This is a genomic window from Streptomyces coelicoflavus, from assembly GCF_003112555.1.
GTDB lineage: Bacteria > Actinomycetota > Actinomycetes > Streptomycetales > Streptomycetaceae > Streptomyces > Streptomyces coelicoflavus.
Genome location: NZ_BEWB01000013.1, coordinates 1 through 56659, shown reverse-complemented (window position 1 = coordinate 56659; position 56659 = coordinate 1). Strand labels below are relative to the sequence as shown.

The window sequence follows — 56659 nt, the reverse complement described above, 5'->3', positions numbered from 1 at the left end:
CCTCGTGGCAGGGTCATCTCGGCGGCCTGCTGGTGGGCGGTGCGCTGGCCCTGGCGTACGCGTACGCACCCCGTGGCGGACGCCGGGTGGCGGTGCAGGCCGGGGCGGGGGCCGGGCTGGTGGTGCTGCTGGCGGTGACGGCGGCGGTGAAGGTGTCGGAACTGACCGGCGGAAGTGTTCCCCTATGAGAGGTGTCCCCCTGTGAAACGTGTCGGAGTGCTGCTCCTCGGGGCCCTTCCCGTGATCGCCGCGGGCGTGTACCTCGCCGTGCCGGACGACTCGGCGGACCCGGCGGACACCGCGGCGGCCGCGTCCTCGTCGGCCCCGGCCACCGCCAAGTCCGCCCGCGACGACGCCAAGGACCGGGCCGAGGAGGAGCGGGAGGCGGACGACGCGCTGATCGCCGACCTGCCGCCGGGGCTCGCCGCACCGGCGAAGAAGGAGCTGGCCCAGCAGCTCGTGTCCAGCGCCGAGAACTCGACCACGAAGTGGCGCACCGCCTACGGCAGTATCCAGGACGTCGGCGACGGCGACGGGTACACCGCGGGCATCGTCGGCTTCTGCACCGGCACCCACGACCTGCTGACCCTGGTCGAGCGCTACACCGAGGCCCACCCGGACAACGGCCTGGCCGGCTATCTGCCCGCCCTGCGCGAGGTGGACGGCAGCGACTCCCACGAGGGCCTGGACCCGGGCTTCACGGCGGCCTGGAAGGCGGAGGCGGAGGTCCCGGCGTTCCGCGCGGCCCAGGAGGAGGAGCGCGACCGGGTCTACTTCGAACCGGCGGTGCGGCTGGCCAAGCTGGACGGCCTGGGCACGCTCGGCCAGTTCGTCTACTACGACGCGATGGTCTTCCACGGCCCCGACACGGACGCCGAGGGCTTCTACGGGCTGCGCGAGCGGGCCATGGCGAAGGCGAGGACGCCGGGTCAGGGCGGCGCCGAGAAGGCCTACCTGGACGCTTTCCTGGACGTCCGCGAGCAGGCCATGGAGGCCAAGCGGCCGGGCATCGACACCTCCCGCGTCGGCACGGCCCAGCGCCGGTTCCTGGCGGCCGGGAACATGAAGCTGGCGACGCCGCTGGTGTGGGAGATGTACGGGGACACCTACCGCGTGCCCTGAGCATGCGACGGCGCCTGCCCATGGTCCGGTCGGGGACGGGGCAGGCGCCATCAGTGTTCCGCACGCCTTTGTGCGGGACGTTCTTCGGTTGTCCGCCCGTCAGGACGGTTGTCCGCCCGTCGGGGCGGTTGTCCCGTCCGTCAGACCGCGAGGGCGCGGTCCGTCGGGCGGATCGGGGCCGGCAGGTCGCTGGCCCCGGTCAGGAAGCGGTCGGCGCCGCGCGCGGCCGAGCGGCCCTCGGCGATCGCCCAGACGATGAGCGACTGGCCGCGGCCGGCGTCACCGGCGACGAACACACCCGGCACGTTGGTCTGGAAGTCGGCGTCCCGGGCGATGTTACCCCGTTCGTCGAGCGCCAGGCCGAACTGGTCGACCAGACCGTTCTCCTTGTCGGTGCCGGTGAAGCCCATGGCGAGGGTGACCAGCTGGGCCGGGATCTTCCGCTCGGTGCCCGGCTTCGACGTGAGCTTCCCGTCGACGAACTCGACCTCGCTCATGTGCAGCCACTGGACGTTGCCGTCCTCGTCGCCCTCGAAGTGGGTGGTGGAGACGGCGTAGACCCGCTCGCCGCCCTCCTCGTGGGCGCTGGTGACCTTGTACAGCATCGGGAAGGTCGGCCACGGCTGGCGCACCGCGTCCCGCTCCTCGCCCGGCCGGGGCATGATCTCCAGCTGGGTGACGGAGGCCGCGCCCTGGCGGTGGGCGGTGCCCACGCAGTCGGCGCCGGTGTCGCCGCCGCCGATGACGACGACGTGCTTGCCCTCGGCCGTGATCGGGGGCGCCACGTAGTCGCCCTCCTGGACCTTGTTGGCCAGCGGCAGGTACTCCATCGCCTGGTGGATGCCGTTCAGCTCGCGGCCGGGGACCGGCAGGTCGCGGGCGGTGGTGGAGCCGGCGGCGATGACGACCGCGTCGTAGCGCTTCTTGAGGCTGGTGGCCGTCAGGTCGCGGCCGATCTCGACGCCGGTGCGGAAGCGGGTGCCCTCGGCGCGCATCTGCTCGATGCGGCGGTTGATGTGCCGCTTCTCCATCTTGAACTCGGGGATGCCGTAGCGGAGGAGGCCTCCGACGCGGTCCGCGCGCTCGTAGACGGCGACGGTGTGGCCGGCCCGGGTGAGCTGCTGGGCGGCGGCCAGGCCCGCCGGGCCCGAGCCGATGACGGCGACGGTCTTGCCGGACAGGCGCTCGGGGATGCGCGGGGCGACGTCCCCGGTCTCCCACGCCTTGTCGATGATGGAGACCTCGACGTTCTTGATGGTGACCGGCGGCTGGTTGATGCCGAGCACGCACGCCGACTCGCACGGGGCCGGGCACAGGCGGCCGGTGAACTCCGGGAAGTTGTTGGTGGCGTGCAGGCGCTCGGACGCCGCCGACCAGTCCTCGCGGTAGGCGTAGTCGTTCCACTCGGGGATCAGGTTCCCGAGCGGGCAGCCGTTGTGGCAGAACGGGATGCCGCAGTCCATGCAGCGGCTGGCCTGCTTGCTGATGATCGGCAGCAGGGAGCCGGGAACGTAGACCTCGTTCCAGTCCTTGACGCGCTCGTCGACGGGACGGGTCCGGGCGACCTCGCGTCCGTGGTTCAGAAAGCCCTTGGGATCAGCCATTGGTCGCCGCCTCCATCATCTTCTCGGTGGTCTCGGTCTCGGAGAGACCGGCTCGCTCGGCGGCGTCCTTGGCGGCGAGCACTGCCTTGTACGTGCGGGGGATGAGCTTGCTGAAGCGCTCCACGGCGGCGGGCCAGTCGGCCAGCAGCTTCCCGGCGACCGTGGAGCCGGTCTCCTCGGCGTGGCGGCGCACCACGTCGTGCAGCCAGTCCTTGTCGGCGTCGTCCAGCTCCTGGATCGCGTCGACGTTGCCGGCGTTGACGTTGTCGCGGTCGAGGTCGACGACGTAGGCGATGCCGCCGGACATGCCGGCCGCGAAGTTGCGCCCGGTCTCGCCGAGGACGACCGCGTGGCCGCCGGTCATGTACTCGCAGCCGTGGTCGCCGACGCCCTCGGAGACGACCAGCGCGCCGGAGTTGCGGACGCAGAAGCGCTCGCCGACCTTGCCGCGCAGGAACATCTCGCCGCCGGTGGCTCCGTAGCCGATGGTGTTGCCGGCGATGGTGGAGTACTCGGCGAGGTGGTCGGCGCCCCGGTCGGGGCGGACGATCACACGGCCGCCGGAGAGGCCCTTGCCGACGTAGTCGTTGGCGTCGCCTTCCAGGCGCAGGGTGATGCCGCGCGGGACGAAGGCGCCGAAGGACTGGCCCGCGGAGCCGGTGAAGGTGATGTCGACGGTGTCGTCGGGCAGGCCGCCGCCGCCGAACTTCTTGGTGACCTCGTGGCCGAGCATGGTGCCGACCGTGCGGTTGATGTTGCGGATGGCGACCTGGGCGCGCACCGGGGCGGCCCGGGTGGCGTCCGGGGCGGCCAGCGCGTCGGAGGCGAGCTTGATCAGCTGGTTGTCGAGCGCCTTCTCCAGGCCGTGGTCCTGGACGACGGCCTGGTGGCGCACCGCGCCCTCGGCCAGCGCGGGCACGTGGAACAGCGGCTCGAGGTCGAGGCCCTGCGCCTTCCAGTGGTCGACCGCGCGGGTCACGTCGAGGGTCTCGGCGTGGCCGACGGCCTCCTCGATGGAGCGGTAGCCCAGCTCGGCGAGGATCTCGCGGACCTCCTCGGCGATGAACCGGAAGAAGTTCACGATGTACTCGGCCTTGCCGGAGAAGCGCTCCCTGAGGACCGGGTTCTGGGTGGCGATGCCGACCGGGCAGGTGTCCAGGTGGCAGACGCGCATCATGACGCAGCCGGAGACGACGAGCGGCGCGGTGGCGAAACCGAACTCCTCGGCGCCGAGCAGCGCGGCGATGACGACGTCGCGGCCGGTCTTGAGCTGGCCGTCGGTCTGCACGACGATGCGGTCGCGCAGGCCGTTGAGCAGCAGGGTCTGCTGGGTCTCGGCGAGGCCCAGCTCCCAGGGGCCGCCCGCGTGCTTGAGCGACGTGAGCGGGGAGGCACCGGTGCCGCCGTCGTGGCCGGAGATCAGCACCACGTCCGCGTGCGCCTTGGAGACGCCCGCCGCGACCGTGCCGACGCCGACCTCGGAGACCAGCTTGACGTGGATCCGCGCCTGCGGGTTCGCGTTCTTCAGGTCGTGGATCAGCTGGGCAAGGTCTTCGATGGAGTAGATGTCGTGGTGCGGCGGCGGGGAGATCAGGCCGACGCCCGGGGTGGAGTGCCGGGTCTTGGCGACCCACGGGTACACCTTGTGGCCGGGCAGCTGGCCGCCCTCGCCGGGCTTGGCGCCCTGGGCCATCTTGATCTGGATGTCGTCCGCGTTGACCAGGTACTCGCTGGTCACGCCGAAGCGGCCGGAGGCGACCTGCTTGATGCTGGACCGGCGCGCCGGGTCGTACAGGCGCTCCGGGTCCTCGCCGCCCTCACCGGTGTTGGACTTGCCGCCCAGCTGGTTCATGGCGATGGCGAGGGTCTCGTGCGCCTCCTGGGAGATGGAGCCGTACGACATGGCGCCGGTGGAGAAGCGCTTGACGATCTCGGAGACGGGCTCGACCTCGTCGAGGGGGATCGGCTGCCGGCCGCTCTTGAAGCCGAACAGGCCGCGCAGCGTCATGAGCCGCTCGGACTGCTCGTTCACGCGCTCGGTGTACTTCTTGAAGATGTCGTACGTGCCGGAACGCGTGGCGTGCTGGAGGCGGAAGACCGTCTCCGGGTCGAACAGGTGCGGCTCGCCCTCGCGGCGCCACTGGTACTCGCCGCCGATCTCCAGGGCGCGGTGGGCCGGCGCGATGCCGCTGGCCGGGTACGCCTTGGCGTGGCGGGCGGCGACCTCCTTGGCGACCACGTCGATGCCGACGCCGCCGATCTTGGTGGCGGTGCCGTTGAAGTACTTGGCGACGAAGGCCTCGTCCAGGCCGACGGCCTCGAAGACCTGGGCGCCGCGGTAGGAGGCGACGGTGGAGATGCCCATCTTGGACATGACCTTGAGGACGCCCTTGCCGAGGGCGTGGATCAGGTTGCGGATGGCCTGCTCGGGCTCGCCGTCGTCGGTCTGGAGGAAGGTGCCGGCCCGGACCAGGTCCTCGACGGATTCCATCGCCAGGTAGGGGTTGACGGCGGCGGCGCCGAAGCCGATGAGGAGGGCGACGTGGTGGACCTCGCGGACGTCGCCGGCCTCGACCAGCAGGCCCACCTCGGTGCGCTGCTTGGTGCGGATGAGGTGGTGGTGGACGGCGGCGGTGAGCAGCAGCGAGGGGATCGGCGCGTGCTCGGCGTCCGAGTGGCGGTCGGACAGGACGATCAGCCGGGCGCCGTTCTCGATGGCGGCGTCGGCCTCGGCGCAGATCTCCTCGATCCGCGCGGCCAGCGCGTCGCCGCCGCCGTGCACCCGGTAGAGCCCGGAGAGGGTGGCGGCCTTGAAGCCGGGCATGTCGCCGTCGGCGTTGATGTGGATGAGCTTGGCCAGCTCGTCGTTGTCGATCACCGGGAAGGGCAGCAGGACGCTGCGGCACGAGGCGGCCGTCGGGTCGAGCAGGTTGCCCTGGGGGCCCAGCGAGGAGCGCAGCGAGGTGACCAGTTCCTCGCGGATGGCGTCCAGCGGCGGGTTGGTGACCTGGGCGAAGAGCTGGGTGAAGTAGTCGAAGAGCAGCCGGGGCCGCTCGGAGAGCGCGGCGATGGGCGAGTCGGTGCCCATGGAGCCGATCGGCTCGGCGCCGGCCTTGGCCATCGGCGCGACGATGACGCGCAGCTCCTCCTCGGTGTACCCGAAGGTCTGCTGGCGGCGGGTGACCGAGGCGTGGGTGTGCACGATGTGCTCACGCTCGGGCAGGTCGGACAGCTCGATCTCGCCGGCTTCCATCCACTCGGCGTACGGCTGCTCGGCGGCGAGCTGGGCCTTGATCTCGTCGTCCTCGATGATGCGGTGCTCGGCGGTGTCCACGAGGAACATGCGGCCGGGCTGGAGGCGGCCCTTGCGGACGACCTTGGCGGGGTCGATGTCGAGGACGCCGACCTCGGAGCCGAGGACGACGAGGCCGTCGTCGGTGACCCAGTAGCGGCCGGGGCGCAGACCGTTGCGGTCGAGCACGGCGCCGACCTGGGTGCCGTCGGTGAAGGTGACGCAGGCGGGGCCGTCCCAGGGCTCCATCATCGTGGAGTGGAACTGGTAGAAGGCGCGCCGGTCCGGCTGCATGGAGTCGTGGTTCTCCCACGCCTCCGGGATCATCATCAGCACGGAGTGCGGCAGCGAGCGCCCGCCCAGGTGGAGCAGCTCCAGGACCTCGTCGAAGGAGGCGGAGTCCGAGGCGTCCGGCGTACAGATCGGGAAGATCCGCTCCAGGTCCGCGGAGGAGCCGAACAGGTCCGAGGCCAGCTGGGACTCGCGGGCGCGCATCCAGTTGCGGTTGCCCTTGACCGTGTTGATCTCGCCGTTGTGCGCGACGAAGCGGTACGGGTGGGCGAGCGGCCAGCTCGGGAAGGTGTTGGTGGAGAACCGGGAGTGCACGAGCGCGATCGCGGAGGCGAAGCGGCGGTCGGACAGGTCCGGGAAGAACGGCTCCAGCTGGCCGGTGGTCAGCATGCCCTTGTAGACGATGGTCCGCGCGGACAGCGACGGGAAGTAGACCCCGGCCTCGCGCTCGGCGCGCTTGCGCAGCGCGAAGGCGCGGCGGTCCAGGGCGATGCCCTGCGAGGTGCCGTCGCTCACGAAGATCTGGCGGAAGACCGGCATCGTGGAGCGCGCGGTGGCGCCGAGCATCTGCGGGGCGACCGGGACCTCGCGCCAGCCGAGGACGGTGAGGCCCTCCTCTTCGGCGATCGTCTCGATGCGCGAGACGGCGTCCTGGGTGCCGTCGACCGGCAGGAAGGCGATGCCGACGGCGTACGCCCCGGCCTCGGGCAGGTCGAATCCGGCGACCTCGCGGAAGAACGCGTCGGGCACCTGGGAGAGGATGCCCGCGCCGTCGCCCGAGTCGGGCTCGGAGCCGGTGGCGCCGCGGTGCTCCAGGTTGCGCAGCACGGTGAGTGCCTGGTCGACCAGGGTGTGGGACGCCTCGCCGGTGAGGGTGGCGACGAAACCGACGCCGCACGCGTCGTGTTCGTTGCGGGGGTCGTACATACCCTGCGCGGCAGGGCGAGCATCCATGAAGGACCAGTTCTGGCCATTCGCGGAGTGCTGGGACGGCTGGCGCGGCGTACGCATCGGCTCTCCCGTCGTCGTCATCTGGCATGTGGCAAGTGCCGAGGGACGACGTTGGCCCTCTGCGTGGGTGCATCAGTGGCTGAAAAATTTGGTGCAGGTTACATGATGGATTGGTTCTCGGTAAACGGGACAATCCGTTCCAACATGCGGACACCGAAGGGTCGCGGTGGGGGTTCCGCACCCGCGGTGGAGGCCATGGAGACCGACGCGGACAGATCGATGTCCGTCGGCCGGAGGGGGCGGAGGGAGCGTCGTCGCCCACTCCGCCGATACGCGGCAGGCTTCATTGCCCACAGCGCTTACGGCTCATGCCCGGAGATTACGCACTCGAAACCAGCGAGTAACGGCTACGTGCGGGGCTGCGAGCAGCGGCCGCGTGCGGCGACTACTTATGCGGCCCCTCGCATAAGTTCGAGCCGGGCTATCCTACGGCCGTTCCGAACAGGCTGCCCAGGAGATACGTCACACCGGCCGCCGCCCCGCCGAGGGCGAGCTGCCGCAGGCCGCTGTACCACCAGCTGCGGGCCGTGACCTTGGCGACCACCGCGCCGCACAGGAACAGCCCGGCCAGGGCGAGCAGCACCGCGGGCCACAGGGCGCCGGCACCGAGCAGGAAGGGCAGCACGGGGAGCAGGGCGCCCAGTGCGAAGGATCCGAACGAGGACACGGCCGCCACGGTCGGCGAGGGCAGGTCGGAGGGGTCGATGCCCAGCTCCTCGCGGGCGTGTATCTCCAGGGCCTGCTCGGGGTCGCTGGACAGCTGGCGGGCCACCTCGCGGGCCAGCTCCGGCTCGACGCCGCGCGCCTCGTAGAGCGCGGCCAGCTCCGCCTCCTCGTCCGCCGGGTGCTTGCGCAGTTCGCGGCGCTCCACGTCCAGCTCGGCCTCGACCAGCTCGCGCTGGGAGGCGACGGAGGTGTACTCGCCGGCGGCCATCGAGAAGGCACCGGCGGCCAGCCCCGCGAGCCCGCTGATCACCACGGTCTGCTGACTCGCCGTACCGCCGGCGACACCGGTCATGAGGGCCAGGTTGGAGACCAGTCCGTCCATCGCGCCGAAGACGGCGGGGCGCAGCCAGCCGCCGTTCACGTCGCGGTGGGTGTGGTTGTCGCGGTGCGCCTCGTGCAGCGCCGCCTCGGTCTCGATGATGGCCATGAGGGTTCCCCCGGGGAAGCTAGTTTGGACTCATTCCACTTTTTAACAACACCCAATCTACGCCGATCATTTCCGTCCCGCCAGCAAGGAAAGGCTGGGCTTACCTGCGGTTTTACCTCTCCGCACTCATCCGTGATCTTGTCCGCTCATATGTCGACCGGGTGACACCGGCCCCGGTTCGGCTGCGGGGCCCACCGCACCGGGGACAGATGTGCCGAGGGAGAGGAGAGGCCGCATGGCATCCACCGCCTGCATTCCCCCGGTCCCCGCGTCCCAGGGCGCCGCCGGGCTCCGCGACCGGGCCCGGGGCGCGCTGCTCGGGCTGGCCGTCGGGGACGCCCTCGGGGCACCGGCCGAGAACATGAAGCCCTCCGAGATCCGCGCCCGCTGGGGGCGCATCACGGGGTACGTGGCCGACCGGCCCGCCGGTACCGACGACACCGAGTACGCGATCTTCTCGGGCCTGCTGCTGGCCCGCCACGGCGCCGGGCTCACCCAGGCCCACGTGGAGACGGCCTGGCACGAGTGGATCGCGGACCGGGAGGAGGGCCCGTTCCGGGGCGCGGGCTTCAGCGAGCGCGGCACCCTGGAGAACCTGCGCCGGGGTCTCGCCGCGCCGATCTCCGCCCAGCACCGGCACGCCTGGAGCGACGGGCTCGCGATGCGGGCCGCGCCGCACGGCGTGTTCGCGGCCGGACGGCCCGCGGAGGCGGCCCGGCTGGCGGCGATCGACGGCTCGGTCAGCCACGAGGGCGAGGGCATCTACGGCGGCCAGGCGGTGGCGGCGGGCGTCGCGGCGGCGATGGCCGGGGCGTCCACCGTCGCGGTGGTGGCGTCCGCGCTGGCGGTGATCCCGGACGACTCCTGGACGGCGCGCTGTCTGCGCCGCGCGATGACGGCGGCCCACCGCGGCGAACGCGCGGTGCGCTCCGCGGTGGTCATCGGCGGCTACCCGTGGACCGACCTGGCGCCCGAGGCCGTCGCCCTCGCCTTCGGGGCGTACGCGGCGGCCGACGGCGACTTCACGGACGCCGTCCTGACGGCCGTCAACATGGGCCGCGACGCCGACACCACCGCCGCGGTGGCCGGCGCCCTGGCGGGGGCGACCCGGGGCGTCCACGCCATCCCGCCCGACTGGGCCGCCGCCATCGGCCCGGTCCGCGGCACCTGCCTGCCGACGATGTCCGGACACCACGTCCTGGAGGTGGCGGACCTGCTGACCCGGGCGTCCTCCCCGGCTCCGCCGGCCCCGGAGCGGGTACGGGGGGCCACGGAGCGGTCCCTCCGAGACCCGGACCGGTCGCCGGCGGACCCGGGCCGGTCGCCGTCCGCCCCGGCCGCGCACGCACCCGTCCGGCCCGCGCACGCACCCGCCCCGGACGCCCACGCGGCGGAGGTGGGACCGTGAGCCGGGCTCGTGGTGCGGTCGGGCTGACGGGCACCACGGCGTACGTCGAAGGGCCCGGTGTGCCGGAGGTGCGCGGGCCCGGTGGGAGCGGCCACCGGCCGGGGGCCGAGCCGGGAACGGCTGCGGCCTCCCGTGCGGTACCGCTCGGCGACCGCGTCGAGGGGCTCCTCCTCGGGCTCGCCGCGGGAGACGCCGCCGGCTGGCCCGCCGCCCGGCACCGGGCCGCCCGGATGCCGGAGTGGACGCGGCGGCTCACCCGCGAGCTGGACACGTTCGCCGAGCGGAACGCCACCACCACCCTCCCCGTCCCCATCGCCCTGAACCAGCCCCCCGAGCCGCTGCGCCTCGGTCCCTCGGACGACGCCGAGTGGGCGGCGTTCGCGGCGGAGGCGGTGCTGCGGGCCGGGGACGACAGCCTGCTCGGGGACCTGAGCCGGGACCGCCGGATGCGCGCCGCGATCGACCTGACGTGGAACGCCGTCGCCAGCGAGGTCGCCGCGGCGGCCGACCGCGCCCCCGAGGTCGAGTCGGCCGTACTGCCGCTGCGCGCCCGCATCTCGGTGCGCGCCGGGCTCGGCAACCTCGCCGCCGGTCTGCGCCCGCCCGCCACCGGCCACGACAACCCGCACTACTTCGACGACGCCGCCTGCGTACGGGCCTGCGTCCTCGCCGTCGCCCACCCCGGCGCCCCGCACGCCGCCGCCGACCTCGCGGAGTTCGACGCCCGCTACACCCAGGACGGCGACGGCGTGCACGGTGCCCGGGCCATGGCGGCGGCGCTGGCCCGCGCGCTGGACGGCGCCGACGTGGACGCCTGCGTGGCGGCCGCGCTCGCCGAACTCCCCGAGGCGACGGAGATCGGCCGCAACGCCCGCCAGGCCCTGGCCCTCGCGGCGGACGCCGAGAGCACCTTCGCCCTCGTCCCGCTGCTCGAGCACCGCATCGTCGACCACGTCTACAGCTACGGCATCGCCGCCGCCGAGACCGTCCCGGTCGCCCTCGCCCTGGCCCGCGCCGCCGGTGGCCGCATCGCCGAGGCGGTACCGGCGGCGGCCTGTCTGTCCCGGGTGGCGGACTCCGCCCCCGCGCTGGCCGGCGCCCTCACCGGCGCGCTCGGCGGCGGCGCGTCGGTCCCCGCGTCCTGGCGGGACGCCTGCCGCACCCTGCCCGGCTGCGTACTGCCCCGGCTCACCGGCACCGACCTGGTCGAACTCGCCGCTCTCCTGCACGCCGCGCAACCGTCCCGAACGGAAGGACGAGGCACCCCATGACCTCCCGCACCCCGAACACCGCGCCCCTCGAGGAACGCGTCACCGGCGCCCTCGTCGGCGCGGCCGTCGGCGACGCGCTCGGCGGCCCCGTCGAGGGCTACTCCCCCGAGCAGATCCTCGAACGCCACGGCGGCCGCGTCCACGGCGTCGTCGGCCCCTGGAACGGCGACGCCTGGCGCACCGCCCGCCCCGTCGCGCCGTACCACAAGGGCGACGGCCACGTCACCGACGACACCTTGATGACCCACGCGCTGGTCCGGGTCTACGGCACGGTCCGCGACCACCTCGACGCGTACGCGGTCGCCGAGCACCTGGTCCCCGACCTGATCACCGACCCGCGCTGGATCCCGGAGCTGGAGGCCGAGGCGCTTTTGCTCCAGCGGATCTTCCTCGCGGAGAAGTGGCTGGTCGCGCGGATCCACTACGGCCACGTGGACCCGCGCGAGGCCGGCACCGGCAACATCGTCAACTGCGGTGCCGCGATGTACATGGCCCCGGTCGGCCTGGTCAACGCCGCGCACCCGGCGGCCGCCTACGCCGAGGCCCTGGACGTCGCGGGCGCGCACCAGTCGTCGTACGGCCGTGAGGCGGCCGGTGTCTTCGCGGCGGCGGTGGCCGCGGCGTGCGTGCCGGGGGCGACCCCGGAGTCGGTGGTGGCGAGCTGCCTGGCCCTGGCCAAGGACGGCACCAGGGCGGCGATCGAGGCCGTGTGCGACGTGGCCGCCCGCCACGCGGACTTCGAGTCGGCGCTCGCACCGCTGCGGGCGGCGGTCGCCCCGTTCGACACCGTGGGTCCCGACTACCGCGCGCCTTCGCTCGGTGCCCGCCGCCCCTCGCGCCTGCACGCGATCGAGGAACTGCCCGTCGCCCTCGGCATGCTGCTCGTCGCCGGCGGCGACTTCCGGCACGCGGTCCTCGGGGCGGTCAACTACGGCCGCGACTGCGACTCCATCGCCACGATGGCCGGCGCGCTGGCCGGGGCGCTGGGCTCGCCGGTGCCCGAGGACTGGGCCAAGACCGTCGCGGAGGCGAGCCGCCTGGACCTGTGGGAACCGGCGGCGACGCTCACCGCCGTCACGCGGGAGGTCTTCGCGCGCGACGTACGGCGCCGCCGCGCCCACGAGGAGGCGTTCGCGGAGATCGGGGGCACGGGATGCTCCGGCTGACCTGGGTCCAGCCCGAGGATCTGGTCGGCCACGAGCTGCGCCAGGCGCGGCTGGACGGCCGCGACGCGTCGGCGGTCGCGGCCCGCTGGCACGCGGCGGGCGGCGGCGAGGCCCCGCCCCGGGCCGGTGCCTCCGCCCGGCCCCGCCCCGTCTCTCCCGGCCTGCGTCGCCTGGCGGAGGATCTCCTGGACGCACTCTCCCGGCTGCCGTCCCCGTCGGCGGACGCCGAGCCGACGGACCTGGACCGGATCAGAGCGCTGTGCCCCGACTGGCCGTCCCCGCGCCCCGCCGCCTCCGTGTCCGTGTCCGCCGCCCGGCTGGAGGCCGCCTGGCTCGGCCGTGCCGTCGGCTGCCTCCTCGGCAAACCCGTCGAGAAGCTGCCCCTGACCGGTATCCGCCTCCTCGGCCGGGCCACCGGCAACTGGCCCCCGGCCACGTACTTCACCGCCCGCGGCGTCCCCCGCGACCTGCTGGCCGCGTACCCCTGGAACCGCCGCTCCGCGACCACCTCCCTCGCCGAGAACATCGACGGCATGCCGGAGGACGACGACCTGAACTACCCGCTGCTCAACCTCCTGCTGCTCCGGCGCCACGGCAGGGCCTTCACCACCGACGACGTGGCCCGCGTCTGGCTCGACGAACTCCCGCCCGGCCGCACCTTCACCGCCGAGCGCGTCGCCCTCCGCAACCTCCTCACCGGGCTCGAGCCCCCGGACACCGCCCGCCACCGCAACCCGTTCCGCGAGTGGATCGGCGCCCTGATCCGCGCCGACGTGCACGGCTGGACCAACCCCGGCGACCCGGCCGCCGCCGCCGGACAGGCGCATCGCGACGCGGCCCTCAGCCACACCGCCAACGGCGTCTACGCGGCGATGTTCGCGGCGGCCGTCGTCGCCGCCGCGGCCCCCGCCGACGCCCCCGACGTCCACGCCTGTCTGCGCGCCGGCCTCGCGGTCGTACCGCCCGGCTCCCGGCTCGCCGGGGCCGTCCGGCACGCCGTGCGGGTCGCGGGCGCGCACGCCGACTTCGACTCGGTCGTGGACGAACTCCACTCCGTGCACTCCCCCGCGCACCACTGGGTGCACGCCGTTCCCAACACCGCCCTGATCGCCGCCGCGCTCACCCACGGGGACGGCGACTTCACCGGCTCGGTCTCCCGCGTCGTCTCCGGCGGCTGGGACACCGACTCCAACGGCGCCACCGTCGGCGGCGTCGCCGGTCTGCTCGCCGGTTCCGCCGCCGCGCTGCCCGAGCACTGGACGGCCCCGCTGAAGAACCGCCTGGCCACCTCCGTCGGCGGCTTCGACGGCACCGGCTTCGACACCCTCGCCCACCTCACCCACCGGGAGGCCACCCGCCCATGCCCGAGCCCACCGTGACCTCCGCGGCCTCCGCGGCCTCCGCGACCGCTGTCCCCGTTCCCTCCGCCGCCCCGCTCACCGGCCTGCGGGTCCTCGACCTCGCCACCCTCTTCGCGGGGCCGCTGGCCGCCACCATGCTCGGCGACTTCGGCGCCGAGGTGATCAAGGTCGAGCACCCCACCCGGCCCGACCCCTCCCGGGGGCACGGCCCGTCGAAGGACGGGGTCGGCCTGTGGTGGAAGCTGCTGGGCCGCAACAAGCACACGATCACCCTGGACCTGTCGAAGCCCGCCGGGCGCACCACCCTCCTCCGCCTCGCGGCCACCGCCGACGTCGTCGTCGAGAACTTCCGGCCGGGCACCCTGGAGAAGTGGGACCTGGGCTGGGACGAGCTGTCCGCCGTCAATCCGCGCCTGGTCCTGACCCGGGTCACCGGCTTCGGCCAGTTCGGCCCGTACGCGCGCCGCCCCGGGTTCGGCACTCTCGCCGAGGCCATGAGCGGCTTCGCGGCGATGACCGGCGAGCCGGACGCGCCGCCGACGCTGCCGCCGTTCGGCCTCGCCGACTCCATCGCGGCGCTGGCGACGGCGTACGCCGTGATGACCGCGCTGGCCGCCCGGGAGCGCACCGGCCAGGGCCAGGTCGTCGACATGGCGATCATCGAGCCGATCCTGACCGTGCTGGGCCCGCAGCCCCTCTGGTACGACCAGCTCGGCCACGTCCAGCCGCGCACCGGCAACCGCTCGCAGAACAACGCCCCGCGCAACACCTACCGCACCGCGGACGGCACCTGGGTGGCCGTCTCCACCTCGGCCCAGTCGGTCGCCGAGCGCGTGATGCGGCTGGTGGGCCGCCCCGAGCTGATCGACGAGCCCTGGTTCGCGACGGGCGCCGGGCGGGCCCGGCACTGCGACGTGCTGGACGCGGCGGTGGGCGGCTGGATCGCCCGGCACTCCCGCGCCGACGTGCTCGCCGCGTTCGAGAAGGCCGAGGCGGCCGTGGCACCGGTCCAGGACGTGCGGGACGTGATGAGCGACCCGCAGTACCGGGCGCTGGACACGGTCACCACGGTCGACGATCCCGAGCTGGGCCCGCTGCGCATGCAGAACGTCCTCTTCCGGCTCTCCGCCACGCCGGGCGCGATCCGCTGGGCGGGCCGCCCGCACGGCGCGGACACCGAGGAGGTGCTGACCGGGCTCGGGCTCACCCCGGCGGACGTCAAGGAGCTGCGCGAGGAGGGCGTCGTATGACCGCACCCCTGAGCGTGTCCCTGAGCGCGCCCCCGCTGACCTGGCTGTACGCCCCCGGGGACCGGCCCCGGGTGGTGGCCAAGGCGCTGGCCGCCGGTGCCGACGTGGTGGTGGTCGACCTGGAGGACGCGGTCGCCGCCGACCGCAAGGAGTACGCCCGCGACGCCACGGCCGAGCTGCTCACCGAGCCGCAGCCGGTGCCGGTGCACGTCCGCGTCAACGCCCTGGACGGTCCGCTCGCCGCCGCGGACCTGGCGGCGCTGGCCGCGCTGCCCGGTCTGTCCGGGCTGCGGCTGCCCAAGGTGACGGCGCCGGAGCAGGTCACCGAGGTCGCGTCGGCCGTCGGCGGGGCGCCGCTGTACGCGCTGCTGGAGACGGCCCTGGGGGTCGAGCGGGCGTACGGGATCGCCGCCGCCCATCCGGCGCTGCGCGGCATCGCCCTCGGGGAGGCGGACCTCCGGGCCGATCTGGGGGTGCGCGGGGACACCGGCCTGGACTGGTCGCGCTCGCGCGTGGTCGTGGCCGCGCGGGCGGCGGGCCTGGCACCGCCGTCCCAGACGGTGCATCCCGACACCCGGGACCTGGAGGGCCTGGCCGCGTCCTGTGCCCACGGCCGCGCCCTGGGGTTCCTGGGACGGGCCGCGATCCACCCCCGGCAGCTGCCGATCATCGAGCGGGCGTACCTGCCGACCGAGCGGGAGCTGGAGGAGGCGGAGACCATCGTGAAGGCGGCCACGGTGCAGCCGGGCGCGCAGGCACTGCCGGACGGCCGGTTCATCGACGCGGCGGTGGTGGCGACGGCCCGGCGCACCCTGTCGCTGGCCCGGCGGCCCTCCCTGTCCTGAGCCGTGTCCCGGCAGACGCCGAGGGCGCCCGGGGAAGTCCCGGGCGCCCTCGGCGGCGTGTGCGGCGGGCGGGGTCAGCCCTTCTTGGCGGAGTCGGCCCCGTTCTTCACGCCCCCGGCGTCCTTCTCGTCCTTCTCGTCCTTCGCGTCCGCCGCCGCGCCGTCCGTGTCCTCGGGCGCCTCGGCGGCCTTGGGGACGCCGGTCTTCCCCGGAGCCTCCTCGGTGCCCGCGGTGTCCGTGGCGTCGGAGGCGGTGTCCGCGGAGGCCGTCCCCGCGTCCTCCTTCGCGTCCTTCTCCCCTTCGGGCCCGGCGTCGCCTCCGGCGGACTCCGCGCCCGGCTCCACCACGGCCTCCCGGCCCGGCCGCATCCGTGCCGAGAGCACGATGTACAGCACGGCGAGCAGGAACACGAAGAGCGCCGTCCAGTTGTTCAGGCGCAGGCCCAGGATGTGGTGGGCGTCGTCGACGCGCATGTACTCGATCCAGAACCGGCCCGCGCAGTACGCCGCCACGTACAGGGCGAAGGCGCGCCCGTGGCCGAGCCTGAAGCGGCGGTCGGCCCAGATGACGAGCAGCGCGACACCGATGCACCACAGCGACTCGTACAGGAACGTCGGGTGGTACGTGCCCGGCAGCCGTCCGTCGGCCGTCGAGGTGATCTCCACGGCCCACGGCAGGTCGGTCGGCTTGCCGTACAGCTCCTGGTTGAACCAGTTGCCCCAGCGGCCGATGGCCTGCGCGAGGGCGATGCCGGGGGCGACGGCGTCGGCGTACGCCGGCATCGGGACGCCCCGGCGCCGGGCACCGATCCAGGCACCCACCGCGCCGAAGGCGATCGCGCCCCAGATACCGAGTCCGCCCTCCCAGACCTTGAAGGCGTCGACCCAGTCACGGCCCTCGCTGAAGTACAGCTGGTAGTCCGTGATCACGTGGTAGAGGCGTCCGCCGATCAGGCCGAAGGGAACGGCCCAGACCGCGATGTCGGCCACCGTGCCGGACCGCCCGCCCCGGGCGATCCAGCGCTTGTTGCCGAGCCAGACGGCAACGAAGACGCCGATGATGATGCAGAACGCGTAGCCGCGCAGCGGGATGGGACCGAGGTACAGCACCCCGCGCGACGGGCTGGGAATGAAGGCAAGTTCCATGGCAGGGTCGACGCTACCGTGTCGGACGGGGAGCGCGGCGAGCAGCCCGGCTACGGGTCCGTAACGAGCGGGCGCGCTACTTGTTGGCGTCCTCCACCATCTGCTTCAGCTTGGCCGGGGTCATGGAGCGGTCCTGGTAGATGTTCTTGCCGTCCAGGAGCACCGTCGGGGTGCCGCTGAAGCCGCCTTCCTGGAAGGCCTTGTTGGACTTCTCCACCCAGCCGTCGTGCTTGCCGTCCTTCACGCACTCCTGGAAGAGGGCGGTGTCGAGGCCGTCGACCTTGCCCGCCAGGTCGAGCAGCTTGCCCTCGTCGGCGAAGGCGTCGTCGGTCTCCGGCGGCTGGTTGTCGAACAGCACGTCGTGGTACGCGGGGAACTTCCCGGCGTCCTGGGCGCAGGCGGCGGCGTTGGCCGCCTTGCGGGAGCCGGTGCCGCCCATGTTGCCGTCGATGATCGTGGCCAGGTGGTACTCGACCTTGAGCTGACCGGCGTCGGTCAGCTCGTGAACGGTGTCGCGGTACGCCAGCTCGAACGCCTTGCAGGCCGGGCAGCGGAAGTCCTCCCAGACGACGAGCGTCGACTTGGCGCTCTCCTCGCCGACGGGGATCGCGAGGCCGTCCTTGCCCTGCGCGCCCGAGGGCGCCACGATCGGACCGCTCGACTCGCTGCCGTCGTCCTTGCCCGCGTTCGCGGCGACCACGCCGATCACCGCCGCCAGGCCCAGGACACAGACCACGCTCGCGCCGACGATCAGCGCACGGCGGCGCTTGTCCCTGGACTTCTGCTTCTCGCGCTCGGCCGCCAGCTTCTCGCGGGCGCCGCGCTTTCCCTGTCGGTTCTTCTCGCTCACACCCCGCAGAACGAACCGGGGAGGCGCAGCGCGCCTCCCCGGTCCCAGGTCCACTCTTACGAGGGACCCCTGTCATGTGCCCGTCCGTCGCACGGCGACGGTCACGCCTGTCCGCGCACGCCCTTCGCCAGGTCGGCGGCGAGCGCGCGGACGCCCTCGACACCGGCCGCGTCGTCGGGCGCGTCCAGCATCCGCTTGACGAAGGCGGAGCCGACGATCACACCGTCGGCGAAGCGGGCGACCTCGGCGGCCTGGGCGGCGTTGGAGACGCCGAGGCCGACGCAGACCGGGGTGCCGGTGGTGGCGCGGGTGCGCCGCACCAGGTCCTCGGCCTGCGCGCCGACCGACTCGCGGGTGCCGGTGACGCCCATGAGGGAGGCGGCGTAGACGAAGCCGCTGCCGGCCGCGGTGATCTCGGCCAGCCGGGCGTCCTTGCTGCTGGGCGCGACCACGAAGACCGTGGCGAGCCCGTGCTTGTCGGCGTGCTCCCGCCACAGGGCCGACTCCTGGACGGGCAGGTCGGGCAGGATGCACCCGGCGCCGCCCGCCTCGGCCAGCTCGGCGGTGAAGCGCTCCACGCCGTAGCGGTCGATGGGGTTCCAGTACGTCATGACGAGGATCGGCTTGCCCGTGGCCTCGTGCGCCTCGCGGACCGTGCGCATCACGTCGGCGATCTTCAGGCCGCCGCGCAGGGCGATGTCGTCGGCGGTCTGGATCACCGGGCCGTCGAGCACCGGGTCGCTGTGCGGCAGGCCCACCTCGACGACGTCGGCGCCGCCGTCGAGGGCGGCCCTGATCGCCGCGATCCCGCCGTCCACGGTCGGGAACCCGGCCGGGAGGTAGGCGATGAGGGCGGCGCGGCCCTCGGACTTCGCCGCGGCGAGGGTGTCGTTCAGCAGCCGCACGTTCCCGCTCACTTGGCGTCCCCCTCGATCTCCGCGGCGCCGGTCTCGTCGGCGGCGACCTCGGCATCGGTGTCGTACAGCCCGAAGTAGCGGGCGGCGGTGTCCATGTCCTTGTCGCCTCGGCCGGACAGGTTGACCACGATCAGCCCGTCCTTGCCCAGCTCCTTGCCGACCTCCAGGGCACCGGCCAGCGCGTGGGCGCTCTCGATCGCCGGGATGATGCCCTCGGTGCGCGACAGCAGGCGCAGGGCCTGCATGGCGGCGTCGTCGGTGACCGCGCGGTACTCGCCGCGGCCGGAGTCCTTGAGGTGGGCGTGCTCGGGGCCGATGCCGGGGTAGTCCAGGCCGGCCGAGATCGAGTACGGCTCGGTGATCTGGCCCTCCTCGTCCTGGAGGACGTAGGACCGGGAGCCGTGCAGGATGCCGGGCTCGCCCGCGGTCAGGGTGGCCGCGTGCTCGCCGGTCTCCACGCCGTGCCCGGCGGGCTCGCAGCCGATGAGGCGGACGTCCGCGTCGGGGATGAAGGCGTGGAAGAGGCCGATGGCGTTGGAGCCGCCGCCGACGCAGGCGATCGCGGCGTCGGGGAGGCGCCCGGCCTGCTCCAGGAGCTGGCGGCGGGCCTCGACGCCGATGACGCGGTGGAAGTCGCGGACCATCGCCGGGAAGGGGTGGGGGCCGGCGACGGTGCCGAACAGGTAGTGGGTGCGGTCGACGTTGGCGACCCAGTCGCGGAACGCCTCGTTGATCGCGTCCTTCAGCGTCCGGCTGCCGGACTTCACGGCGATGACCTCGGCGCCGAGCATGCGCATGCGCGCCACGTTGAGGGCCTGGCGGCGGGTGTCGATCTCGCCCATGTAGATGGTGCAGTCGAGGCCGAAGAGGGCGCAGGCGGTCGCCGTCGCCACGCCGTGCTGGCCCGCGCCGGTCTCGGCGATGACGCGGGTCTTGCCCATGCGCTTGGTGAGCAGGGCCTGGCCGAGCACGTTGTTGATCTTGTGCGAGCCGGTGTGGTTCAGGTCCTCGCGCTTGAGGAAGACCCGGGCTCCGCCGGCGTGCTCCGCGAAGCGGGGCACCTCGGTGAGGGAGGACGGGCGGCCTGTGTAGTGGACGAGCAGGTCGTCCAGCTCGCGGGCGAACTCCGGGTCGGACTTGGCCTTGTCGTACTCGACGGCCACCTCGTCGACGGCGGCGACGAGGGCCTCGGGGATGAACTTGCCGCCGTACGCCCCGAAGTAGCCTTCGGGGCTGGGGGTTCGACCCTCCGGGTCGGGGATGAAGAAGTTGCTGGGCATGCGTGTACCTCACGGTGAGTGTCTGTTGGGGACTGATCGCCGTGGGGGCGGGGCCTGTCTGCTGGCCGCGAGCCGTCTGCGGTCGCTCGCGCCCGCGCGACGGAGTCGCGAATCAATACCGCCCCGCGCCCCTTACAGGGCGCTCGAGCCATCGCATGCCGTTGACCTGCCCCGGTTCGTCTCCGATGACGTACCGCACCCGGCGGCCGTGGACCCGGCGGGCGGGGGCGCGGCAGCCGCGGGGACGGCAGCCGCGCGCCAGGCGCGCGTACGGGTCCCGGGAGGCCGGGACGGGCGGGAGCGTCATGGGAGTCAGCCTACCGGGGTCAGCCCCGGCCGTGGCGCAGTGCCGGGTGTTCGCCGGCCGCCACCAGGTCGGAGACCGCGGTCTTCGGATCGCGGCCGGTGACCAGGGACTCGCCGACCAGGACGGCGTCGGCGCCCTCGTTGGCGTAGGCGATGAGGTCGTGCGGGCCGCGGACGCCGGACTCGGCGACCTTGACGATGTGCGCGGGGATCTCCGGGGCGACCCGCTCGAACGTGCCGCGGTCGACCTCGAGCGTCTTGAGGTTGCGCGCGTTGACGCCGATGACCTTGGCGCCCGCGTCCACGGCGCGCTCCACCTCGTCCTCGTCGTGCACCTCGACCAGCGGGGTGAGTCCGATGGACTCGGCACGCTCGATCAGCGACTCCAGGGCCGGCTGCTCGAGGGCCGCGACGATCAGCAGCACGAGGTCGGCGCCGTGCGCGCGGGCCTCCCACAGCTGGTACGAGGTGACGATGAAGTCCTTGCGCAGCACGGGGATGTCCACCCGCGCGCGAACCGAGTCGAGGTCGGCCAGCGAGCCGCCGAAGCGGCGCTCCTCGGTGAGGACGGAGATGACGGCGGCGCCGCCCGCCTCGTAGTCGGCGGCGAGCCCGGCCGGGTCGGCGATGGCCGCCAGCGCGCCCTTGGACGGGCTGGAGCGCTTGACCTCGCAGATGACCTTGACTCCGTCGCCGCGCAGCGCGGCCACACCGTCCTTGGCGGGGCGAGCCTCGGCCGCGCGCTCCTTGAGCTCGTCGAGGCTGACGCGCGCCTGCCGCTCCGCGAGGTCGGCACGGACTCCGTCGATGATCTCGTCGAGCACACTCACAGCGAGCGGCCCCCTTTCAGACGGCAAAACGTGTGGTCACTGTGATGGTATCCGCAGCCGGGCACCGGTCCCGCATCCGCCCGTCACCGATCCCTCCCCCGCCCTCGAACCAGCTTCGCACGGCTCGGGCGGGAGGTGCCCCCATCCTGGACGCCCCACAAATGATCAAGGGATGAGCCAGCCACCGAACGGCAGGTTCCGGACAACGGTGAAGACCAGCAGCAATGTCCCCAGCGTCCACAGGTGGACCGGTCCGAGATCGATGCGCACCGGACGGCCCCGGGCCGCGCGGACCACCCAGACGGTCCACAGGACCGCGAAGCCCAGGTAGGCGAGGACCGCGGGCGCGTTGGCGTGCAGCGCGGCCGTCAGATCCCCGTGGACGAAGGCGTGGGCGCTGCGCAGGCCGCCGCAGCCGGGGCAGTAGACGCCGGTGAAGCGCAGCAGGGGGCAGACGGGGTAGTGGCCGGGTTCGTAGGGGTCCACGCTCCCCACGTAGGCGAAGGCCCCGGCGACGGCCGCGAGCACCCCGGCGGGAGCGGCCAGGCGCAGGGCCGCGCCGCGGAACTGGGGGGTGCCGGTCCGGCTGGGTTTCCCGCTGTCGACGTCCACGCCCGCATTCTGCACCGGGCGACCCCCACGCGCACACGAGGGGCGGTCCCGGCACCCGTGTGCCGATCCGCCCCTCAGGAGGTCCGTGACCGCCGCTCCGGTCAGCCCTTGGCGCCGGCCTGCGCGTGCTCGCCGCTGACCTGGTGCACGGGGTGGGTCTGCTTCGGCTGGCCGAGGCCCATCATCTTCATGATGTAGCCGACGACACCGCCGAGGAGCACGACCGCCATGCCGGCCCAGAAGCCCCACGGCTGGGCCGCCACCATGAACATGCCCGCGATGCAGAAACCGATGAAGGCGATGATGACACCGGTCCAGGCGGCCGGGGTGTGACCGTGGCTGCTGCCCGCCATTGCTTGCTCCTCGTTGCTGTGTGCCATGTCTGAGCAGGACGCTCGCGCCCATTGTCGCGCACGGCGGCACGCGCCGTGAGCGGGGGTGCTCCGGTGGGTGAACGCGGGCCCGGACGGGGGTCAGGCCCCGGTGGGGTCCTCGCCGCGGTCGATGGCCTTCCACAGGTCCTCGGGGCGGTCCGGGTCGACCGTCTGCGGTCCGCGGCGCGGGCGCGGGGTGCCGTCGCGCTCGTAGCGGCCGGACATCGCGGGCCACAGGCGGCCGTAGCGCAGCGCGAGCAGCCCGGCCAGCAGGAGCAGGGCGCCGCCCACGGCCGCGACGTACGGCCAGGCGGTGTGGGAGAGCGCGTCGACGGTGGCCGAGGTGTCGCCGGCGGCCTTGGCCGCCTGGTCGTCGAGGGCGGAGCTGTCGGAGGCGCCGGCCAGGGCCGCGGCGACGGTGCCGGCGCCGCTCAGCGCGAGCACGGCGGCGACGGCGAAGCGGCCGGCCCGGCGGACGGCGAAGACGGCGACGAGCGCGGCGAGCCCGACTATGGCGAGCGCCGCGGGTACGCCCGTGACGTCGCTGCCCTTGGCGGTCAGCGAGAACGCGCCGCCGGCCACGGTCGCGGTGCCCTCCGCCCACTCCTGCCGGGTGGCGAGCAGGGCGACGGCCGCGCCGAGCGCGCCGCACAGCAGGGCGACGGCGAGGCTCCGGCGGCCGGCCCGGGCGGGTCCTGCGGCTGGGGTACGGGGGTGAGGAACGGCTGTCACGTACTCCACTATCACCCGAACCCCGGGCGTTCCGTCACCCGGGGTTCGAAATGGGGTACGTGATAATCACCCCACCACCGTGTCCGGTTGGCCCTGTCGCGCCAGCCGGTTGGCCGTGTGCACGGCCCTGAGCACCGCCGCCGCCTTGTTGCGGCACTCGGTGTCCTCGGCCACCGGGTCGGAGTCGGCGACGACGCCCGCGCCGGCCTGGACGTAGGCGGTGCCGTCGCGCAGCAGGGCGGTGCGGATGGCGATGGCGGTGTCGGAGTCGCCCGCGAAGTCGAGGTAGCCGACGCAGCCGCCGTACAGGCCGCGCCGGGAGGGTTCGAGTTCGTCGATGATCTGAAGGGCGCGCGGCTTGGGGGCGCCGGAGAGGGTGCCGGCCGGGAAGCAGGCGGTGAGGACGTCGAAGGCGGTGCGGTCCGGGGCGACCCGGCCGGTGACCGTCGAGACGATGTGCATGACGTGCGAGTACCGCTCGACGGACATGAAGTCGACGACCTCGACGGAGCCCGGCTCGCAGACGCGGCCGAGGTCGTTGCGGCCGAGGTCGACGAGCATCAGGTGCTCGGCGCGCTCCTTGGGGTCGGCGAGCAGTTCGTCGGCCAGTGCCTGGTCCTCCTGCGGGGTGGCGCCGCGCGGGCGGGTGCCGGCGATGGGGTGCACCAGGGCGCGTCCGTCCTCGACCTTGACCAGCGCCTCGGGGGACGAGCCGACGACGTCGAAGCCGTCGAGGCGGAGCAGGTACATGTACGGGGAGGGGTTGGTGGCGCGCAGGACCCGGTACACGTCGAGGGCGCTCGCCGTGCAGGGCGTCTCGAAGCGCTGGGAGGGGACGACCTGGAAGGCCTCGCCCGCGCGGATGCGCTCCTTGATGTCCTCGACGGCGTCCTGGAAGTCGGGGCCGCCCCACCGGGCGGTGTACTCGGGCAGCTCGGAGGGCGGCAGCGCGGCCGGGGGCTGGGCGACCGCGCGGGTGAGGTCGGACTCCATCGCGTCCAGGCGGGCGATCGCGTCGGCGTAGGCCTCGTCGACGCCGGTCTCCAGGTCGTTGTGGTTGATCGCGTTGGCGATCAGGAGGACCGAGCCCTCCCAGTGGTCCATGACGGCGAGGTCGCTGGTGAGCAGCATGGTCAGCTCGGGCAGCCTCAGGTCGTCGCGCTCCCCGGGGCCGACCTTCTCCAGGCGGCGCACGATGTCGTAGCCGAGGTAGCCGACCATGCCGCCGGTGAAGGGCGGCAGGCCCAGGTCGTGGGCGAGGTCGCGCGGGGTGTGCAGGGCCTCGACGGTGGCGCGCAGGGCGGCGAGCGGGTCGCCCGCGGTGGGGACGCCGACGGGCGGGGTGCCCTGCCAGTGGGCCTGCCCGTCCTTCTCGGTGAGGGTGGCGGCGCTGCGGACGCCGACGAAGGAGTACCGGGACCAGGACCTGCCGTTTTCCGCGGACTCCAGCAGGAAGGTGCCGGGGCGCTCCGCGGCGAGCTTGCGGTACAGGGCGACGGGGGTGTCGCCGTCGGCGAGGAGCTTGCGGCCGACCGGGATCACCCGGCGGTCGGCGGCCAGCTTGCGGAAGGTGTCGAGGTCCATGTCATGCGTGACGTCCATGGCGGCAGACCCTACTGACCCGTGCCGGGGGCGCCGGTGCCCGCGGCGTCCCGGGCCTCGCCGGCGTCTTCGGCGAGGAGTACGTCGGTGTCGAAGCAGGTGCGGGTGCCGGTGTGGCAGGCGGCGCCGACCTGGTCGACCCTGACGAGCACGGTGTCGGCGTCGCAGTCCAGCGCCACGGACTTCACCCACTGGAAGTGTCCGGAGGTGTCTCCCTTGACCCAGTACTCGCGGCGGCTGCGCGACCAGTAGGTGCAGCGTCCGGTGGTCAGTGTGCGGTGCAGCGCCTCGTCGTCCATCCAGCCGAGCATCAGCACCTCCCCGGTGTCGTACTGCTGGGCGATGGCGGGCAGGAGTCCGTCGGCGCTGCGCTTGAGCCGGTCGGCGATCTCCGGCGCGAGCGGGCTGGGCCGCCCGGGGGCGCCGCTGGTGGGGGAGCTGCTGGTCATACGCCCATTGTGCCGCGCGGACCCGACACGCCCCCGGGATGTCCATTGGGCGGACCCGGCCGGCCGCCGTAGGCTGGCCCCATGTCGACTTTCGCCAAGCGTGAACGACTTCTGCTCGCCGACCTGTTGGAGACGGCGGGTCCGGACTCCCCGACCCTGTGCGACGGCTGGCGGACCCGTGACCTGGCCGCGCACGTGGTGGTGCGCGAGCGCCGGCCGGACGCCGCCGGGGGCAGCATGATCAAGCAGCTGGCGTCCCGCCTCGACCGGGTGATGGAGGAGTACACCGCGAAGCCGTACGAGGAGCTGCTCCAGCTGATCCGCACGGGGCCGCCGCGCTTCTCCCCCTTCCAGCTCAAGCAGGTCGACGAGGCGGCGAACACGGTCGAGTTCTACGTCCACACCGAGGACGTCCGCCGCGCCCGGCCCGACTGGTCGCCGCGCGAGCTGGACCCGGTCTTCCAGGACGCCCTGTGGTCCCGCCTGGAGCGCGCCGCCCGTCTGATGGGCCGGGGCATCCCGACGGGTCTGGTGCTGCGCCGCCCGAACGGCCAGACGACGGTCGCCCACCGGGGTACGCCGGTGGTGACGGCCACGGGCGAGCCGTCCGAGCTGCTGCTGTTCGCGTACGGCCGGCAGGGCGCGGCGAAGGTGGAGCTGGAGGGCGAGGAGAACGCGATCGCCAAGCTGCGGGAGACGAAGCAGCTGGGCATCTGACCTCCGCCGCTCACTTCGGCAGTTCGGCCCGCCGCACGCCCGGCGCGCACAGGGCGACGACTCCGCCGAGGCCGCACACCACGGCGCTGACGGCGAAGACCCGGCCGGTGCCCCAGACGCCGATGGCGGCGGCGGACAGCGGCATGCTCAGCGGGGCGATTCCCAGGCTGACGATGCCGCCGACGGCGGTGACGCGGCCCAGGTAGGCGGGGTCGGACTGGGTCTGCAGCAGGGCACCGCACATGGCGCCGCTGAGCCCCGTGAGCAGGCCGACGAGCAGCGCCGTGCCGACGGCCACGGGGAGGGCGGGCGCGTGGGCCAGGGCGGCGATCGCGGCCGCGCCGGGGATGATGGCGCCGGCGGCGACGTACCCGGCGTGCGGCAGGCGTCCCCGTACGGTCAGCAGCAGGGCGGCGACTCCGGCGCCGGTCCCGAACCCCGCGAGCACCCAGCCCATCCCGGACGCGCCCCAGCCCCGTTCGTCCGCGAGCAGGGTGAGGCCCACGTTGAGGGGACCGACGAAGCCGAGGTCGCCCAGGGCGATGGTCACCATGAGCGGACCGAGGACGCGGTGCCGGCGGACGTAGCGGAGGCCGCCCACCAGGTCCCGCCAGGCGGTGGTCTCCCGCGCGGCACCCGCGTCGTCGGCCGGCAGGTCACGCATCCGGACGGAGACCAGCAGCGGCACGGACACGGCGATCAGCAGCCCGGCGAACGCGAAGGCCGCCGCCGCGCCGCCGACCGCCACGCCGAGTCCGCCGAGCGGAGCGCCCACGACGGCGGCGAAGCGTATGGCGAGGCCGCGCATGCCCTGTACGCGGGCGAGCTGGTCCTTGCCGGTGATCCGCGCCGGGAGCGCCCCCACGGCGGGCATGAACACGGCGTCGACGGTGCCGAAGACGACGGCGAGCAGGGCGAGGAGCCACAGCCCGGGGTCGGTCGCGAACAGCACGGCGGCGACCGCGAGGACGGTGACGCACCGCACGGAGTCGCTGCCGATGACGACCCGGCGCGGCCCGAGCCGGTCGGCGACCACTCCCCCGCCGAGCATGAGCAGGGCACGGGGCACCGCGCTGACGGCGGTGACGAGGCCGGCCTGCGCGGGCGTGCCGTTCTGCACGGCGGCCCAGGACAGCGCGAGGAAGAACACCATGTCGCCGACCATGGACGCGGTGTAGGCGGTGACCCAGCGCAGGACGTTGGGGTCGCGGTGGGCGGGGCGCTCCGGGGCGGCAGCGGGTATGTGTACGTCCGACGCGGACGTGGTCGCCTCAGACACGGAAGGGGAATCCGTAGACGTGCAGCGCCACGTTCTCGCGCCCCTCGGTGTCGCCGGCGGCTTCGGCGGCCCGGCCCCGCTCGTCGTACTTCTTCGCCAGGGCGAGCAGTTCGTCGCCCAGTTCCTTCAGGTCGGCGGGGGTCAGTCGTAGCTGTGACTCGTTGTCGGGGGCGGCGGAGTTCCACTCGGGGCCCCAGGTGGACCGTTCGTCGAGGTAGCGGCGGTACATGGCGGCGCGCTGCTCGTGGAAGAGCCGGGTGGCAGCGAGGTGGGCGGCGGCTCGCTCGGGGACGTCGCGGAAGTTCTCGTCGCGGATGCTGACCCCGTCCGACGACGGCTGCCACCAGCGCTCCCTGCCGTCCGCGCTCTGCGGCTCGGCCTCCTCGACCAGCCCGTGCTCGGCCAGCTTGCGCAGGTGGTAGCTGACCAGCGAGACGGCCTCGTCCACCTGCTCGGCGAGCTGCGAGGCGGTCGCGGTGCGCGCGACTCCGAGGTTGCGGTAGAGCTGACTGCGCAGCGGGTGGGCCAGGGCTTTGAGGGTGCCCAGGTCGGTGATGGGGCGGTTCTCCTGACTCGGCATGCGCTCAGGCTAGATTACGAAAGAAAAATTGCGCAATGAATGTTGCGCAATTTTACTTTCCTAGTCCGAGGGAGGCGTGAAGCCCCTCTCCCGACGCCTGACCGCCACCCCCTCCATCAGCACGTCATGCGCGAGTCGGTCGACGGCGATGCCTCGCTCCTGGGCCTCCGCCGCAAGCTCGGCCAGCTCTTCCTCGGTGACCTCGATCGCGATCACTGCCATACGGGCAGGTTAGAAGCGAGGGCTTCGGCGAGTCCGCCCCTGCCACCAACGAGCGCCTGCTCGAACTACCGTATGGGGTATCCCGCCCCCCGCAGCGTCTCCTTCACCTCGCCGATCCGCAGGTCGCCGAAGTGGAAGACCGACGCCGCCAGGACCGCGTCCGCGCCCGCCTCCACCGCCGGAGCGAAGTGGGCGAGGGCGCCCGCGCCGCCCGAGGCGATCACGGGGACGGTCACGTGCTTGCGTACCGCCGCCAGCATCTCCAGGTCGTAGCCGTCCTTCGTGCCGTCCGCGTCCATCGAGTTGAGCAGGATCTCCCCCGCGCCCAGCTCGGCGGCCCGGTGCGCCCACTCCACCGCGTCGATGCCGGTGCCGCGCCGGCCGCCGTGGGTGGTCACCTCGAAGGTGCCGGCCTCGGTGCGCCGGGCGTCGACCGAGAGGACGAGAACCTGCCGGCCGAAGCGCTCGGCGATCTCGCGGATCAGGTCGGGCCGGGCGATGGCGGCCGTGTTCACGCCCACCTTGTCGGCGCCGGCCCGCAGCAGCTTGTCGACGTCCTCGGCGGTGCGCACCCCGCCGCCGACGGTGAGCGGGATGAACACCTGCTCGGCGGTGCGGCGCACCACGTCGTAGGTCGTCTCGCGGTTGCCCGACGAGGCGGTGATGTCCAGGAACGTCAGCTCGTCGGCGCCCTCGGCGTCGTACACCTTGGCCATCTCGACGGGGTCGCCCGCGTCGCGCAGGTTCTGGAAGTTGACACCCTTGACGACCCGGCCGTTGTCCACGTCCAGGCAGGGGATGACTCGGACCGCCAGGGTCATGAATCCACGGCTCCTCTATACGCTTCCACTTCGACCGACACCAGGACCCGCGAGTCGATGAATCCCTGCACGACCAGCAGGGTCGTGACCGGGCGCACGGAGTCGAACAGCTCCTTGTGGGCGCGGCCCACCGCATCGACGTCGCGCGAATGCGCCAGGCACACACGGGTCCGGATCACGGACTCGACGCCGAGCCCGAACTCGCCGATCGCCTCGAGGGCGGTGGCGAAGGCGACCTTGGTCTGTTCGTACGGGTCGCCTTCCCCGTACAGCATGTCGCCCTTGAAGGCGGTCGTACCCGCCACGATCACACGGTCGCCCGCCGCCACGGCGCGTGCGAAACCGAAGGACTCTTCCCAGGGACTTCCGCTCTGCACGCGCCGTACGGCTTCAGATGTCATGGCGACACAACCTCCAGGGCTTCTTCCAGGGTGAACGCCTTCGCGTAGAGGGCCTTCCCGACGATGGCCCCCTCGACACCGTCCGGGACCAGCCCGGAGATCGCGCGCAGGTCGTCCAGGGACGACACGCCGCCCGAGGCCACGACGGGGCGGTCGGTGGCCGCGCACACGTTCTTCAGGAGCTCCAGGTTGGGGCCCTGGAGGGTGCCGTCCTTGGCGATGTCGGTGACGACGTACCGGGCGCAGCCCTCCTTGTTCAGGCGGTCCAGCGTCTCGTAGAGGTCGCCGCCGTCGCGGGTCCAGCCGCGGCCGCGCAGCGTGGTGCCCCGTACGTCGAGACCGACGGCGATCTTGTCGCCGTGCTCGGCGATGACCTTGGCGACCCACTCGGGGGTCTCCAGGGCCGCGGTGCCGAGGTTCACCCGGGTGCAGCCGGTGGCGAGGGCGGCGGCGAGGGTGTCGTCGTCGCGGATGCCGCCGGACAGCTCCACCTTGATGTCCATGGCCTTCGCGACCTCGGCGATCAGCGCGCGGTTGTCCCCGGTGCCGAACGCCGCGTCCAGGTCGACCAGGTGCAGCCACTCGGCGCCGGAGCGCTGCCAGGCGAGGGCGGCCTCCAGCGGGGAGCCGTAGGAGGTCTCGGTACCGGACTCGCCGTGCACGAGGCGGACGGCCTGACCGTCGCGGACGTCGACGGCGGGGAGGAGTTCGAGCTTGCTCATCTCTACCGGGCTCATCTCTACAGGGTCTCGATCCAGTTGGTGAGGAGCTGGGCGCCCGCGTCGCCGGACTTCTCGGGGTGGAACTGCGTGGCCCACAGCGCGCCGTTCTCCACCGCGGCCACGAAGGGCTCGCCGTGCGTGGCCCAGGTGACCCTGGGCTCGGCGAGCAGCGGGTTGTGCGACTCCTGGTTCCACTCGTGGACGGCGTAGGAGTGCACGAAGTAGAAGCGGGCGTCGGCGTCCAGGCCGGCGAAGAGCTGGGAGTCGGCCGGCGCCTCGACCGTGTTCCAGCCCATGTGGGGCACGACGTCGGCCTGGAGCGGTCCGACCGTGCCGGGCCACTCGTCCAGGCCCTCGGCCTCCACGTCGTGCTCGATGCCGCGCGAGAAGAGGATCTGCATGCCGACGCAGATGCCCATGACGGGGCGTCCGCCCGACAGCCTGCGGTCGACGATCCAGTCGCCGCGGGCGGCCTTGAGGCCGTCCATGCAGGCGGCGAAGGCGCCGACACCGGGGACCAGCAGCCCGTCGGCGTTCATCGCCTTGTCGTAGTCACGGGTGATCTCGACGTCGGCGCCCGCGCGCGCGAGGGCGCGCTCGGCGGAACGGACGTTGCCGAAGCCGTAGTCGAAGACGACGACCCGCTTGGCGGTCAACTCCAGACCTCCAGCCTCAGGACGCCCGCGAGCAGACACATGCCGGCGCCGATGGACAGCAGCACGATCAGGCCCTTGGGCATCTGCTGCTTGGCGAAGGAGTAGATGCCGCCGGCCAGGAAGAGGCCGACGAGGATCAGTGCGGTGGACGTACCGTTCATCGGTTAGAGCGCGCCCTTCGTGGAAGGCAGGATGCCGGCCGCGCGCGGGTCGCGCTCGGATGCGTAGCGCAGGGCCCGGGCCAGCGCCTTGAACTGGCACTCCACGATGTGGTGCGCGTTGCGCCCGTAGGGCACGTGCACGTGCAGGGCGATCTGGGCCTGGGCGACGAAGGACTCCAGGATGTGCCGGGTCATCGTCACGTCGTACTCGCCGATCATCGGCGCCATGTTCTCGGGCTCGGTGTGCACGAGGTAGGGGCGGCCGGAGAGGTCGACGGTGACCTGGGCGAGGGACTCGTCCAGCGGGACCGTGCAGTTGCCGAAGCGGTAGATGCCCACCTTGTCGCCGAGGGCCTGCTTGAAGGCGGCGCCCAGCGCGAGGGCGGTGTCCTCGATGGTGTGGTGGGAGTCGATGTGCAGGTCGCCGTCGGTCTTCACGGTCAGGTCGAACAGGCCGTGCCGGCCGAGCTGGTCGAGCATGTGGTCGTAGAAGCCGACACCGGTGGCGATGTCGGTCTTGCCGGTGCCGTCGAGGTCGATCTCGACGAGGACCGAGGTCTCCTTGGTCGTGCGCTCCACGCGTCCCACGCGGCTCATGTGTTCTGCTCCTTCTTGACTTCACGTACCGCGTCGAGGAACGCGTCGTTCTCCTCCGGGGTGCCGGCGGTGACCCGCAGCCACCCCGGTACGCCGTTGTCCCGGACCAGGACGCCCCGGTCGAGGATCTTCCGCCAGGTCTCGTGCGAGTCGGCGAACCGCCCGAACTGGACGAAGTTGGCGTCGGACTCGGTCACCTCGTAGCCGACGGCCCGCAGTTCGGCGACGAGCCGGTCCCGCTCGGTCTTCAGCTGCTCGACGTACTTGAGCAGCGTGTCCGTGTGCTCCAGGGCGGCCAGTGCGGTCGCCTGGGTGACGGCCGACAGGTGGTACGGCAGCCGTACGAGCTGGACGGCGTCGACGACGGCCGGGTGCGCGGCGAGGTAGCCGAGGCGCAGGCCCGCCGCGCCGAACGCCTTCGACATGGTGCGGGAGACGACCAGGTTCGGCCGGCCGTCGAGCAGCGGCAGCAGGGACGCGCCGTGGCTGAACTCGATGTACGCCTCGTCCACCACGACCATGGACGGCTTCGCCGCCTGGGCGGCCTCGTACAGGGCGAGGACCGTCTCGGCCGGAACCGCGGTCCCCGTGGGGTTGTTGGGGGTGGTGACGAAGACGACGTCCGGGCGGTGCTCGGCGATCGCCCGCGCGGCGGCGGGCACGTCGATGGTGAAGTCCTCGTGGCGCGGCCCGGAGATCCAGCCGGTGCCGGTGCCGCGCGCGATGAGGCCGTGCATCGAGTACGACGGCTCGAAGCCGATCGCGGTGCGGCCCGGTCCGCCGAAGGTCTGCAGCAGTTGCTGGATGACCTCGTTGGAGCCGTTGGCCGCCCAGACGTTGCTCACGTCCAGGGGGTGTCCGGAGGTGTCCGTCAGGTAGCGGGCCAGCCCCGCGCGCAGCTCGACGGCGTCCCGGTCGGGGTAGCGGTTGAGGTCGCGGGCGGCCTCGCGGACCCGCTCGGTGATCCGCTCGACCAGTGCCTCGGGCAGCGGGTAGGGGTTCTCGTTGGTGTTCAGCCGTACCGGCACGTCCAGCTGGGGCGCGCCGTAGGGGGACTTGCCGCGCAGCTCGTCCCGTACGGGGAGATCGTCGATGCCGAACGTCACTTGCTTTCCGGGACCTTCCACTCGAACCTCGCCTTGATCGCCGCGCCGTGCGCGGGCAGGTCCTCGGCCTCCGCCAGCGTCACCACGTGGTGCGCGACCTCGGCGAGCGCGTCGCGCGTGTAGTCGACGATGTGGATGCCGCGCAGGAAGGACTGCACGGACAGGCCCGAGGAGTGGCAGGCGCAGCCGCCGGTGGGCAGGACGTGGTTGGACCCGGCCGCGTAGTCGCCGAGCGACACGGGTGCCCAGGGGCCGACGAAGACCGCGCCGGCGTTCCTGACCCGGTCGGCGACGGCGGCGGCGTCGGCGGTCTGGATCTCCAGGTGCTCGGCGCCGTAGGCGTCGACCACGCGCAGGCCCTCGTCCAGGCCGTCGACGAGGACGATCGCGGACTGGCGGCCGGCGAGGGCCGGGCGGATCCGGTCCTCGATGTGCTTGGTGGCCTCGACCTGCGGCTCCAGCTCCTTCTCCACCGCGTCCGCCAGCTCCACGGAGTCGGTGACCAGGACGGCGGCGGCCAGCGGGTCGTGCTCGGCCTGGCTGATCAGGTCGGAGGCGACGTGCACCGGGTCGGCGGTCGAGTCCGCCAGGACGGCGATCTCGGTCGGGCCCGCCTCGGCGTCGATGCCGATCTTCCCGGTGAAGAAGCGCTTGGCGGCGGCGACCCAGATGTTGCCGGGGCCGGTGACCATGTTGGCGGGCGGGCAGGACTCGGTGCCGTAGGCGAACATCGCGACGGCGGTGGCGCCGCCGGCCGCGTACACCTCGTCGACGCCGAGCAGGGCGCAGGCGGCCAGGATGGTGGGGTGCGGGATGCCGCCGAACTCGGCCTGCGCCGGCGAGGCGAGCGCGATCGAGCCGACCCCGGCCTCCTGCGCGGGCACCACGTTCATGATCACGGACGACGGGTAGACCGACCGGCCGCCGGGCACGTACAGCCCGACCCGCTCGACCGGAACCCACTTCTCGGTGACCGAACCGCCGGGCACGACCTGGGTGGTGTGCGTGGTGCGGCGCTGCTCGCGGTGGACGAGCCGGGCGCGGCGGATGGACTCCTCGAGCGCGGCGCGCACGTCCTTGTCGAGCCCCTCCAGGGCGCGGGTCAGCTCCTCGGCCGGGACGCGCACCCGCTCCAGCCGGACGCCGTCGAACTGCTCGGTGAAGTCGATCAGCGCCGCGTCCCCGCGATGATGCACGGCCTCGCAGATCGGACGCACCTTCTCCAGGGCGACCGAGACGTCGAAGTCGGCTCGGGGCAGCAGGTCGCGCAGGGCGGGGCCCTCGGGGAGGGCGTCGCCGCGCAGATCGATTCGGGAGATCACGGAACCAATTCTCTCAGACCCGCGTCCGGCGCGGTCCGCGCGTATCAATGGCTGATACGGAACGCGACGGAGCTCACGGCCCGGGGTGAACTCGCGCGATCCGTGCTCACTTTGAGTGTTCGGAAGGTCACTCAGTGGGCATGAACGGTTGTACGAAGCGTGAGCGACCGACGAGTAGCCGGGGAGGGAGTGAAGCACCGTGACCGAGGGGGCCGGCCGTCGTGACGGAGAGCTGCCGGACGACCTGACCACCGCCGAGGCCGGCATGTGGCAGGCCTTCCGCAACGGCAGTGTGTACGACCTGAGCAGCGGCGACGCGCTCGTCGACGACCCGCACGGCGGGCAGCCGTGGGGACCGGAGCGGACCGTGCGCGCCCGCGTCGTGTGCTGGCTGCTGCTCGACGGCCCGCCGGCCCTCGCGGGCCGGGTGTCCTCGCTGCAGCTGGTGGGGGTGCGGATCAGCGACACGATGGACCTGGCGGGCGGCACGGTGGTGCCGTACGTGGAGCTGCGGCGCTGCCGGTTCGACCGGGAGGTGCTGCTGCCGGAGACCCGGTTCACGACGGTGCGGATGGTGGACTGCGCGGTGCCGCGCCTGGAGGCGGCCCGGCTGCACACCGAGGGCGACCTGCACCTGCCGCGCTCCCGCTTTCCGGGCGGCATCCGGCTCACGGACGCGCAGATAGGCACCGACCTGCTGCTCAACCAGGCGATCGTGCACCGGGACCGCAGCGGGCGCTCGATAGCGGCGGACGGCATGACGGTCGGGCAGGACCTCCAGGCCGAGATGCTGGAGTCGCACGGCGAGGTGAGTCTGCGCAGCGCCCAGGTCGGCGTGTCGCTGAGCCTGCGCGGCGCCCGGCTCCTCAACCCGTACACGCGGCACGCGCTGAACGCCCCGCAGCTGACGGTGGAGCGCACCCTGTACCTGACGCCGGCGGGCCTGGGCAGCCCGCTGCTGCGCGGCACCACGCCCGCGCAGGGCACCCGCATCCAGCGCTTCGAGTGCGAGGGCGGGGTCCGCCTCGACGACGGGCGGTTCGGCGACGCGCTGGACCTGGAGCACGCGCGGTTCACCTTCACCGACGACCAGGAGCTGTCGCTGCGCCGGGTGCAGACGCCCGAGCTGCGCTTCCTGGGCGAGCGTCCGGCGCGCGGGCGGGTGGTGCTGTCGGGGGCGCGGGTGGTCAACCTGATGGACCGGGCGGACAGCTGGCCGGGCCCCGGCCGGCTGCACATGGGCGGCTTCGCCTACGAGAACCTGGTGCCGCGCGGACCGTTCCCGCTGGCGAAGCGGCTGCGCTGGGTGGGCGCCGCGACCGCCGAGTACCACCCGGAGCCGTACGAGCGCCTCGCCGCCGTGCTGCGGGCCGGCGGTGAGGACGAGGACGCCCGCGAGGTGCTGCTCGCCAAGCACCGCAGGCGCCGCGAGGGCCTCCCCCTCGCCGCGAAGCTGGTGGGCTACGCGCAGGACTGGACGGTCGCCTACGGCTACCGGCCGGGCCGGGCGGCGGTGTGGATGGCGGTGCTGTGGGCGGCCGGCTCGCTCGCCTTCGCCCGCACGGAGCCGCCGCCGCTGAAGAGCGGCGAACACCCGGACTGGAACCCGGCCCTCTTCGCCCTCGACCTCCTCCTCCCGGTGATCGACCTGGGCCAGGCCGGCTCCTGGCAGCTCCACGGCGGCTGGCAGTGGCTGTCGACGGCGCTGGTTCTGCTGGGCTGGGTCCTGGCGACCACCGTCGCGGCGGGTGCCACCCGGCTGCTCCGCCGCAGCTGACCCCGTCCGGGGACGGGACCCGCGCCCGCGCCCCACCCGCACGGCGGTGCGGCCGGGAACACGAGTGGCCGAAGGCGGTGCCGTGGCCGCACAACCATCCCGAACCCTCGGCCGTCGTACTGGCCATGCTGCGCGCGTTCCTGCGGTCCGCCGCTGCCCGGGCCCGCCCCCGGTCACCGCGGCCCGCCCCAGACGACGACGTGCTCCTCGACGCCCCCGACGACCGCCTCGCCCCCGCCCTCGTCGCCGCGGCCCGCGGTGAGCACGGCCCCGCGGCCGGCCTCCTCTCCGGTACCCGCGAGAACGCCGAATGGGACCACCGCGACCGCTACACGACCCGGCTCGCCGCCTTCGCCCGCTCCCGCTCCGAGTGGCTCGACACCTGGCGGGCGACCGACCCGGACGACCCCGACGCCCAACTGGTGGCGGCCCGCCTGACGGTCGACCGGCACTGGTACTCACCGGCCCGCACGGAACTCCTGCGCCAGGTGATCCCCTCGGTCGTCGCCGCCGCCGAGGCCGCCGGCCCCGTCGACCCGGTGCCGTGGCGGACGGCGCTGGACGCCGCGCGGGGCGCACGCGCGCCGCACGCCGAGTTCGAACGGCTGTGGGAGCAGGCGGTCCGCCGCTCCCCGCACCACTACGGCAGCCATGTCGCCGCCCTGGAGTACCTGGCCGACGCCTCGCCCGTGGCCCACGGCGAGTGCCTGGACTTCGCGGAGACGGCCGCCCAGGACGCCCCCGAGGACGCGCTCCTGCGGGCCCTGCCCCTGCGTGCGGCCTTCATCTGCCTGACGGCCACCGGCGCCTCCGCCGACGGCGCCTCCGTACGCACGTACCGCCCCCGCCTCGACGACGCCGCCGACCGCGCGACCGCCCTCTCGGCGGCCCACCCGGTGGCCGATCCCTGGGCGGCCGAGCTGCGGAACCTGCTCGTCTACGTCCTCGTACGCCTGGAACGCCACCGGGAGGCCGCGGAGCAACTGCGGCTGACCGGCCCGTACGTCACGTCCTTCCCGTGGGAGCGGGACGCGGCCGACCCCGACCCGCTCGGCCGTTTCCTCCAGGTGCGCGCGGACGTCCGTGCGCACCTGGAGACGGGCTCCCATTAGGCTTCTGCGTCGTGACCACCGTCCGGCTCCCCCTCTTCCCCCTGAACTCGGTCCTGTTCCCGGGGCTGGTGCTTCCGCTCAACGTCTTCGAGGAGCGCTACCGCGCCATGATGCGCGAGTTGCTGAAGACCTCGGAGGACGAACCACGCCGGTTCGCCGTCGTGGCGATCCGCGACGGCCACGAGGTGGCCCGGACCGCCCCCGGCCTGCCCGACCCGACGGCCACCGTCGAGCAGGGGCCGACGGCCGGGTTCGGGACCGACCCGCTCAAGGCCTTCCACAAGGTGGGCTGCGTCGCGGACGCGGCGACCATCCGCGAGCGGGCCGACGGCTCCTTCGAGGTGCTCGCCACCGGCACCAACCGGGTGCGCCTGGCCTCCGTGGACGCGTCGGGCCCCTTCCTGACCGCCGAGCTGGAACCGCTGCCCGAGGAACCGGGCGACGAGGCGGGTGCGCTGGCCGAGGGCGTGCTGCGCTCCTTCCGGCAGTACCAGAAGCGGCTGGCGGGGGCCCGCGAACGGTCGCTGGCGACCGGCGCCGAGCTGCCGGACGAACCGGGTGTGGTCTCCTACCTGGTCGCCGCCGCGATGATGCTGGACACGCCGACGAAGCAGCGTCTGCTCCAGGCCCCGGACACCGCCTCGCGGCTGCGGGACGAGCTGAAACTCCTTCGCTCCGAGACCTCCATCATCCGTACGCTGCCGTCCCTGCCGGCGCAGGAACTGACGCGCGGCCCGACGAGTCTCAACTGAGGTACTGACCCCCATGGCGAAGAAGCCGAGCAAGGCGAACAAGAAGCAGCAGTCCGGCGGCACGCCCGCCACGGTGGCGCTCACCGCGGCCGGGGTGACGTACACGGTCCACGCCTACGAGCACGACCCGGCCCATCCGTCCTACGGCGAGGAGGCGGCCGAGGCGACGGGCGTCTCCCCGGAGCGGGTGTTCAAGACGCTGGTGGCGGACGTGGACGGGGCGCTGACGGTCGCGGTGGTGCCCGTGGCGGGCCAGCTGGACCTCAAGGCGCTGGCGGCCGCGGTCGGCGGCAAGCGTGCGGCGATGGCCGACCCGGCCCTGGCCGAGCGCACCACGGGCTACGTACGCGGCGGCATCTCCCCGCTGGGCCAGCGAAAGCGCCTCCCGACGGTCCTGGACGCCTCGGCCTCGGCCCACCCCACGATCTGCGTCTCGGCAGGCCGCCGCGGCCTCGAGGTCGAGCTCTCCCCCACCGACCTCGCCTCCCTCACGACCGCGGTCCTGGCCCCGATCGCCCGCCCCTGACCTTAGCTGCGGGCAACGCAGCCGCCGCCGCAGCTGTGGGCAGTCGTGCCGCTGGGGCGGCACGGGTGGGCACAGCGGCACCCCGCAACGCCGGGCCGCGCACCGCCCTACTTACCCCCGCCCCCGTACGCCCCCGGCGAATACTGCCCAGCCCCCGGCCAGGGGTCCGGCTCCGGATCCCGAGGCCCGAACAACCCCGTCAACCCCAGATGCACCACCAGTGCCGCGAAGGACCACGCCAGCAGCACCCCCTTCGCCCCCAGCTTCAGCGGCGCGGAGAACGTCACCCCCTCGCCCACCTCCTTGGCGTGCGCGATCACGTCCTGCGCGGGCCCGAGCTGCACCCCGAGCCACCACGCCAGCAGCGACCCGAGCAGCCCGCCGACACCGAGGGCCACCACCAGCGGCACACCCCCGCGCCGCCGCAGCAGGAAGACCACGACCGCGCTGAGCGCCCCGAACGCCAGCGCGAGCAGCGTGAACGTTCCGTCGACGCCGATCGCCTGCTCGCCCTCGGAGTCCTTGAGGTAGACGACCCAGGCGCCGTCGGCCACGTCACCCACCAGCGGCACGCTCGGCGCCAGCTTCCACCACAGCACGCCCAGCAGCGCGCCGAAGACCGCGACCGCCACCACGGTCACGGCGGCCTGCCGCACTTCCTTCAACATCCCGGGGCCGTCCTGTTCGCCGTGAGGATCACCGTGGTGGTCGTACGGGCCGCCGGCCGCGGTGCCCACCGCGTCGGCGCCCACCGCGTGCGCACCGACGGGCGGCGGCACCGGCCCGCCCTGGTACGACGAGCGTTCGTTCGGCGGCGGTGGCGGAGTCCAGGGTGCTGTCACCGTGCCATCGTGCCAAACGCGCCTGTGCGCCGCGTCACCGGACGGCGGCCCGGCGGTACGCCCAGGTGGCCACGGCCAGCGAGATCACCCCGACCGCGGCGCACACCGCGAGGTCGCCGAGGACGAAGCCCCAGTCGGGCCGTTCGCCGAAGGTGCGCGCGAAGGCCTCCACACCGTACGTGGAGGGCAGCAGGTCCCGGGCCAGGCGCACCAGCTGCGGCATCCGTTCGGGCGGCAGCACGCCGAGGAGCAGGGCCGCCGACATGCCGAGCTGGCCGAGGAGCGTGGCGAACTCCGGCCGGGGGGCGAGCAGCCCCAGCGCCGCGCCCAGTCCGGCGAGCGCCGCGCCCGCCAGCGGGATCACGGCGAGGAGCACCCACAGGTGGGTCATCGGCAGCCCGAACAGCAGGCAGCCGAACACCGCCGTCACCACGGTCCCGGGCGCGGTGAAGGACGCGTACGCGCCCGCCGTGCCCAGTACCACCGCGGCGGGCGGCACCGGGAGCGTCGCGTAGTGGTCGAGGCCGCCGCTGGCGCGCAGCTGGCCGAAGTACTGGGCGAGGAGGTTCAGCGCGACGAAGGCCACGACGAGCACCGCCGACCCGGCGACCACGGCCTGCGCCTCGCCGCCGCCGTCCACGACGCCCCGCATCAGGATCATGATGCCGATCGACTGGAAGGTCGCCACGAACAGCAGCGGGATACGCGCGACCCGCGCCCGGGACAGCTGCGCCCGGTACACGGCCACCAGGGAGGGCCACAGCCGCGCCCTGGGCCCCAGCTCGGCCGGGCGGCCGGTCACGTGCCGCTCCTCGGCTGCCGGGGCAGCGCCCCGCAGGGCATCGGCGGGTACGACACTCACGTCGCGCTGCTCCCCTTCGCTCGGGTCGGTTTCGCTGGGGCCGTTCTCGCTGGGGCCGCTCTGACTGGAGCCGTTCGAAGCGTTCCTCCGCACGGGTGTGTTCGTCCCGTGGGGTACGGATGCTGCGGCCGGTGTGCTCACCGCTCGCGTGCTCACGTCCTCACCAGCCCCTGCCGCGCGGCGCCGCCCAGCGCCAGGTACACGTCCTCCAGGCTGGGCGTGGCCAGGGTGAAGTCGTCCAGGGCGGCGAAGGCGGCGCCACCGGTGACGGTGGCGACGACGGCACGGGCCTCCTCGGGGGCCAGCCGCAGGGTCCAGCGGCGCCCCGACTCGACGACGCGGTCGCGCAGGGCGGCGACCTCCGGGACGTGCAGCGGCGCGCTCTCGCGCCACACCAGGTCGACGCGGACCTCCCCGGCCACCTGCTCCTTGAGCCCGGAGGGCGTGTCGCAGGCGATCACGCGGCCCCGGTCGAGGACGGCGACCCGGTCGAGGACGGTCTCGGCCTCGATGACGTTGTGGGTGACGAGCACGACGGTGGCGCCCTGTTCGGCGCGCCGCCGGTCGACGGCCGACCACACCGCGCGCCGGGCCACCGGGTCCATGCCGGTGGTCGGCTCGTCCAGGACGAGCAGCGGACGCTCCCCCACCAGCGCGGCGGCGAAGCAGGCCAGGCGGCGCTGGCCGCCGGAGAGCTTCTTGATCGGGCGGGCGGCCAGGCCGGTCAGCCCCAGTTCCTCGAGTACGGCGTCCCGCTCGGCGCGGGCCCGGCGCACCTCGAGGCCCCGCAGCCGTCCGGTGGTCTCGGCGGCGAGCGACACGGTCAGCTCGTCCAGGGCGCTGGACTCCTGCCCCAGGTAGGCGAGGATCCGGGCGGCCCGCTCCGGGTGGCGCACGATGTCGTGCCCGAGGATCTCCACGCTGCCGCCGTCGGGCCGCATCAGGCCGGTGAGCTGGCGCACGAGGGTGGACTTGCCGGCGCCGTTGGGTCCGAGCAGTCCGAAGATCTCACCGCGGCGGATGTCCAGGGTGACGTCGTCGGTGGCCCGCACCTCGGGGGTGGCCGGAGCGCCGCGCCGGCCGCGGACGGCCGGATAGGTCTTGGACAGCTCGCGCACCACGCACACGGCATCGCCACCGGGTCGAGGTGCCTGTGCCGCGCGCGTACTCACAAGGGACGAGACTACGGGGTCGGTCCCTCCGGCCCGCCCCCGGGTCCGCCCATAAGTGTCGATTCAGCCGGGGGAAGCGGGGGTGTGCCGGGGGCGGGCCGAGGGGGCCGCGCGCCGGGCCGGGGCGGGCCTGAGGCGCCTCACTCCGCCGCGGGTGTGCGTTCGGTCGCCGTGCGCACGTCGACCTCGCGCCAGAACCCGGCCCGGATCGCGTACCGGTCGTGTTCGTCGATCTGGTCGTCCTTGTGCGCGAGGAGCCCGAAGCGGGCCGCGTAGCGCAGCAGCTCGCCGTCGACGCGGTGCGGGATGCGCGGGTACATCCCGGACAGTTTTTGCAGGTGGCCATGGTCGCCGAGGCGTTCGAGCCAGCGGCGGGCGAAGACCTGCCCGACCTCGTACGGGTCGCCGCCGACCGTGGTGATGTCCTCCTCGCGGTCGGCCCAGCGCTGCTCGGCCGTGGTGAGCTGGGCGAGCGTCGGCAGCGAGGCGGCCTCGGACGGCTCGGCGGCGGGCCGGTCGACCCAGCCCTTGTCGGAGGACCAGCGCAGGGTGGCGTTGGCCGGGGCCTGCTGCGGGGCGGGGTGGGCGCCGGGGGCGCGCAGGGCGGCGAGGTCCTTGGGGGTGGGGACGCCCTTGGCGGGCGGCACCCGCTCGTCGGTGGTGCCCGGCGCGGCGGCCGCGGTGGTGGGGTGCTCGGGCGTCTCGGCGGGCCGCCGGGCGGCGGAGAGGGCGGAATCGGGCAGCGGCGCGGAGAGGATGGCGGCGATCTCGGGGCGGGGCACGGGCGGCGGAGCGCAGATGCCGCCGAGTTCCTTGGCGCGTACGGCCTTGGTGATCCACGTACGGTCCAGGACGCGGCGTTCGTCGGCCTCGGCGACCAGGTCCTCGGACTGGTTGTAGTCGCCGTCGGCGGCCTGCACGGCCCACAGGTGGACGGCGACGCCGTGCTCCTTGGCGGCCATCATGCCCGGCAGCAGGTCGCCGTCGCCGGTCACCAGGACGACGTCGGAACAGGCGCGGTTGCGGGCCAGTTCGGTCAGTTCGGCGTGCATGGCGGCGTCCACGCCCTTCTGCGCCCAGCGGCCGTCACTGCGCGTGAGGGCGCCGAGCCGAACGGTGACCCGGGGCATCACGCGCAACCGCCGGTGTTCGGGCTGCGGAACGCGGTCGGGGGCGCCGTCGAACCAGTAGATGCGCAGCAGCGGCTGCTGCGTGTCGGACTCGGCGCGGTCGCGCAACCCCTGGATGAGGGCGGCGTGATCGACGGTGATGCGCGAGCGCGAGGGCTCTCCTGCCAGGAGACTCGCGGCGGCCCCCAGCAGATACCCGGCGTCCACCAGGACGATGCAGCGGTCCACGCGATCCACCCTCTTTCCGGGAGGTTTGCTTCGGGCTTCCTTCGAGTCTGCCCGACCACGCGGAGGTTAACGGCCCGAACTCGATCTTCGGCGTGGCGTTTCGGCGCCCCGCACCCCGTCGAGCCGCGTCACGGACGGTAATTGCCCGATATGCGTTCTTTGTTGGCCTATGTGAATCTGGTGTCGGCCCTGGCCCCTAGATCCCCCTCAGGAGGTAGATCACCATGGCCAAGAACAAGAACAACCGTGATCGTAAGCAGCCCCGGTCCGAGCGCTCCCCGCAGACCGCCGAGTCGGCCGTGATGGACCGCGAGGAGCAGCACTCCCCGCAGCTGACGACGCCCGGCGACGCGGCCGCCCGCAAGCGGAACAAGCGCTTCGGCCACAACTGACGCAAACGACGAAGGGCGCACCCGGCAACCGGGTGCGCCCTCGTTCGTCCTGGTCCCGGGATTCCGCTCAGCCCGCCAGGCAGGACGGACCGAGCAGCACCTTCAGGTCGCCGAACAGCGCCGGATCCGGCTTCACCCGGTGCCGGTCCAGGCGCAGCACCGTCGTCTTCGTGGGCCCCTGGAGCTTGATCCGCACCTCGCTGTCGCCCCGGTGGTGGGTGAGGATCTCACCGAGCCTGCTGACCATCGGCGGCGTGATGCGGGTGGCCGGGATGGTGAGGACGACGGGCGCGTTGGTGCCCGCGTTGGACAGGTCGGGGATCATCAGCTCCATCGCGACCAGCCTGGGGATGTCCTCCCGCTTGTCGAGCCGCCCCTTGACGAACACCACGGCGTCCTCGACGAGTTGCGTGGACACCAGCTGGTAGGTCGCCGGGAAGAACATGCACTCCAGGGAGCCGGCGAGGTCCTCGACGGTGGCGATGGCCCAGGCGTTGCCCTGCTTGGTCATCTTGCGCTGGAGGCCGGAGATGATGCCGCCGATGGTGACGACCGCGCCGTCGCCGAAGTCACCGCCGGTGAGCTGGGAGATGCCCGCGTCGGCCTTGTCGGACAGCACGTGCTCCAGGCCGAAGAGCGGGTGGTCGGAGACGTAGAGGCCGAGCATCTCCCGCTCCTGGGCGAGGAGATAGGTCTTGTCCCACTCGTCCTCGCCGAAGACCACGTCGAGTCCGAAGCCGGGCTCGTCGTTCGCCTCCTCGCCCATGCCGCCGAACAGGTCGAACTGGCCCTCCGCCTCCTTGCGCTTGACCGCGACCACGTTGTCGATCATCGGTTCGTACTGCGCGGTGAGGCCCTTGCGGGTGTGCCCCATCTCGTCGAAGGCGCCGGCCTTGATCAGCGACTCCGTCGTCCGCTTGTTGCAGACGACCGCCTCGACCTTGTCCAGGTAGTCCGGGAAGGAGGCGTACTTCCCCTTGGCCTTGCGGCACCTGATGATCGACTCGACGACGTTGGTGCCGACGTTGCGCACGGCCGAGAGGCCGAAGAGGATCACGTCGTCGCCCTGAGCGGCGAAGTTCGACATGGACTCGTTGACGTTGGGCGGCAGCACCTTGATGCCCATGCGCCGGCACTCGTTCAGGTAGACGGCGGACTTGTCCTTGTCGTCCTTGACCGAGGTGAGCAGGGCGGCCATGTACTCGGCCGGGTAGTTGGCCTTCAGGTAGCCGGTCCAGTAGGAGACCAGGCCGTAGGCGGCCGAGTGCGCCTTGTTGAAGGCGTAGCCGGCGAACGGGACCAGCACGTCCCACAGGGCCTGGATGGCCTCGTCGCTGTAGCCGTTCTTCCTGGCTCCGGCCTGGAAGAGGACGAAGTTCTTCGCCAGTTCGTCGGGCTTCTTCTTGCCCATCACGCGGCGCAGGATGTCGGCCTCGCCGAGCGAGTAGCCCGCGATGATCTGGGCGGCCTTCTGGACCTGCTCCTGGTAGACGATCAGGCCGTAGGTGACCGCGAGGACCTCCTGGAGGGGCTCCTCCAGCTCCTTGTGGATCGGCGTGATCTCCTGGAGGCCGTTCTTGCGCAGCGCGTAGTTGGTGTGCGAGTCCATGCCCATGGGGCCGGGACGGTAGAGCGCGGAGACGGCGGAGATGTCCTCGAAGTTGTCGGGCTTCATCAGCCGCAGCAGGGAGCGCATGGGGCCGCCGTCGAACTGGAAGACGCCGAGCGTGTCGCCGCGCTGGAGCAGTTCGAAGGTCGTGGGGTCGTCCAGCGGCAGCGACAGCAGGTCGAGGTCGATGCCCTTGTTGGACTTCACCATCTTGACGGCGTCGTCCATGATCGTGAGGTTGCGCAGGCCGAGGAAGTCCATCTTCAGCAGGCCGAGCGACTCGCACTGCGGGTAGTCCCACTGCGTGATGGTGACGCCGTCGGTGTGCCGCACCCAGATCGGGGCGTGGTCGACGATCGGCTCGCTGGACATGATCACGCCGGCCGCGTGCACGCCCATCTGCCGGACCAGGCCCTCGACGCCCTTGGCGGTGTCGATGACCTTCTTGACGTCCGGCTCGCTCTCGTACATCGAGCGGATCTCGCCGGCCTCGCTGTAGCGCGGGTGCGTCGGGTCGGTGATGCCGTTGAGGTCGATGCCCTTGCCGAGGACGTCGGCGGGCATGGCCTTGGTGAGCCGGTCGCCCATCGCGTACGGGTAGCCCAGCACGCGCGCGGAGTCCTTGATGGCGTTCTTCGCCTTGATCTTGCCGTAGGTGCCGATCATGGCGACCTTGTCGGCGCCGTACTTCTCGGTCACGTACCTGATCACCTCGACGCGCCTGCGCTCGTCGAAGTCGATGTCGACGTCGGGCATGGAGACGCGCTCGGGGTTGAGGAACCGCTCGAAGATCAGGCCGTGCGGGATGGGGTCGAGGTCGGTGATGCCCATCGCGTACGCCACGATCGAACCGGCCGCGGAGCCTCGGCCGGGGCCGACCGCGATGCCCTGGTTCTTGGCCCACATGATGAAGTCGGCGACCACCAGGAAGTACCCCGGGAACCCCATCTGGATGATGACGTCCATCTCGTACTCGGCCTGCTTCTGGCGGTCCTCGGGGACCTGGCCCGAGAAGCGGCGCTCCATGCCGCGGCGGACCTCCTCCTGGAACCAGGTGACCTCGGTGAAGCCGTCGGGGATGTCGAACTTCGGCATGAGGTCGCGCTTCTCGAACATGCCGGTGGTGTCGATCATCTCGGCGATCAGGCGCGTGTTGGCGCAGCCCTCCTGCCAGGCGTCGGAGGAGTCGATGGCGTACATCTCGTCCGTCGACTTCAGGTAGTAGCCGGTGCCGTCGAAGCGGAAGCGGTCCGGGTCGGAGAGGTTCTTGCCGGTCTGGATGCACAGCAGGGCGTCGTGGGCGGTCGCCTCGTGCGCGTAGGTGTAGTGCGAGTCGTTCGTCACCAGCGGCGGGATGCCGAGCTTCTTGCCGATCTCGAGCAGCCCGTCGCGGACCCGGTGCTCGATCTCGATGCCGTGGTCCATCAGCTCCAGGAAGTACCGGTCCTTGCCGAAGATGTCCTGGTAGTCGGCGGCGGCCTTCAGGGCCTCGTCGAAGTGGCCGAGGCGCAGCCGGGTCTGCACCTCGCCGGAGGGGCAGCCGGTGGAGGCGACGATGCCCTCGGACCACTGGCTGATGGTCTCCTTGTCCATCCGCGGCCACTTCTGCAGCCAGCCCTCGGCGTACGCGTCGGAGGAGAGGCGGAAGAGGTTGTGCAGGCCCTTGCTGTTCGTCGCCCACATGGTCTTGTGGGTGTAACCGCCCGAACCCGAGACGTCGTCCCGCTTCTGGTGCGGCTGGCCCCACTGGATCTTGCGCTTGTTGCGCCGGGACTCGGGGGCGACGTACGCCTCGATCCCGATGATCGGGGTGACCCCGGCCTTCTGCGCGGAGTGGAAGAAGTCGTACGCCCCGTGCAGGTTGCCGTGGTCGGACATGGCGATGTGCGACATGCCCATCTCGTTGCACGCGTCGAACATGTCCTTGAGCCGCGCGGCACCGTCCAGCAGCGAGTACTGGGTGTGGACGTGCAGGTGCGTGAACGGCGGCTTTGACACGTGCGGCCTCCTGGGAAAACTGGGGACGACTGGCGGCGGTCGATCCGGGGGGTCAGCGTCGAAGTCTATGCCTCGGGACTGACACTCGAAGGCCCCCCACGCGTACCTTCTGGGGCGGGCACTCCCGCACCCCTTCGAACGTTGGCCCGAGTGGAGATCCGCTCCATCCGTGAGGCACCACCCCGCACCAGGAGGCACCAGGCATGTCGGTCCCGCAGCTCAACGAGGAGCACCGCGGCGAGGAGATCCTCGCCGTCTTCGACACCGCCTTCGGCCGGCTGCTGGCCGCGGATCCCGCGGCGTTCCGTGTGAAGTTCCGGAAGATGGCGGCCTCCGCCTTCGCGTTCTACCGCGGCACCGCCGGTCTCTTTTACCGCGATTTGACCGAGGACCCGGAGTTCGCTGATCAGCCGGGCGGCGCCTACCTGGACGAGCGGACCTCCCGGGTGTGGATCCACGGCGACCTCCACGCGGAGAACTTCGGCACGTACATGGACTCCACCGGCCGGCTGATCTTCAACGTCAACGACTTCGACGAGGCCTACGTCGGCCCGTTCACCTGGGACCTCAAGCGCTTCGCCGCCTCCGTCGCGCTGATCGGGTACGCCAAGGCGTTCAGCGACGAGCAGATCACCGAGCTGGTGCGGGTGTACGCGGGCGCGTACCGCGAGCGGATCCACGCCCTGGCCACCGGCGCCAAGAGCGACGAGGTGCCGCCCTTCACGCTGGACACCGCGGAGGGACCGCTGCTCGGCGCGCTGCGCGTGGCCCGCTCGCTGACCCGCTTCGGGCTGCTGGACTCGATGACCGAGATCCGCGACTTCGAGCGCCGCTTCGCCCCCGGCGGCGGCTCCATCGAGCTGGACGCCGCCACGCGCTACAAGGTGCTCGCGGCCTTCGACGGCTACCTGGAGACGCTCCCCGAGTCCTCCCTGGCCCGCCCGGACTCCTACCGCGTCAAGGACGTCGTCGGCCGCCGGGGCATCGGCATCGGCTCGGCCGGCCTGCCCTCGTACAACATCCTCCTCGAGGGCAACAGCGACGCCCTGGAGAACGACGTCGTGATCTACATCAAGCAGGCCCAGACCCCGGCCGTCTCGCAGCACATCACCGACCGGGCGATCCGGGACTACTTCCAGCACGAGGGCCACCGCACGGTGATCTCCCAGCGGGCCCTCCAGGCGCACGCCGACCCGTGGCTGGGCTGGACCGAGCTGGACGGCGCCGGGCAGCTGGTGGCGGAGGTCTCGCCGTACGCCGTCGACCTGGACTGGAGCGACATAGACGACCCGGAGGAGATCGCCGAGGTCGTCGCCGACCTGGGCCGGGCCACCGCGACCATGCACGCGGCGGCCGACGACCAGTCCGGGGAGTCCCTGGTGCCGTTCTCCACCGAGCGGGCCATCGACGCGGCGATCGCGGCCGACGAGGAGGGCTTCGCGCCCCTGCTGGTCGACTTCGCGCACCGGTACGGCGCCCGCGCGCGCGGTGACCACCAGACCTTCGTCGACCTGTTCCGCAACGGCCGGATCCCCGGCCTGTAGGCCCCGGAACCCGGGTCGGCATTCTCACAGCAACCCTTTAGGGGTCCCTTACCGGACCCCGTGACACACTCTTCTACTGCTATGGACATATCCGGAACCCCGCTCAGAGCCGTACGCGCGGCGCTGTTCACGGCTCTCGCCGTGACCCTCAGCACCGCGTCGCACGTGCTGCTGTCCGGGGTTCCGCTGCCGCTGGCCACGGTGGCGGCGGTCGCCGCCGTCGTGTTCCTGATCGCGTACGCCCTGGCCGGGCGGCGCGAGCGCGGCTTCGGGCGGATCGCCGCCCTGCTGATCCCGCTGGAGCTGGCCGCCGACACGGTCTTCACCACCGGCCAGCACGTCTGTTACGGCCGGGCCGGCGGCCCGGTCACGGGCCCGCTGCGCTCGGTCGGCTTCGACGTGCTGTGCGGCGACGGAACCGGCATCCACGCCGGGGTGACCGCGCCGCTGAGCCGGGTCACCGGAGCCGAGACCGACCGCATGGCGTCGGTGCTGGCCCAGGCCGACCCCGGCACCGCCTGGCTGCTCCTTGCCGCGCACGTCGGCGTGGGGCTGCTCGCGGCGGCCTGGCTGCGGCGCGGCGAGCGGGCCCTGGCCCAGTTGCTCGGCGCGGTGGCCGCGACCACCTTCCGGCCCCTGCTGCTCGCCGTCGCGGCCGTGAACGTACGCCGGGCCCCGGCGGTGCGCCGCCCGGCGGCCCCGGCCCGCCGCGCCGCCGGTGCCCGTGAGCGGATCCTCACGCACTCCCTGGGACGTCGCGGACCGCCGCGCCCGGTGGCCGCCCTCGTGTGACCCGGCACCCGAGCCGCAGCAGTCGCACGAGCACCACCGAGCACAGCAGTCCCCCATACGTACTTCCGCACACCCCCGTGTGCGCGTCCCCGCGGAGAGATCACCGACATGAGCAAGCGGAACAGCCAGGCGGCGAAGACGGCGGCCCGTGAGCGTCTGCGCCAGGAGCGCGAGCGCCAGGCCAAGCGCGACAAGGTCAAGCGGCAGGCCGTCGTGGCCGCCTCCATCGTCGGCGTGCTGGCGATAGCCGGCGGCATCAGCTACGCCGTCGTGCAGAACAACAAGCCCACCGGCTGGGACAAGGCCGCCGAGGCGAAGGTGGTGCCCCCGGCCAACACCTCCGGCAAGGACGGCACGACGGTCGTCCTGGGCGAGTCCAAGTCCGACAACGTCGTCCACCTCTACGAGGACCCGCGCTGCCCGGGCTGCGCCGCCATGGAGCAGAGCATCGGCGAGAGCGTCAACAAGGGCATGGAGGACGGCGACTACAAGCTCTCCTTCACCATCGGCACCTTCCTCGACGGCAACCTGGGCGGCGAGGGCTCGAAGAACGCGCTGAGCGCGCTCGGCGCCGCGCTGAACGTCAGCCCCGAGGCGTTCGTGGACTACAAGACCGCGCTGTACTCCACGGAGTACCACCCCGAGGAGTCGACCGACGAGTTCGCCAAGGACGACTACCTGATCAAGGTGGCGGACTCGGTCGACGCGCTGAAGGGCAACAAGAAGTTCCAGGACGCCGTGGAGAAGGGCACCTACGACGCCTGGGCGGTACGGATGAGCAAGTCCTTCGACAAGGCCGAGGGCGTCGAGTCGACCCCGACCATCAAGATCAACGACAAGGTGGTCGAGACGCCGAGCACGCCCGACGCGTGGCAGAAGGCGCTGAAGGACGCGGGCGTCACCAAGTGACCCGGTGATCGTCGTCTGACGAGTGGGCGAACTTTTGCGAGTTCGCCCACTCGCGTGCATACCGATCAGTAACCTGATCGGCCGTGACCAGTCGACACAGAGCCTCCGAAAACAACGAGACATCCGCGAACTCCCGCACCCCGAGCCGCCGTACGGTCGTCAAGGCCGCGGCGGCCGGTGCCGTGCTGGCCGCCCCGCTCGCCGCGGCCCTTCCCGCCGGCGCCGCCGACGCGGCCCCCGCCTTCCTGCACGGCGTCGCCTCCGGCGATCCCCTGCCCGACGGGATCCTGCTGTGGACCCGGGTGACACCGGTGCCCGAGGCCATACCGGGCTCCGGAACCGGCCCGGACACCGAGGTGAGCTGGATCGTCGCCACGGACAAGGCCCTCACGAACGTCGTCGCCAAGGGCTCCGTCACCGCGACGGCGGCCTCCGACCACACCGTCAAGGCGGACGTGCGCGGCCTCGCGCCCGCCACGGACTACTGGTTCCGCTTCTCCGCGGGCCCCACCGACTCCCCCGCCGCCCGCACCCGCACCGCCCCCGCACACGACGCGGCCGTCACCGGCCTGCGCTTCGGCGTGGTCTCCTGCGCCAACTGGGAGGCCGGGTACTTCTCCTCGTACCGGCATCTCGCGGCCCGCGGCGACCTGGACGCCTGGCTGCACCTGGGCGACTACATCTACGAATACGGAACCGGCGAGTACGGCACCCGCGACACCGTCGTACGCCCGCACGCCCCCGCCCACGAGATCCTCACGCTCGCCGACTACCGGATCCGGCACGGCCGTTACAAGACCGACCCCGACCTCCAGGCGCTGCACGCGACGGCTCCGGTGGTGGCGATCTGGGACGACCACGAGATCGCCAACGACACCTGGTCCGGGGGCGCCGAGAACCACACCGAGGGCGCCGAGGGGCCCTGGGCGGAGCGGCAGAGCGCCGCCAAGCGGGCCTACTTCGAGTGGATGCCGGTGCGCCCGGCGATCGCCGGCACCACCTACCGGCGGCTGCGGTTCGGCAAGCTGGTCGACCTGTCGCTGCTGGACCTGCGCTCCTTCCGCTCGCAGCAGGTGGCGCTCGGCAACGGCGACGTCGACGACCCCGACCGCACCCTCACCGGCCGCGCCCAGCTCGACTGGCTCAAGGCGGGGCTCGCCTCCTCCGACGCCACCTGGCGGCTGGTCGGCAACCCGGTGATGATCTCGCCGTTCGCGGTGGGCGCGCTCCCCGCCTCGCTGCTCGGGCCGCTCGCCGAGCTGCTCGGGCTGCCGAAGGAGGGCATCGCCCTCAACACCGACCAGTGGGACGGCTACACCGACGACCGGCGCGAGCTGCTGGCCCACCTGCGCGCGCACGCGATCCGCAACACGGTGTTCCTGACCGGCGACATCCACATGGCGTGGGCCAACGACGTGCCGCACCACGCGGGGACGTACCCGCTGTCCGCCTCGGCGGCCACGGAGTTCGTCGTCACGTCGGTGACCTCCGACAACCTCGACGACATCGTGAAGGTCCGCGAGGGCACCGTCTCGGCGATCGCGGCGCCGGTGATCCGGGCCGCGAACCGGCACGTCCACTGGGTCGACACCGACCGGCACGGCTACGGCGTGCTGGACGTCACCGCGGAACGGACGCAGATGGACTACTACGTCGTCTCCGACCGCACCGACGCGGACGCCACCTCCGCCTGGGCCCGCTCCTACCGCACCCGCAGCGGCACCCAGCGGGTCGAGCGCGTCTACACCCCGGTCTGAGCCTCCTGAAGCGTTTCGAGGAAGCCGAGCGCCACCCGCCAGGTGGCCTCGGCCGCCTCGGCGTCGTAGTCGTCCAGCTCCGGGTCGGTGTACAGATGACCGGCGCCGGGATACCTGTGCACCTCGACGTCGGCGCCGATCCGGCCCATCTGGAGGTACCAGGCGCTGAGCCAGTCGTCCGTCTCGAAGGGGTCCGGCTCGGCCACGTGCAGCTGGACCGGCAGCTCGTCGACCGAGGCGTTGGGCGCGAGGTCCGAGGTGCCGTGCAGGAGCAGCAGTCCGCGCGCCCGGTGGTCGCCGAGGGCGAGGGTCTGGGCGATGGAGGCGCCGAGCGAGAACCCGGCGTACACCAGCCCGCGCTCGGAGTAGGGCGCGGCGGCCAGCACGGCCCGCTTCAGCAGCTCCTCCCGGCCGATGCCGTCCTGATGGGCCATGCCCTCCTCGACCGAGTCGAAGGTACGGCCCTCGAAGAGGTCCGGGGTCCACACCTGGTGCCCGGCGTCGCGCAGGCGGTCGGCGGCCTGCCGCACCGCGGGCCTCGGTCCGAGGGTCGAGTGAAAGAGCACGATGTTCATGAGGCCATGGTGCCAGCCGGGTGTGACAGCACGGCGCCGGGCGATGCCCGGGGCAGGACGTAAGTCACAGGTTCACCGCACGGCGGTGGCGGTTACGTTCGAGGGATGGAGACGATACTCCGCCCGCTGATCGTGGTCGGCGGCTCGGTGCTGTTGACCCTGGTCATCGGCTGGGCCACCGACCTGTTGCTGCGCAAGGCCGACGGACGCCACCCCGAGACACCGCTGTGGGGGCTGCTGCGGCGCGCCCGCGTGCCCTACCAGATCGCGCTCTGCGCGGGCCTGCTGCGAGGGTCGTACGTCGAGGCCGAGGTGTTCCCCGAGCACCAGACCGGGGTCGGCCGGACGCTGACACTGCTGCTGATCGGCTCGGTGGCCTGGCTGGTGGTCCGGATCGCCGCGGCGGTCGTCGAGACGTCCTACTCCCGTTACGCGCACGCCCACGCCGAGCGCGACCCGGCCCGGGTGCGGCGCGTGCGGACCCAGGTGTCGCTGATCATGCGGGTGGTCACGGCGGTGGTCGGCGTGGTCGCCGTGTCGTCGATGCTGCTGACGTTCCCGGCGATGCGCGCGGCCGGTGCCTCGCTGCTGGCCTCGGCCGGGATCATCGGCATCGTCGCCGGTGTGGCGGCCCAGTCCACGCTGGGCAACCTGTTCGCCGGGTTCCAGATCGCCTTCGGCGACATGGTGCGCATGGGCGACACGGTCGTGGTGGACGGGGAGTGGGGCACCGTCGAGGAGATCACCCTGACGTATCTGACGGTGCGCACCTGGGACGAGCGGCGGATCACGATGCCCGTGTCGTACTTCACGTCGAAGCCGTTCGAGAACTGGTCGCGCGGCACCCCGCAGATGACCGGGACCGTCTACTGGCACCTCGACCACTCGGCGCCGACGGACCTGATGCGCGAGCGGCTGCGCGACCTCCTGCGCGAGTGCCCGGCCTGGGACGGGCGCAACTACAACCTGACCGTCACGGACACCACCCCGACCACCATGGAGGTACGGGCCCTGGTGACGGCGAAGGACGCGGACGACATCTGGACGGTGCGGGTGGCGGTCCGCGAGGGGATGATCCGCTGGCTGGCGGACGAGCACCCGTACGCACTGCCGCGGGTCAGTACGGCGGAGGCGGCGCCGCGTCCGCCGCACGACGGCCTCCCGCACGCCCGCCGCTCCTCCGACGCGGGCTCCCACCCCTCCCCGGAGCCGCCCTCCCGCCACTTCACGGAACGGCCGGCGAAGAGCCGGAGCCGATGACCGGTGCCCGGCCGCTTCGGCGGGCACGGCGAAGAGCGGCGCCGGTGACCGGCGCGGTGCCGCGCCCGCGGGTCAGCGCAGGCTGCGCACGTCCAGGTGGCGCAGGACCCGGTCGACGATCTCCGGGTCGGCGCCGGCCTCGCTGCGGGCCGCCAGCACCTCGTGCCGGGCGGCGCTCAGCATCTCGCCCTGGATGCGCCGGACCCGTTTGATCCGCCGGGCCCGCTGCTCCTGCGCCTCCCGCCGTTCCTCGTCCCCGAGGTCCGGGCTGATGCGTATGCCGATGTCGAAGGCGCGCCGCAGCATCTGCTCGGACAGCTCCTCCGGCAGTTCCTCCACCGACTCGATCTCCTTGAGCCGCTGTCTGGCCGCCCTGGCCGCCCGCAGCGCGAGGTCCCGCTCGAACTCCTGCTCCCGCTCGGTGTCCGCCCGTACCCCGAGCCGGCCCACCAGCCAGGGCAGGGTCAGACCCTGTAGCAACAGGGTGCCCATGATCACGCCGAACGCGATGAAGACGATCTCCTCCCGGTGCGGGAAGGCCGCTCCGTCGTCCGTCTCCAGCGGGATCGCCAGGGCCAGCGCGACCGAGGCCACGCCCCGCATCCCCGCCCACCACATGACCACCGTCTCCCGCCAGCTCGTCGGGATGTCCTCGTCCTGGTCGCGTCTGGCGTGCAGCCGCTGGGTCAGCCAGGTGGCCGGCAGCAGGTACAGCAGCCGGACCAGGACGACGACGGCGAGGATCGCCGCCGACCAGCCGAGCAGTTCGGTCCACCGGCCGGAGGCGGTGCGCACGGCGTTGTGCAGTTCGAGTCCGATCAGCCCGAAGGCCACCCCGGTGACCAGGGTGTCGACCACGTCCCAGACGGTGTGGCCGCCTAGCCGGGTCATCACGTCGTCGGCGTCCGAGGCGTACTCGGCGAGGAACATGGCGGTGGTGAGTACGGCGAGCACGCCCGAGCCGTGCAGCTCGTCGGCGGCGACGTAGCTCACGAACGGCACCAGCAGGGTCAGCCCGATCTGGAGGGTCGGGTCGCCGAGGACGCTCATGAGCTTGTTGGAGCCCCAGCCCAGGGCGAGCCCGATCGCGACGGCGACGACGGCGGACAGCACCAGGTCGAAACCGGCCCGCCACGGCGAGAAGGAACCGCCGACCGCGGCGGCGATGGCCACGTGGTAGAGGACGATCGCCGTCACGTCGTTGAAGAGACCCTCGCCCTCCAGAATGGACACCAGGCGGCGCGGCAGTCCGAGTTGCCCGGCGACGGCGGTCGCGGCGACCGGGTCGGGCGGCGCCACCAGCGCGCCCAGCGCGAAGGCGGCGGCGAGCGGCAGCCCCGGCACGATCGCGTGGGCCACGGAGGCCACGCAGACCATGGTGATGAAGACCAGCGCGACGGCCAGCAGGAAGATGGGACGCTTGTTGGCCGCGAACTGCCGCCAGGAGGTGCGCCGTACGGCGGCGTACAGCAGCGGCGGCAGCAGCGCGGGCAGGATCAGTTCGGGCGGGATGTCGACGTTGGGCACGAATTCGAGCAGGGCCAGGACGATCCCGAGGAGCGTCATCAGGACCGGCGCCGGCAGTCCGAGCCGGTCACCGATCGGGACGCTCAGCAGGGCCCCGAGCAACAGCATGAACAACAGGGCCAGCTGATCCACGGTCACCGCTCCGGTGGGGTCTCGGCGTTACACGGCGGACCTCAAGCGTGCCACGCGACCGGTCTCACCAGCCCGTTCGCCGCCCCGGCTACAGGGCTCGCCGCATCGCGCGGTGCGGAATCCCTGCGTCCGGGAACTCGGGTCCGTAGGCCTCGTACCCCAGACGTTCGTAGAAACCCAGGGCGTGGGTCTGTGCGTGCAGATCCACGGCGGTGAGTCCACGCGCGCGGGCCGCGTCCTCCACGGCCCGCACCAGCGCGGCCCCGACGCCGAGACCGCGGGCCTTCGCGGTCACCGCGAGCCGCCCCAGGGAGCCGACGGCCCGGTCGCCGTCGCCGTTCTTCGCCGCGGCCGCCGCGCCGTGCAGCAGCCGGCCGGTGCCGAGCGGCACGCCGTCCGCCCGGACCGCGAGGACGTGCACGGCGCCGGCGTCGTAGGCGTCGTACTCGATGTCCTCGGGGACCTGCTGCTCGGCGACGAAGACGTCCTTGCGCACGGCGAAGCAGGCCTCCCGGTCGGCGGGGTCCTCGGCGACGCGCACCTCGTAGGCGGCCGGGTCCCGGCCCGGGGCCGGGCTCGGGGCGCTCATCCGTAGGTCTCCTCGCGGACCAGGTCGAGGGCCTGCTGGAGGTCCTCGGGGTAGTCGCTGGCGTACTCCACCCAGTCGCCGGTGCCGGGGTGCTCGAAGCCGAGGCGTACGGCGTGCAGCCACTGCCGGGTCAGCCGCAGCCGCTTGGCGAGGGTGGGGTCGGCGCCGTAGGTCAGGTCGCCGACGCACGGGTGGCGGTGGGCAGCCATGTGGACGCGGATCTGGTGGGTGCGGCCGGTCTCCAGCTTCACGTCGAGCAGGGAGGCGGCGCGGAAGGCCTCGATGAGGTCGTAGTGCGTGACGGAGGGCTTGCCCTCGGCGGTGACGGCCCACTTGTAGTCGTGCTGCGGGTGGCGGCCGATGGGGGCGTCGATGGTGCCGCTGGTCGGGTCGGGGTGGCCCTGCACGAGCGTGTGGTAGCGCTTGTCGACCGTGCGCTCCTTGAACTGGCGCTTGAGCGAGGTGTACGCGCGCTCCGACTTGGCCACCGCCATCAGGCCGGAGGTGCCGACGTCGAGGCGGTGCACGATGCCCTGGCGCTCGGCGGCACCGGAGGTGGAGATGCGGTACCCGGCGGCGGCCAGACCGCCGATGACCGTCGGCCCGGTCCAGCCGGGGGACGGGTGGGCGGCGACGCCGACCGGCTTGACGATCACGACCACGTCCTCGTCGTCGTGCACGATCTCCATGCCCTCGACGGGCTCGGCGACCACCTGCACGGGCGCGGGCGCCTGCGGCATCTCGACCTCGAGCCAGGCGCCGCCGTGGACCCGCTCCGACTTGCCGACCACCGACCCGTCGACCTGCACCTTCCCCGCCGCCGCCAGCTCGGCGGCCTTGGTGCGGGAGAAGCCGAACATGCGGGAGATGGCGGCGTCGACGCGCTCGCCCTCCAGGCCGTCGGGCACGGGCAGGGTACGGATCTCGGGAATCGTGCTCACCCGTCGAGTATGCCGGACGGCCCGGACACTCCCGAACGCGCGCTCAGTCCTTGTGGACGACCGGGCTCCTGTGGACGACCGGGCCCCCGTGCGGGTCAGTCCTTGTGGACGGTCCCGTCCGGGTCCAGGCCCCGGAAGGAGAGGATCACGATCAGGATGCCGCCGCAGACGATCGCCGAGTCGGCGAGGTTGAAGACGGCGAAGTGCTTGGGCGCGATGAAGTCCACGACCGCGCCCTCGAAGACGCCGGGCGCACGGAAGATGCGGTCGGTGAGGTTGCCGAGGGCACCGCCGAGCAGCAGGCCGAGCGCGATCGCCCACGGCAGGCTGCGCAGCTTGCGCGCGAGGCGGGCGATGACGACGATCACGGCCGCCGCGATCACCGTGAAGATGACCGTGAAGGCCTCGCCGAAGCCGAAGGCGGCGCCCGCGTTGCGGATCGCGGCGAACCGCAGCCAGTCACCGATGATCTCGATCGGCTCGTGGTGCTCCAGCTTGGCGACCACCAGCATCTTGCTGCCCAGATCGAGCAGGTACGCGAACAGCGCGACCGCGAACAGCACGGCGACCCGCCGCTTGCCCCGGGGGCGCTCAGGAGCCTGCTCCCGCGTCTGCTCCTGTTCGGCGTCGGGCCGCTCCTGCCCGTCCCCCGCCGCGTCCGGGGTGTCCGGAGTACCGATGATGCGCTCCGCCTCTGCCACGTGAGTCCCTCAGCCTAGGTCCTTGACTGAGCACGAGGGTACGGCACGCCGCCCGTCCCGGCTGCTGCTCGTACCGG

The 56659-nt window shown here is 72.7% G+C and carries 54 protein-coding genes (1 of these 54 cut by a window edge); 19 read left to right on the top strand and 35 right to left on the bottom strand.

Going from position 1 to position 56659, the window contains the following annotated elements:
* Positions 1-188 carry the end of a rhomboid family intramembrane serine protease gene (locus Sco07f_RS29370; protein WP_007448370.1) on the top strand. The gene continues 748 nt to the left of window position 1, outside the view, so the window shows 188 of its 936 coding nt (coding positions 749-936); its start codon lies off the left edge, out of view; its stop codon occupies positions 186-188.
* A gap of 13 nt (positions 189-201) precedes the next feature.
* Positions 202-1122 carry a chitosanase gene (locus Sco07f_RS29365; RefSeq protein ID WP_054103385.1) on the top strand — a complete coding sequence of 307 codons (921 nt, stop codon included), beginning with the start codon at positions 202-204 and terminating at the stop codon, positions 1120-1122.
* Positions 1123-1262: 140 nt separating this feature from the next.
* On the opposite strand, the gene Sco07f_RS29360 is transcribed toward Sco07f_RS29365, so the two are convergent.
* From Sco07f_RS29360 to Sco07f_RS29350, 3 genes are all read right to left on the bottom strand, one after another.
* Positions 1263-2726 (bottom strand): glutamate synthase subunit beta, encoded by a 1464-nt coding sequence (locus tag Sco07f_RS29360; protein WP_007448365.1) that lies wholly within the window; start codon positions 2724-2726, stop codon positions 1263-1265.
* On the bottom strand, positions 2719-7263 hold the full coding sequence (gltB, locus tag Sco07f_RS29355) for a glutamate synthase large subunit (RefSeq protein ID WP_042825939.1): 4545 nt from the start codon (positions 7261-7263) through the stop codon (positions 2719-2721). The genes Sco07f_RS29360 and gltB overlap by 8 nt, the downstream gene beginning before the upstream one ends.
* A gap of 478 nt (positions 7264-7741) precedes the next feature.
* Positions 7742-8473 (bottom strand): VIT1/CCC1 transporter family protein, encoded by a 732-nt coding sequence (locus Sco07f_RS29350; protein ID WP_007448368.1) that lies wholly within the window; start codon positions 8471-8473, stop codon positions 7742-7744.
* A 235-nt stretch (positions 8474-8708) separates the two neighbouring features.
* On the opposite strand from Sco07f_RS29350, the gene Sco07f_RS29345 reads away from it, so the two are divergent.
* From Sco07f_RS29345 to Sco07f_RS29320, 6 genes are read left to right on the top strand one after another with little or no spacing between them, the layout of a single operon-like run.
* Positions 8709-9881, top strand: coding sequence for an ADP-ribosylglycohydrolase family protein (locus tag Sco07f_RS29345; protein WP_244942163.1), 1173 nt, complete (start codon positions 8709-8711; stop codon positions 9879-9881).
* Positions 9878-11152, top strand: coding sequence for an ADP-ribosylglycohydrolase family protein (locus Sco07f_RS29340; RefSeq protein ID WP_054103384.1), 1275 nt, complete (start codon positions 9878-9880; stop codon positions 11150-11152). The genes Sco07f_RS29345 and Sco07f_RS29340 overlap by 4 nt, the downstream gene beginning before the upstream one ends.
* Positions 11149-12318 (top strand): ADP-ribosylglycohydrolase family protein, encoded by a 1170-nt coding sequence (locus Sco07f_RS29335; protein ID WP_007389781.1) that lies wholly within the window; start codon positions 11149-11151, stop codon positions 12316-12318. Before Sco07f_RS29340 ends, Sco07f_RS29335 begins: the two co-directional genes overlap by 4 nt.
* Positions 12306-13697, top strand: coding sequence for an ADP-ribosylglycohydrolase family protein (locus Sco07f_RS29330; RefSeq protein WP_108989626.1), 1392 nt, complete (start codon positions 12306-12308; stop codon positions 13695-13697). The genes Sco07f_RS29335 and Sco07f_RS29330 overlap by 13 nt, the downstream gene beginning before the upstream one ends.
* Complete coding sequence (locus Sco07f_RS29325; RefSeq protein WP_244942162.1) at positions 13679-14929, top strand: CaiB/BaiF CoA transferase family protein; 1251 nt, start codon at positions 13679-13681, stop codon at positions 14927-14929. The genes Sco07f_RS29330 and Sco07f_RS29325 overlap by 19 nt, the downstream gene beginning before the upstream one ends.
* A gap of 20 nt (positions 14930-14949) precedes the next feature.
* Positions 14950-15774, top strand: a complete 825-nt coding sequence (locus tag Sco07f_RS29320) for an HpcH/HpaI aldolase/citrate lyase family protein (RefSeq protein ID WP_108989714.1) — start codon at positions 14950-14952, stop codon at positions 15772-15774.
* A gap of 74 nt (positions 15775-15848) precedes the next feature.
* On the opposite strand, the gene lgt is transcribed toward Sco07f_RS29320, so the two are convergent.
* The 11 genes from lgt to hisI all read right to left on the bottom strand — a co-directional run bounded on the left by lgt (position 15849) and on the right by hisI (position 24871).
* Complete coding sequence (gene lgt, locus Sco07f_RS29315) at positions 15849-16919, bottom strand: prolipoprotein diacylglyceryl transferase (RefSeq protein WP_108989625.1); 1071 nt, start codon at positions 16917-16919, stop codon at positions 15849-15851.
* 76 nt (positions 16920-16995) lie between these two features.
* Positions 16996-17769 (bottom strand): DsbA family protein, encoded by a 774-nt coding sequence (locus tag Sco07f_RS29310; protein ID WP_167468262.1) that lies wholly within the window; start codon positions 17767-17769, stop codon positions 16996-16998.
* Positions 17770-17870: 101 nt separating this feature from the next.
* Positions 17871-18686 (bottom strand): tryptophan synthase subunit alpha, encoded by an 816-nt coding sequence (gene trpA / locus Sco07f_RS29305; protein WP_007448460.1) that lies wholly within the window; start codon positions 18684-18686, stop codon positions 17871-17873.
* The gene (gene trpB / locus Sco07f_RS29300) at positions 18683-19966 is read right to left on the bottom strand and encodes a tryptophan synthase subunit beta (RefSeq protein ID WP_007448461.1); all 1284 of its coding nucleotides are present in this window, start codon (positions 19964-19966) and stop codon (positions 18683-18685) included. Before trpB ends, trpA begins: the two co-directional genes overlap by 4 nt.
* Positions 19967-20078: 112 nt before the next feature.
* Entirely contained in the window at positions 20079-20273 is a 195-nt protein-coding gene (gene trpM, locus Sco07f_RS41265; protein WP_063789718.1) for a tryptophan biosynthesis modulator TrpM, read from the bottom strand.
* 19 nt (positions 20274-20292) lie between these two features.
* A complete protein-coding gene (gene trpC / locus Sco07f_RS29290; RefSeq protein ID WP_054103381.1) occupies positions 20293-21102 on the bottom strand; it encodes an indole-3-glycerol phosphate synthase TrpC in 810 nt (269 codons plus the stop codon).
* 165 nt (positions 21103-21267) lie between these two features.
* Positions 21268-21714 (bottom strand): DUF2752 domain-containing protein, encoded by a 447-nt coding sequence (locus Sco07f_RS29285; protein ID WP_042825552.1) that lies wholly within the window; start codon positions 21712-21714, stop codon positions 21268-21270.
* Between the two features lie 101 nt (positions 21715-21815).
* A complete protein-coding gene (locus Sco07f_RS29280) occupies positions 21816-22067 on the bottom strand; it encodes an HGxxPAAW family protein (RefSeq protein ID WP_007445765.1) in 252 nt (83 codons plus the stop codon).
* A 120-nt stretch (positions 22068-22187) separates the two neighbouring features.
* Positions 22188-22829: a TIGR02234 family membrane protein gene (locus tag Sco07f_RS29275; RefSeq protein WP_054103380.1), complete on the bottom strand. Its 642-nt coding sequence runs from the start codon at positions 22827-22829 to the stop codon at positions 22188-22190.
* 57 nt (positions 22830-22886) lie between these two features.
* Complete coding sequence (locus Sco07f_RS29270; protein ID WP_087791420.1) at positions 22887-24422, bottom strand: anthranilate synthase component I; 1536 nt, start codon at positions 24420-24422, stop codon at positions 22887-22889.
* Positions 24423-24433: 11 nt separating this feature from the next.
* Entirely contained in the window at positions 24434-24871 is a 438-nt protein-coding gene (hisI, locus tag Sco07f_RS29265; protein WP_087791418.1) for a phosphoribosyl-AMP cyclohydrolase, read from the bottom strand.
* A gap of 81 nt (positions 24872-24952) precedes the next feature.
* Here hisI and Sco07f_RS29260 point away from each other — a divergent pair, with 81 nt between their 5' ends.
* Positions 24953-25588: a TIGR03085 family metal-binding protein gene (locus tag Sco07f_RS29260; protein ID WP_007448576.1), complete on the top strand. Its 636-nt coding sequence runs from the start codon at positions 24953-24955 to the stop codon at positions 25586-25588.
* Positions 25589-25598: 10 nt separating this feature from the next.
* On the opposite strand, the gene Sco07f_RS29255 is transcribed toward Sco07f_RS29260, so the two are convergent.
* The 11 genes from Sco07f_RS29255 to hisD form a co-directional block, all read right to left on the bottom strand.
* Complete coding sequence (locus tag Sco07f_RS29255) at positions 25599-26867, bottom strand: MFS transporter (protein ID WP_108989624.1); 1269 nt, start codon at positions 26865-26867, stop codon at positions 25599-25601.
* On the bottom strand, positions 26860-27447 hold the full coding sequence (locus tag Sco07f_RS29250) for an ArsR/SmtB family transcription factor (protein WP_054103377.1): 588 nt from the start codon (positions 27445-27447) through the stop codon (positions 26860-26862). The genes Sco07f_RS29255 and Sco07f_RS29250 overlap by 8 nt, the downstream gene beginning before the upstream one ends.
* Positions 27448-27507: 60 nt before the next feature.
* Positions 27508-27669 (bottom strand): hypothetical protein, encoded by a 162-nt coding sequence (locus Sco07f_RS39845; RefSeq protein ID WP_159106997.1) that lies wholly within the window; start codon positions 27667-27669, stop codon positions 27508-27510.
* Between the two features lie 65 nt (positions 27670-27734).
* On the bottom strand, positions 27735-28490 hold the full coding sequence (gene hisF / locus Sco07f_RS29245; RefSeq protein ID WP_108989623.1) for an imidazole glycerol phosphate synthase subunit HisF: 756 nt from the start codon (positions 28488-28490) through the stop codon (positions 27735-27737).
* A complete protein-coding gene (locus tag Sco07f_RS29240) occupies positions 28487-28891 on the bottom strand; it encodes a RidA family protein (RefSeq protein WP_007448560.1) in 405 nt (134 codons plus the stop codon). Before Sco07f_RS29240 ends, hisF begins: the two co-directional genes overlap by 4 nt.
* Positions 28888-29613: a bifunctional 1-(5-phosphoribosyl)-5-((5-phosphoribosylamino)methylideneamino)imidazole-4-carboxamide isomerase/phosphoribosylanthranilate isomerase PriA gene (gene priA, locus Sco07f_RS29235; RefSeq protein WP_007448562.1), complete on the bottom strand. Its 726-nt coding sequence runs from the start codon at positions 29611-29613 to the stop codon at positions 28888-28890. The genes Sco07f_RS29240 and priA overlap by 4 nt, the downstream gene beginning before the upstream one ends.
* Before the next feature lie 17 nt (positions 29614-29630).
* Complete coding sequence (hisH, locus tag Sco07f_RS29230; RefSeq protein ID WP_434092016.1) at positions 29631-30269, bottom strand: imidazole glycerol phosphate synthase subunit HisH; 639 nt, start codon at positions 30267-30269, stop codon at positions 29631-29633.
* Positions 30266-30430, bottom strand: coding sequence for a CG2302 family histidine operon protein (locus tag Sco07f_RS40245; RefSeq protein ID WP_007448565.1), 165 nt, complete (start codon positions 30428-30430; stop codon positions 30266-30268). The genes hisH and Sco07f_RS40245 overlap by 4 nt, the downstream gene beginning before the upstream one ends.
* A gap of 3 nt (positions 30431-30433) precedes the next feature.
* Positions 30434-31027 (bottom strand): imidazoleglycerol-phosphate dehydratase HisB, encoded by a 594-nt coding sequence (gene hisB, locus Sco07f_RS29225; protein WP_007448566.1) that lies wholly within the window; start codon positions 31025-31027, stop codon positions 30434-30436.
* Entirely contained in the window at positions 31024-32133 is a 1110-nt protein-coding gene (locus tag Sco07f_RS29220; protein ID WP_007448567.1) for a histidinol-phosphate transaminase, read from the bottom strand. The genes hisB and Sco07f_RS29220 overlap by 4 nt, the downstream gene beginning before the upstream one ends.
* Positions 32130-33455, bottom strand: coding sequence for a histidinol dehydrogenase (gene hisD / locus Sco07f_RS29215; protein WP_108989622.1), 1326 nt, complete (start codon positions 33453-33455; stop codon positions 32130-32132). Before hisD ends, Sco07f_RS29220 begins: the two co-directional genes overlap by 4 nt.
* Positions 33456-33654: 199 nt before the next feature.
* On the opposite strand from hisD, the gene Sco07f_RS29210 reads away from it, so the two are divergent.
* The 4 genes from Sco07f_RS29210 (at position 33655) to ybaK (ending at position 37622) form a co-directional block, all read left to right on the top strand.
* On the top strand, positions 33655-35232 hold the full coding sequence (locus Sco07f_RS29210) for a hypothetical protein (protein WP_007448577.1): 1578 nt from the start codon (positions 33655-33657) through the stop codon (positions 35230-35232).
* A 125-nt stretch (positions 35233-35357) separates the two neighbouring features.
* Entirely contained in the window at positions 35358-36344 is a 987-nt protein-coding gene (locus Sco07f_RS29205; RefSeq protein ID WP_108989713.1) for a hypothetical protein, read from the top strand.
* Positions 36345-36355: 11 nt separating this feature from the next.
* Positions 36356-37096 (top strand): LON peptidase substrate-binding domain-containing protein, encoded by a 741-nt coding sequence (locus Sco07f_RS29200; protein WP_007448583.1) that lies wholly within the window; start codon positions 36356-36358, stop codon positions 37094-37096.
* 13 nt (positions 37097-37109) lie between these two features.
* Positions 37110-37622 (top strand): Cys-tRNA(Pro) deacylase, encoded by a 513-nt coding sequence (gene ybaK / locus Sco07f_RS29195; protein ID WP_054103375.1) that lies wholly within the window; start codon positions 37110-37112, stop codon positions 37620-37622.
* Between the two features lie 107 nt (positions 37623-37729).
* On the opposite strand, the gene Sco07f_RS29190 is transcribed toward ybaK, so the two are convergent.
* The 4 genes from Sco07f_RS29190 to Sco07f_RS29175 form a co-directional block, all read right to left on the bottom strand.
* Positions 37730-38464 (bottom strand): hypothetical protein, encoded by a 735-nt coding sequence (locus tag Sco07f_RS29190; protein ID WP_042825979.1) that lies wholly within the window; start codon positions 38462-38464, stop codon positions 37730-37732.
* Between the two features lie 34 nt (positions 38465-38498).
* On the bottom strand, positions 38499-39326 hold the full coding sequence (locus Sco07f_RS29185) for an ABC transporter permease (protein ID WP_042825980.1): 828 nt from the start codon (positions 39324-39326) through the stop codon (positions 38499-38501).
* A gap of 152 nt (positions 39327-39478) precedes the next feature.
* The gene (locus Sco07f_RS29180) at positions 39479-40453 is read right to left on the bottom strand and encodes an ABC transporter ATP-binding protein (protein WP_007448571.1); all 975 of its coding nucleotides are present in this window, start codon (positions 40451-40453) and stop codon (positions 39479-39481) included.
* A 185-nt stretch (positions 40454-40638) separates the two neighbouring features.
* Complete coding sequence (locus tag Sco07f_RS29175) at positions 40639-41856, bottom strand: NYN domain-containing protein (RefSeq protein ID WP_108989712.1); 1218 nt, start codon at positions 41854-41856, stop codon at positions 40639-40641.
* A gap of 224 nt (positions 41857-42080) precedes the next feature.
* Here Sco07f_RS29175 and Sco07f_RS29170 point away from each other — a divergent pair, with 224 nt between their 5' ends.
* Positions 42081-42248, top strand: a complete 168-nt coding sequence (locus tag Sco07f_RS29170; protein ID WP_007448592.1) for a hypothetical protein — start codon at positions 42081-42083, stop codon at positions 42246-42248.
* Positions 42249-42315: 67 nt separating this feature from the next.
* On the opposite strand, the gene dnaE is transcribed toward Sco07f_RS29170, so the two are convergent.
* Positions 42316-45855, bottom strand: a complete 3540-nt coding sequence (dnaE, locus tag Sco07f_RS29165; RefSeq protein ID WP_087791404.1) for a DNA polymerase III subunit alpha — start codon at positions 45853-45855, stop codon at positions 42316-42318.
* 203 nt (positions 45856-46058) lie between these two features.
* Between dnaE and Sco07f_RS29160 the strand changes: the two genes are divergently transcribed.
* The 4 genes from Sco07f_RS29160 (at position 46059) to Sco07f_RS29145 (ending at position 50857) form a co-directional block, all read left to right on the top strand.
* The gene (locus tag Sco07f_RS29160; protein WP_087791402.1) at positions 46059-47399 is read left to right on the top strand and encodes a DUF2252 domain-containing protein; all 1341 of its coding nucleotides are present in this window, start codon (positions 46059-46061) and stop codon (positions 47397-47399) included.
* A gap of 81 nt (positions 47400-47480) precedes the next feature.
* A complete protein-coding gene (locus tag Sco07f_RS29155; protein ID WP_087791400.1) occupies positions 47481-48191 on the top strand; it encodes a hypothetical protein in 711 nt (236 codons plus the stop codon).
* 108 nt (positions 48192-48299) lie between these two features.
* Positions 48300-49100, top strand: coding sequence for a DsbA family protein (locus Sco07f_RS29150; protein ID WP_007448680.1), 801 nt, complete (start codon positions 48300-48302; stop codon positions 49098-49100).
* Positions 49101-49183: 83 nt separating this feature from the next.
* Positions 49184-50857 carry an alkaline phosphatase D family protein gene (locus Sco07f_RS29145; RefSeq protein WP_108989621.1) on the top strand — a complete coding sequence of 558 codons (1674 nt, stop codon included), beginning with the start codon at positions 49184-49186 and terminating at the stop codon, positions 50855-50857.
* Here the strand turns inward: Sco07f_RS29145 and Sco07f_RS29140 are convergent.
* Entirely contained in the window at positions 50842-51477 is a 636-nt protein-coding gene (locus Sco07f_RS29140; protein ID WP_439959700.1) for a dienelactone hydrolase family protein, read from the bottom strand. The two genes, Sco07f_RS29145 and Sco07f_RS29140, sit on opposite strands and share 16 nt — an antisense overlap.
* 60 nt (positions 51478-51537) lie before the next feature.
* Between Sco07f_RS29140 and Sco07f_RS29135 the strand changes: the two genes are divergently transcribed.
* The gene (locus Sco07f_RS29135) at positions 51538-52692 is read left to right on the top strand and encodes a mechanosensitive ion channel family protein (RefSeq protein ID WP_054103372.1); all 1155 of its coding nucleotides are present in this window, start codon (positions 51538-51540) and stop codon (positions 52690-52692) included.
* 72 nt (positions 52693-52764) lie between these two features.
* On the opposite strand, the gene Sco07f_RS29130 is transcribed toward Sco07f_RS29135, so the two are convergent.
* The 4 genes from Sco07f_RS29130 to lspA all read right to left on the bottom strand — a co-directional run bounded on the left by Sco07f_RS29130 (position 52765) and on the right by lspA (position 56582).
* A complete protein-coding gene (locus Sco07f_RS29130; protein WP_007448650.1) occupies positions 52765-54351 on the bottom strand; it encodes a Na+/H+ antiporter in 1587 nt (528 codons plus the stop codon).
* Between the two features lie 88 nt (positions 54352-54439).
* Complete coding sequence (locus tag Sco07f_RS29125; protein WP_087791398.1) at positions 54440-54940, bottom strand: GNAT family N-acetyltransferase; 501 nt, start codon at positions 54938-54940, stop codon at positions 54440-54442.
* Positions 54937-55881 (bottom strand): RluA family pseudouridine synthase, encoded by a 945-nt coding sequence (locus Sco07f_RS29120; protein ID WP_007448653.1) that lies wholly within the window; start codon positions 55879-55881, stop codon positions 54937-54939. The genes Sco07f_RS29125 and Sco07f_RS29120 overlap by 4 nt, the downstream gene beginning before the upstream one ends.
* A 95-nt stretch (positions 55882-55976) precedes the next feature.
* The gene (lspA, locus tag Sco07f_RS29115) at positions 55977-56582 is read right to left on the bottom strand and encodes a signal peptidase II (protein ID WP_054103369.1); all 606 of its coding nucleotides are present in this window, start codon (positions 56580-56582) and stop codon (positions 55977-55979) included.
* Positions 56583-56659 lie beyond the last annotated feature (77 nt).

Excerpts from the sequence above, each read along its gene's own strand:
- Sco07f_RS29360 (WP_007448365.1), bottom strand. The coding sequence starts at position 2,726 with ATGGCTGATCCCAAGGGCTTTCTGAACCACGGACGCGAGGTCGCCCGG.
- gltB (WP_042825939.1), bottom strand. The coding sequence starts at position 7,263 with ATGGATGCTCGCCCTGCCGCGCAGGGTATGTACGACCCCCGCAACGAA.
- Sco07f_RS29350 (WP_007448368.1), bottom strand. The coding sequence starts at position 8,473 with ATGGCCATCATCGAGACCGAGGCGGCGCTGCACGAGGCGCACCGCGAC.
- Sco07f_RS29345 (WP_244942163.1), top strand. The coding sequence starts at position 8,709 with ATGGCATCCACCGCCTGCATTCCCCCGGTCCCCGCGTCCCAGGGCGCC.
- Sco07f_RS29335 (WP_007389781.1), top strand. The coding sequence starts at position 11,149 with ATGACCTCCCGCACCCCGAACACCGCGCCCCTCGAGGAACGCGTCACC.
- Sco07f_RS29330 (WP_108989626.1), top strand. The coding sequence starts at position 12,306 with ATGCTCCGGCTGACCTGGGTCCAGCCCGAGGATCTGGTCGGCCACGAG.
- Sco07f_RS29325 (WP_244942162.1), top strand. The coding sequence starts at position 13,679 with ATGCCCGAGCCCACCGTGACCTCCGCGGCCTCCGCGGCCTCCGCGACC.
- lgt (WP_108989625.1), bottom strand. The coding sequence starts at position 16,919 with ATGGAACTTGCCTTCATTCCCAGCCCGTCGCGCGGGGTGCTGTACCTC.
- trpB (WP_007448461.1), bottom strand. The coding sequence starts at position 19,966 with ATGCCCAGCAACTTCTTCATCCCCGACCCGGAGGGTCGAACCCCCAGC.
- trpM (WP_063789718.1), bottom strand. The coding sequence starts at position 20,273 with ATGACGCTCCCGCCCGTCCCGGCCTCCCGGGACCCGTACGCGCGCCTG.
- Sco07f_RS29280 (WP_007445765.1), bottom strand. The coding sequence starts at position 22,067 with ATGGCGGGCAGCAGCCACGGTCACACCCCGGCCGCCTGGACCGGTGTC.
- Sco07f_RS29270 (WP_087791420.1), bottom strand. The coding sequence starts at position 24,422 with ATGGACGTCACGCATGACATGGACCTCGACACCTTCCGCAAGCTGGCC.
- hisI (WP_087791418.1), bottom strand. The coding sequence starts at position 24,871 with ATGACCAGCAGCTCCCCCACCAGCGGCGCCCCCGGGCGGCCCAGCCCG.
- Sco07f_RS29260 (WP_007448576.1), top strand. The coding sequence starts at position 24,953 with ATGTCGACTTTCGCCAAGCGTGAACGACTTCTGCTCGCCGACCTGTTG.
- Sco07f_RS29250 (WP_054103377.1), bottom strand. The coding sequence starts at position 27,447 with ATGCCGAGTCAGGAGAACCGCCCCATCACCGACCTGGGCACCCTCAAA.
- Sco07f_RS39845 (WP_159106997.1), bottom strand. The coding sequence starts at position 27,669 with ATGGCAGTGATCGCGATCGAGGTCACCGAGGAAGAGCTGGCCGAGCTT.
- hisF (WP_108989623.1), bottom strand. The coding sequence starts at position 28,490 with ATGACCCTGGCGGTCCGAGTCATCCCCTGCCTGGACGTGGACAACGGC.
- Sco07f_RS29240 (WP_007448560.1), bottom strand. The coding sequence starts at position 28,891 with ATGACATCTGAAGCCGTACGGCGCGTGCAGAGCGGAAGTCCCTGGGAA.
- priA (WP_007448562.1), bottom strand. The coding sequence starts at position 29,613 with ATGAGCAAGCTCGAACTCCTCCCCGCCGTCGACGTCCGCGACGGTCAG.
- Sco07f_RS40245 (WP_007448565.1), bottom strand. The coding sequence starts at position 30,430 with ATGAACGGTACGTCCACCGCACTGATCCTCGTCGGCCTCTTCCTGGCC.
- hisB (WP_007448566.1), bottom strand. The coding sequence starts at position 31,027 with ATGAGCCGCGTGGGACGCGTGGAGCGCACGACCAAGGAGACCTCGGTC.
- Sco07f_RS29205 (WP_108989713.1), top strand. The coding sequence starts at position 35,358 with ATGCTGCGCGCGTTCCTGCGGTCCGCCGCTGCCCGGGCCCGCCCCCGG.
- ybaK (WP_054103375.1), top strand. The coding sequence starts at position 37,110 with ATGGCGAAGAAGCCGAGCAAGGCGAACAAGAAGCAGCAGTCCGGCGGC.
- Sco07f_RS29170 (WP_007448592.1), top strand. The coding sequence starts at position 42,081 with ATGGCCAAGAACAAGAACAACCGTGATCGTAAGCAGCCCCGGTCCGAG.
- Sco07f_RS29160 (WP_087791402.1), top strand. The coding sequence starts at position 46,059 with ATGTCGGTCCCGCAGCTCAACGAGGAGCACCGCGGCGAGGAGATCCTC.
- Sco07f_RS29155 (WP_087791400.1), top strand. The coding sequence starts at position 47,481 with ATGGACATATCCGGAACCCCGCTCAGAGCCGTACGCGCGGCGCTGTTC.
- Sco07f_RS29150 (WP_007448680.1), top strand. The coding sequence starts at position 48,300 with ATGAGCAAGCGGAACAGCCAGGCGGCGAAGACGGCGGCCCGTGAGCGT.
- Sco07f_RS29135 (WP_054103372.1), top strand. The coding sequence starts at position 51,538 with ATGGAGACGATACTCCGCCCGCTGATCGTGGTCGGCGGCTCGGTGCTG.
- Sco07f_RS29125 (WP_087791398.1), bottom strand. The coding sequence starts at position 54,940 with ATGAGCGCCCCGAGCCCGGCCCCGGGCCGGGACCCGGCCGCCTACGAG.